This is a genomic window from Clostridium subterminale, from assembly GCF_039521425.1.
Taxonomy (GTDB): Bacteria; Bacillota; Clostridia; order Clostridiales; family Clostridiaceae; genus Clostridium_J; species Clostridium_J subterminale.
The window spans coordinates 346,029-403,699 of sequence record NZ_BAAACI010000007.1; the positions used below are offsets into that span (position 1 = coordinate 346,029).

A 57,671-nucleotide genomic window follows, 5' to 3' on the forward strand; every position below is an offset into this window, starting at 1 on the left:
AATACAATAATGTCCTTAGCATAAGATCTGATAGGGCCAAACATCTGGCCTATAGTCCAAACCAAATGATGCCCAGATACAATTTGATATAGTAAAAGAATAATTACCCCACCATAAAGATACTTAGAGTACTTTTTAAGCTTTCTATAATCAATTTTTAACAAAAATGCTGCTAAAATAATTCCTCCTAAAGCATAGATTATGGTTTTTCCTAAAAAGTTAAAATCTACCATGTGTGATGAAGCATTATTTTTCTGAATAAATCCTAAGGTAAATATTCCAACCAATATAAATAAGCCAGTTATACCTAAAAGCATCCAATCTGGAGCCGCTTTATGGACCTTATTTAAATCTCTGCCTATAGCTTCTGATGAACCCATTTGCATAAGAGCTTTATCTATAGCTTCCTCTTCTGTTAATCCAACATCTTTGTAGTCTTCTATAATTTCTTCTATATGATCTATAAGTTCATCCTTTATGTTTTCATGAACTCTTCTATTTTTAATCAATTCACATACTTCTTCTATATACTTTTCTATCTTCGGATGGTTTACTGTAGACATAAATCTCCCTCCCCTAATACTTCATTGACTGTAGAACTAAATAACTTCCACTCGGCTTCTTTTTCCTTGAGAATTTTTTTACCACCTTCCGTTATTCTGTAATATTTTCTCTTACGTTTTCCTTCCCCCTCATCCCAATAAGCTTCTATAAAATTCTCATTTTCTAAACTATGAAGAATAGGGTATAGAGTTCCTTCTTTAAATGAGAAAACTCCTTTAGATTTTTCTTCTATCGCCTTAATCATCTCATACCCGTACATGTTTTTACGATTAAGTAGACTTAATATAAGTATTGTTGTGCTTCCCTTTAAAAGCTCTTTATTAATTTTCATAATTTCACCCCTTACCTCGGCTTACTATACATAGTATATCTATGTATAATTATATATGGAAATATTTATATTGTAAAGTATTTTCCATATTAATATTTTATTCATTTTGATTTCTTTCTAATATATGTTATCATGGTATAAGTATATTTAAGGAGGTTGATGCATATGTGGGCTTTGTATAAGCTCTGTGTGTAATTAATAGTGCTTAAATTCATTTATGAATTTTACTGTGATAATTTTATATACTGAGCTTAATAAATCAACATTAAATTATTAAAAGTAAGTGAGGGATTTATTATGAAAAGTACAACATATAAAGTATATGAAAGAAGCTCAAAGGAAAATTTAAAAAATCTTAGAAAATTGGGAGAAGTACCTTGTGTAATCTATGGAGAATTTTTAGAGGAACCTATCTCTGCTAAGATGAATAAGACAGAACTAATGAAAATGTTAAAAGTCAGTTACAGTGGTTCTATCATACCTATTGATTTGGAGGAAAAAACTCTAAACTGTGTAGTTAAGGATATTCAAAAGAACAACCTACACGAAATTATACATTTTGATTTACAATATGTGAAACCAAATGAAGTAATCAAACTAACTATTCCTATAAATTATATAGGACAAGAAAACTTGGAATCTAAAAGGCTAGTTTTAGAAACCTTTAGACCATATCTTGATTTTCAAGGAAATGTAGAAAAGATTCCAGAATATATTGAAGTGGATGTAGCTAATATGCAATTTAATGATAAGCTACTAGCTAAAGATATTAATATTCCAAGTGAAGTAACACTGCTTACTCCTGAGGAAACTATCTTAGCTGTAGTAAATGGCTAATGTAAAATGAAGTTTAAATTTAAAAAAGTGCTGTTCTTATAAAAGATTAGCACTTTTTTCTTATATCCATTATGTATTTTTATAATTTATTTACACACACCAATCCTCTTCAACATATTATAAATTATATTGTATCAATAAAATGGAGAGTATTAATATGAGAATGGCAAATGATAAATTTAGTATTAGTGACATAATTTCTGATCACGGTATTCTTGAACCAACTGCATTTGCATTAATCGAAGGTGGACCTTTAGGACCTGAAATAAGTGGTAAAGCTTTATTTTATCCCTTAAGTGATGGAATTTTTCTTAGAATTTGTGTTAATGGTATTCCAAAATACACCTCTGAAGGGAAGCCATCACTTTTCCACGGTTTTCATATTCATGAATTCGGGAATTGTAGTATAGGTAATCCAACAGATCCTTTTATGTCTGCCGGTACACATTGGAACCCAACAAATCAGCCCCATCCTTATCATTATGGGGACCTTCCCCCACTAATTTCATCAAATGGTACTGCTGTTATGAGTGTTTATTTAAGTAGATTTTCTATACCCGATATTATTGGCAAAGCTCTTATAATCCATGAAAATGCTGATGACTTTGCTAGCCAACCTGCTGGTAATTCCGGAAAGAAATTAGCTTGTGGAGTAATAATGCATACCTAGATACTGATAATACTTATTAGTTATCAATACAAATTTTATACAATTAGTTCACACATTTTATACCAAAGTAAAGAACTACCTCAAAACATAATTTAAGGTAGTTCTTTACTATTCTTTTTACTATTTTATAATATTTCTTTTTAAAAATTCTTTTTTACTGTTTACTATATCATCTATGGTTATAACATTTATACTATCTCTATTAAATTCTTCATCACATATTCTAATGCTCTGAGTTCTTATAAGATTATCTAAATATTGTTTTATCATGAGTCCATTTTTTATTACTAAGTTAGGATTCCCATACATGTCTATTATAGTTTTATTAAGTGCTTCTTCTCCATCATCAGATAAGGAATATCCTTTTTTACTCAATATATTCAAAGCTATGTTGCATAGACCTCTATAATCATAGTCTTGAAAATCAAACCAAGTTGGAAATCTATAATTAAAGGCCGGATTAGATAATACTAGTTTTTTCATTCCTTCCTTTTCCCCTGAAAGAATTATTATAACCTTATTATTTTTATCCAAGAATTTAATGAAATCTGATACTATTTTATTATATTCCTGCTCCTCTAGAATAAGGTCTGCTCTATTCATTAATAATATTTTTCCTGAAAATTTACTAAATATATCTTCAATTTTTATTCCTTTATTAATCATTGCCATGAACTCATATTTATCCATCTCTACAATGTTTTTAGCCTTAACTACACCTCTGCTATAATACATTTCTGAAAGAATACTAGCTACTGTTTTCTTACCTGTACCATTTTCCCCTGTAAATACTAGATTCATATACGTATTAATATCTGAACCTAACCCTAACTTCTTTCTTCTTTCTTTAACCTTTAAAATCTTATATTGATTTCTTAAAAAATCCTTTGCACGGTCATTTCCTACTAAGATATCTAGTCTACTTTCTAAGTTAAACGTGTTATCATCATCAATAACATTTATATTTTCCACATCTTTAGCATTTATAAGATTCATCTCATAAAAACTAATGTCTTCTTCTACAATCCTTATGCTTTGATTTCTAATTAACTTTTCTACATAGTTTCGTACCATTCTACCATTTCCAGATTGTGCATCTGAGTTGTTATAGATATCTACAAAACTTTTCTTTAAAGCTATATATCCATTCTTAGACAACTTAAATCCTTTTGCTTCAACAAGCTTTACAGCCATCTCAAAAAGTTCATTAGGATTATAGTCTGCAAAATTAGTCCATAGTGGAAATCTTGATCTTAACCCTATATTTACATCAAAGAATTCTTCCATTTCTTCTTCATATCCAGCTAATATAACTATTACTTCCTTTGAATAATCTTCAATTAATTTTAAAAGAGTTTCTATGGCTTCAATTCCTAGGGAATCATTAGCAAGAGTATATGCCTCATCTATAAATAGTACTCCCCCTAAAGCTTCTTTAAACTTTTCTTCTGTCTTCTTTGGCGTTTCTCCTGGAATTTCTGATACAAAGTTAGATCTATCTGTCTCCACTAGTTGACCTACCTTTAATAATCCCATACTATTTAGCATTTCAGCTACCAATCTTGCTATACTAGTTTTACCTGTGCCTGGATTTCCTGTAAATACCATATTCAAATTTTGCTCTATCTTAGTATTTACTCCTACAGATTTTCTTTTTTCCTGGGCTACTATAAGCTTATATTGACTTCTTAATAGTTTTTTTACATCATCTAGTCCTATTATTTCATTTAGCTTTTCTTCTAGATCAAACCTCGCATTAGCTTTAAAGTTAAAATTATCTCTATCTAGCAAATCAATTTCCTTATCACTATTAGTTAGATATTTTTTTGAAGCATCAATTATTGCATTTTCTACTATATTTCTTACAAACCTAGCATTACCTAAATCATTCTTGCCTATAATTTGGTTTCTTGTAAATAAATCTATTAAACCTGATTTTACATTCTTAGCTATTCTATATCCCTTAGATTTAGCTATATTTACAGCTATTTCATACATTTCTACTGGGTTGTAATCTTTAAAGTGTATAGTATTTGAAAATCTAGATTTTAGACCTTGATTAATACTTAGAAATCTTTCCATGTCCCTTTCATAACCAGCTAGTATTACTATTAAATTATCTCTATTATCTTCTATTCCCTTAAGGAGAGCATCTACTATTTCTTTTCCTATCTTATCTTCTTCGCTTTCACATAAAGAATATGCTTCATCAACAAATAATACTCCTCCTAAGGCAGAGCTTATTATATCATTTGTTCTCTTAGCTATATCATTAGTGTTTTCTGTAACAAAGTCAGCTTTACTAACTTCCACAAATACACCCTTAGATAGTATCCCTAATGCATTTAAATACTCAAATGTAACTCTAGCTGCATTAGTCTTTCCCGTACCTGCATTTCCTGTAAATATCATATTCATAGATATCTTTGAAGTTTTTAGACCGAGCCTTTTCCTTATTTTTTGTACCTTCCAGTTATTTTCAACATTTATAATAAAATTCTTTAGCTTTTCTATTCCAATTATAGAATCCAACTTATACTTTACTTCTTCAAGGGTAGGCACTAGATAATTTTCTAGTTTATATATTTCAATGTCAGACTTACAATATATTTCATTCTTATCTACATATATTAAAATCTGACCTTCTCCATAAAGTCCTTCTTTTTGTATTAAATTCATAATTGGTTTATAGATTTTATAGGATATATATTCACTAATGCCAAAATTACTATCTTCTTTGAAATTTTCTTGAAGGAAACTACAAATTCCAAAGTTATCTTCCTCTTTATTTTCTATTCCTAACACTATATTTACTTGCATATGCTTTTGTATGTTATCTATAGACCTTAAAACTTCTCTTCTAATTACTTTGTTTTGTTCTTCTTTTGTAAGTCTTTTAGTATATAATACCGCTTCTTTATTCTCTAAAATTTCATCTTCAAATACATTATCCTCATTATTATAAATAAATACAAAAAATTTATTATGACAAATAAATTCTCCTATATTACCTTTATCTTTAATATCTGCTTCAATAAGAAATTTATTTTTCATTATGTAGCTATCTTTTAACTTTAAACATGTATTAGGATATATTTCTGATAAAACATTTAATATATCTTTTGAAGCCTTCTCAGTATTTTTAAACATGACAACTTGAGAATTACTATTTAAACTTTCATATAAGTCACTTAAGAAAGCATTATATCCTAAATTAAAATTATAAGAAGCTAAGTCTATTTCGTCTATACAATAATTTTCAGTTATTCCTTCTTTGTTAAGCTCCTCAAATAACAGTCTTACACTAGCTTTTTTAAAAGTTCCTCCTTTACCAGCTAAAAGTAATATTCCCTTATTATCCTCTAAAAACTTTTCTTTAAAATAAGTACATAGCTTATGAATAAAGTCTTCTTGACCTATTATTTCATTGTTCAACTTCTTCTCTATATTAAAAAATCTATTATTTAAACTTTTGTTTTCCATATTAATAATCTCACCCTTTCTTTTGTTTATATAATCATCTTTATATTATAATTTCCTTACTGATTATATAACTATTCAATTTATATAAATTACTTTATATTCTATCAGATTTTTTCCATGATTCTTCATAAATATTAAATTTTGATAACCATTACTTATTAATTTTATTTAAATCTTATAAATATTTAAACTATATAAATCTAAATAAGAGTCACCATTGAAATTCAATGATAACTCTTCCATTAAAATTATATATCATATATTTCTTTTAAATCCTTTTGTAATTGAATTTTTCCTCTTGATATTAATAAATATCCCTTTTTCTCTAGCTCTTTAAGTTTTCGACTTATTACTTCTCTTGAAGAATCTAGCTCAAAAGCAAGCTCTCCATGGGTTGTATAAATTATTTTAGCATTCTTACTAATTAATAATTTAATTAACCTTTTCTCTAAGGATTCATGAATTCTTGCCTCTTTATTTTCTATAACCCCTCTAAATTTTGCATATAGATCTTTATAAATAACTTGCATAAATCTAAAATCTCTTAATAAATAGGCTTTTACTATATCTGGCGGCAAAATAGCAATTAAAGAATCTTGCATAGCTATTCCTTCAATATTTAGCGATTGACAATTTACAAAACAACTTAATGCTTCATGACATAGCTCTCCACTCTCTACATTATATAAATTAGTTTCATCTCCATCTTCTGTTACCTTTTGTACTTTTATAATCCCACTTATTACAAATAACATACCTATACAGTTTCCACTATCTGTTTTTAAATATTCTCCACTTAATAAATTCTTAAAAATTACATTTTTTCTTATAATCTCATCACTATAATCTATTTCTTTTAAAACAGGATAAGCATTATATAAAGCTTCAAGCCTTTTATTAAACACATATAAACTATTCAATGTAGAATCCTCCTTTAAAAAATTGTCTGTGTGACTATATCACATATTTTCTTTTAATTATACCTTTATAATATGCTTACTACAACATTTATAAAACAGGAGGAATTTAATTTATGGAAAAGAAAATTGTTAAGAAAAAGGCTTATGTGGATACTAGCTACTGTGTAGCCTGTGGCGCTTGTGAAAAAGTCTGTCCCCTTGGAGCAATTACTATTAACAAGGGCATTTTTTCAAAGGTTGATTGTGATAGGTGTGTTGGATGTGGAAAGTGTGTTAAAGCTTGTCCTGCATCTACTATAGAAATTAAACAACTAGGAGGTAACTAATGAAAAAGAAAAAAGGGCATCTTTATGAATATCTTTGGATACTATCTTCCCTATATTTAATTTTAGGGTTGTTTAATATACTTTTTGCTTGGCTAGGATTAATTTGTTTTATTGTACCTTTAATAATTTCAATAGTTAAAGGAAATAAAAGCTATTGCAATAAATACTGTGGTAGAGGACAACTATTAGACTTATTAGGTAATAAACTAAAATTATCAAGAAATAAACCCATGCCTAAATTTTCGAAATCTAAATACTTTAGATACGGATTTTTAATTTTCTTTTTAACTATGTTCATTAACATCATATTTAACACCTATTTAGTTTTCCAAGGTACAAATACTCTAAAAGAAGTTCTTACTATATTTTGGACCTTTAAACTACCTTGGAACTTCATAGATTTATCCTACGCTTCCCCTTGGTTAGTTCAATTTGGTTTTGGCTTCTACAGCTTAATGTTAACCTCAACTCTCCTAGGTATAATTACCATGGCTCTTTATAAACCGCGTTCTTGGTGTGTTTATTGTCCAATGGGTACCATGACTCAAGGAATTTGTATAATTAAAGATATGAAAAAATAGAGGGCTAGCCCTCTATTTCTTATTTACTAGAATCTAAAATCACGTTTTCCTTCATTAAGTTCTTTTAGGTGTTCCTCTACAATACCCTTAACTTTAGGATTAGGAATTTTCATAGCTTCATTTTTTATGACCTCTTCGCCTTTAGCTTTTGTATCTTCAGATGCATAATCTTCTAGATACTCTTTTAAAGTCATTAGGGCGTTAGGTAAACAACAGTTAGAAATTTGACCCGATTTTACTAACTGCATAAATCTGTCTCCAGTTCTACCTTCACGATAACAAGCAGTACAGAAACTAGGTATATAACCCATTCCAAGTAACCAATTTACTATCTCATCTAAGGTTCTTGTATCACTGATATCAAATTGTGCTGAATTCTCATCTTCCTTTTCCTTCTGAGCATATCCTCCAACACTTGTACATGAAGCTCCACTAATTTGAGAAACTCCAAGATGAAGTACTCTTTCTCTAGATTTTTGAGATTCTCTTGTAGATACAATAATTCCTGTATAAGGCACTGAAATACGTAATATTGCAACAATCTTTGCAAAGATATCATCAGAAATTCCATTAGTAAAGTCTTCTGGATTTACTTCATCTGCAGGACAAATTCTAGGTACACTAATAGTATGTGGTCCTACTCCCATGGCTGCTTCTAAATGCTCTGCATGCATAAGTAATCCAACAAAATCATACTTATACATGTTTAATCCAAATAAAACTCCTATACCAACGTCATCTATACCACCCTCCATAGCTCTATCCATAGCTTCAGTGTGATAATTATAATTATGCTTTGGTCCCGTTGGATGTAATTCTTCATATAACTTTTTATTATAGGTTTCTTGGAATAATATATATGTTCCTATTCCAGCATCTTTTAGTTTTCTATAATTCTCAACAGTAGTAGCTGCAATGTTTACATTTACTCTTCTTATAGCACCATTTTTATGTTTTATACTGTATATTGTCTTTATACTTTCTAATACATATTCTATAGGAGAATTTATAGGATCTTCACCTGTTTCTAATGCAAGTCTTTTATGTCCAAGATCCTGTAATGCAATTACTTCTTTCTTAATCTCTTCTTGAGTAAGTTTCTTTCTTGCTATATGTTTATTTCCATGGTGATAAGGACAGTATATACATCCATTAACACAATAATTAGAAAGGTATAATGGAGCAAACATTACTATACGATTACCGTAAAATTTATTCTTTATCTCCATAGCTAGTTCTTCTATTTTTTTATTTTCTTCTTCTAAATCACATTCAAGTAGTACTGCTGCTTCTTTATGGTTTAAACCTTTACATTCCCTAGCCTTTTCTATAATTTTATTTATTAGCTCCTTATTTCCCTTATTTTTCTTAGCATACTCAAGGGTTGATAATATTTCTCCGTCATGAATAAATTCAGTAGCTACCTTAGATTTCACATTATACATACATCTACTCTTCTTTCCTAATAAGATTTTAAGTACTTTATTTTAATATCTACCTAACTCGTTCTGATTTTATATAATAATTATTCTACTTCTTTGAATAGATTGTTTTTACAGTGATACCATCAAGCATACCTAATTTACCAGATAATGAACTAATAATATCATTAGTTGCATCTATTATTACGCTGATAACACACACCTCCTTGTCACGATATGGTACACCCATTCTCCCAACAATATATTGTCCATAGTCATGTAAAATATTATTTAGTTTTTCTGTAGCCGAAGTATCCTCCACTATAATACCAATCAACGCGATTCTTGTTTCCAAAGCTCATGCTCCTCTCAAAAAAATACTCTCTGCATCCCAAAAGAGAGCAGAGATAGTATATCGCTATCCTAACACCGCCTTATCACTTGGGCTAACCCTCATGCACTTCAGAACGATTTAAATTCATCAATCTTCCTCCTTAGATTAATCCTTAGAGTCAGACTATATTTTTATTTTAACACCTACTACAAATATTATCAATTATTACTTATACATTGAAAATCACTTTATATTTGTATACAATTAACTAGGACAAACATTTAAAATTTAAGAAGTGGTTTAACAAAAGACTAGAAAGGATATTGATTATGGAAAACTTAATTTTATCACTTAATGTAGTTTTACCCTTGTTTTTTACTATGGCTTTAGGATATGTATTAAAGCGATTAAAAATGTTTGATGACAATACTTTAAAGGTTATGAATAGTATCACCTTTAAGGCTTTTTTACCTCTATTGTTATTTTATAATATATATAAAACAGATTTAAACGGAGCAATAAATCTCAAACTAATACTCTTTGCACTTATAAGTGTTACTCTTACCTTCGTAATACTATGTATTATCATTCCTCTCATTGAAAAGAATAATCAAAAACGTGGTGTTTTAATACAAGGTATATTTCGTAGCAACTTCGTAATATTTGGTTTACCTGTGGCATGCTCACTATTTAGTGATGATAAAGTGGGAGTTGTAGCTATACTAATAGCAACCGTTGTACCTCTTTTTAATATGTTAGCAGTAATCGCCTTAGAGATTTTTAGATGTGGAAAGCTAGATATTAAAAATACTTTAAAAGGAATTATCACTAATCCTTTAATTATAGCATCGGCAATTGGACTCAGCTTTCTTTCCTTAGGAATAAAACTTCCAACAGCTATTGAAAAATCCGTAAGTGATATATCAAGGATCGCTACACCTCTCTCCCTTATTTTACTTGGAGGTTCCTTTGCTTTCACCGATGTAAAAACTCATTTAAAACAAACTGTAATAGGTGTTACCGGTAGACTTATTATAATTCCTGGTATTCTTATGCCTATAAGTATATGGTTAGGTTTTAGAGATGTAGAACTTTTAGCTTTAATGCTTATCTTTGCATCTCCTACTGCTATTTCTTCCTTTACTATGGCTCAAAAAATGGATGCTGATAGTGATTTAGCTGCTCAAATAGTAGTATTTACTTCAGCCTTTTGTATACTTACAGTATTCCTATGGATATTCCTCTTGAAACAATTTAGTTTGATTTAGAGTATAGTTTGAATGTTTAACTGAACTAACTTGAAATAATTTATCAATTTTTACAATATATTGATTTTACATTATATAATTAAAATTTAATAACAAAAATAACTGTATGAAAACAGAAATGTTACTTTTTATTTTCATACAGTTATTTTATTTCTCATTATATTTTAGTGATGATTACATCCATCATGATTACAGGTATGATTCATCGCAAATTCTGATAACTCACCTTTTTTAAGCTTCTCTAAGTTTGCACTTATAGTTCCTTCTGCTGCTTTATAAACCTTTATTCCTAAAGAATTCAACTTAACTATAGCTCCTTGACCAATACCACCTACAACTACAGCATCTACTACTTCTCCTGATAATGCTTTCATTGGTTGGCACATGCCATGCTGATGACCTAAATCACCATTTCCTATAGTCTTTACCTCATTAGTTTCTAAATTACATACTACAAACATTGGAGCTGTTCCAAAATGTCCATATGGTGTACTATCCATACCTTCATTAGATTTAACTGGAAAACAAACTTTCATTACTCTTCCTCCTTTAATCTCTCTTTACAGCATCTTTTTACCAATTTACAACTTTTTTCACATTGTAAAGCCTGAAAACTTTCTACACTTATATTAAACTTATCATCTATTGAGCATATATCATCAGCAATTAATACATTAATAAATTCTATCGCCTTTTCTAAAACTTTCTTATTTAAGTCATAGATTACATGATATCCTCTTTTGTAACCTACAATTAAATCTACTTCCTTAAGAATTTTAATATGTTGTGATACCGCAGCTTCAGAAATCTGTAAATGCTTAGCTATTCCCTTTGCACAAATATTCTTCTTAGATAATAATATTAGTATTTTTATTCTTGTTTCATCACCAATAGCTTTAAAAACTTTTACACTTTCTATCATATATACTCCTTTAATATTATAATTTAATTAAGCATTAACTTAATTAAATTATAATACTCTTAAGTAATTATATCAACTCTAAATTGAAATATTTTATAAAATAATTAAAATTATTTTCTTTTAGTCCCTACATAGGATCCAATACCACCTAAAACATTAATCACATTAAATCCTTGCTTAGTCAATCTCCTACAAGCAATTGAGCTTCTAGAACCTGTTTGGCATATGAGATAATATTCACTATCTTTTTTAAGATATCTATCTGGATTACTTAAAAGATCTCCCATTGGAATATTTCTAGCTGATTTTAAACTTCCACTTCTATATTCATATACTTCTCTAATATCTATTAAATTAACCTTACCTACTAAACTATCTATATCATTCACACTTATAACTTTTCTATTATCTCTTTTAAAAAAATTTAACATTATAACTCCTCCTTATATAAAGTAATTTTTAATATGCTTTTCATTATAAATATATTTTACTTCTGTTAATCTTATATTTATGTGATTAAATCACTTATTGTTTATTGTTAGGATTCATGTTAATTGTATATGCATTGATTTATGATTTAATAAACTTTCATGTTTATAATCCACAATAAAAAATGAGAACTATAAACATGAAAGTTTATGGTTCTCATTTTTTATTTTAGTTGAATGTTCTAGTATAACCCAACAGTATAATATATTTTCTTCCTATTTTAGTGCTTCACATATGACTGATTCATGAAAGTCAGTATTCAATAAATCCATAAAGACTTCATCAAACTCATTATTTCCATATATAATAGCATTTCTTCTTCTTCCTATCTCTTTAAAGCCGATCTTCTTGCATAAGTTAATGGCCCTTTCATTAAAAGAAAAAGTCTCTATCATTATGTTTCTAAGATTTATCACATTAAAAGCAAAATCCAATATTAGCTTTGTTGCTTCTGTTCCTATACCTTTATTTCTATGATTTGAATCTCCAATAAACATTCCAAGGACAGCATTTCTGTGTATGTGGCTTATTCTCATAAGTCTTATGACCCCTATGGCCTCATCATTTTCAGAGTCAATTATATAGAAGGCATATCCTCCCTCATTCATACCATTTAAATACTCTCTTTGAGCATCAACTGTTATCATATCTGATATATCTCCAGTTCTTATGGAAACTCTCAAGTCATTGCTCCATCGAGCTACTTTATCTGCTATTGTAGCATCTGCTGGAGAAAGATAACATTTATCTCCAACTAGTTTCTTTAAAAATTCCATATATATCTCACTTTCTTTTATGCATATTAAATCTATTGTATTTTAAGTAAACTCCTTCTCACATGCACTGTTTTAAAAGAAACTCCTTCTCATATATATTCGAATGAGTAAGTTCCACTGACCAAATATAAAATTTGGAGTGTCACTTATAATTCGTAGATTTCTCCATATTTTTTATTTAAATACTCTAAGAAATATTTAGGATTTAATTCTTCTCCTGTTACTTTTACAATAAGCTCGGATGGAGTATAAAGAGAACCAAACTGATGTATGTTTTCTCTTAACCAACCTTCTATCACTGCAAAATTTCCATTCTTAACTTCTTCGTCATAAGTAGGTATATCTTGTCTCATTTTATTTAAGAATTGAGCTCCATATACATTACCAAGGGCATAGCTTGGGAAATATCCAATTAACCCCGCACCCCAATGAGTATCTTGGAGAATTCCTTCTGAATCATTTTTAGGTTCTATCCCTAAATAATCCTTATATTTTTTATTCCAAGCATCTGGTAACTCATCTACTGTGATTTCATCATTCAAGAAAGCTCTTTCTAGTTCATATCTAATTATAATATGAATGCTATAAGTTAATTCATCTGCTTCTGTTCTAATTAAAGAAGGTTCTACCTTATTTATTGCTTTATAGAAATCATCTAAATTAACTCCTTCAAATTGAGGGAATCTCTTTTGAACCTCTGGATAAAAATAAGCCCAAAATTCCTTACTTCTTCCTAAAATATTTTCATAGTATCTAGATTGTGATTCATGTATCCCCATAGAAGTTCCACCAGAAACCCCTGTATACTCTAAATCATCTGCTGAGTTTTGCTCATAGATACCATGTCCACCCTCATGAATATTACTAAAGAATGCACTTCTAAAATCATGCTCATCATAATTAGTTGTTATTCTAACGTCTTTATTTCCGAAGTTAGTTGTAAATGGATGAACAGTAGTATCTAATCTTCCTGCTTCAAAATCATATCCTAGTTTATCTAAAACAAATTTTCCAAATTCATCTTGATCCTTAGTAGGAAAATGCTTTTTAAAAAAGGACTCATCTATACTCACCTTAGAGGATTTAATTTTCTCTAAAAGCTCCACTATACCATCTCTAAGCTCTTTAAATACCTTATCTACCCTTTCTACAGTTAATCCCCTTTCATAATCATCTAAACATTTATTATATATATTACCTTCATATCCTATATAACCAGCAAATTCTTTATTAAAATCTATTACTTTCGCTAGATATGGCTTAAAGCCTTCATAATCATTGTTGGCCTTAGCTTTTTTCCAAAAGGCTTCTGATGTTGAGCATAACATTTGATACTCCTTATTTCTTTCAGGTGGTATTTTTATAAGCTCATCATAGTTTCTTTTTAAATTTTCTATAATTTTTTTATCCTTGAAAGATAATTTGTCCATTTTATCTGAGAAGTACTCTATCCATTCCCCTACTTTTGAAGAAGTCATAAGTTTTATACACTCTGAATATAGATATCCCACTACTTCAATTCTTCCATCTATAGCTTTAGATGGTATTCCTGTTTGCATATCCCAATGTATTAAACTTTCTGCATGAATTAAATAAGTTACGTTTTTAATATGCTCCTTTACTTCATTTAATTTTTCATTGATGTTCTCCATTCTCCCCACTCCTTTTTAACTTGTATTGCATAATTTACATTGTACTAATTATATCTTTATTTTCAATATAATTCCATAGTTATTTATTAAGTTTATATACTAATATAATAGTCCTCTTCTATTTTTTTATTTTTCAATTTATATACTCAATTTAAAATCTCATTAATTTCCTTTTAAAATTATTTATAATCTAATCATAAATTTGTCACAAGGATGTCACAATATACCGCTATTATAAATATCAACAGGAGATAATAAATATTTCGTAAGTAATTCCCCCAAGATTATATAAGAAATAATTAATTTCCTAATATTTAAAGTAAATAAGCTAACCCCTGAAATAAGTATCTCTACTTTTAATATTACTTTTTAGTGATATTAAAAGTAGAACCCCTAAGTATTAAGTAAAAAATACTTCATAAATAATCCCCCGATTATAAGTGAAGCTAAAAATTAATATCAAAATATGAAATCCTGTGTAAATCACAGGATTTTCTTATTTATATTGATTTTGTAATTTCCCTTGATTATAATAAATATAATATATAGTGATAGTTTTAATCTTACACTGATTACTTTATATTCCTAGTTAAATCTTATTAAGAATATAATTAATTTATATGTAATTTGTGAAATTAAAGCATATACTAAATTAAAAATTGAAAGGAGAATAAGTATATGAAAAAGGGTATGAAGGTTTTCCTTCCTATAATAATTATTGTAATTATTATTGCTGTATTTTTAGTTGGAAATTATAATAATTTAACTACTCTTAGACAAGGAGTTAATGCAGCAGAATCAAATATTGATACTCAACTTCAAAGAAGATCAGATTTAATCCCTAACCTAGTTAATACAGTAAAGGGATATGCAACTCAAGAAAAGGATATATTTACAGAAATAGCTGATGCTAGAGCTAAACTTGCAGGAGCTACAAATATCTCTGACCAAGCAGCTGCAGATACTGAATTATCTAGTGCTCTTTCTAGATTATTAGTAGTAGTGGAGAATTATCCTGACTTAAAATCTAACCAAAATTTCTTAGATTTATCAGTACAATTAGAAGGAACAGAAAATAGAATTACCATTGCTAGGCAAGATTATAACAATGCAGTAACAACATATAATACGAAAATCTTGAAATTTCCTACTAACATAGTTGCTTCATTATTTGGCTTTGACGAAAAACCATTTTATAAAGCAAGTGCAGGTGCTGCAGAAGTCCCTTCTGTAGACTTTTCTAAATAAAGATGAAGAATAAAAGTAAATTTTTAAAGCACTGCCTTTCTTTACTTGTTGTTATACTGCTATTCTTTTCTTCTAGTGTATTAGCAGAAGATACTTACCCTAGTCCAACTAAATATAAATATCTAAATGATTATGTTGGTATTATAAACAATGAAGATGCCAATAAAATTGTTTCCTTAGGTAAAGAACTTGAAGATAAAACTGGTGCTCAAGCCGTAGTTGTTATTGTAAAGTCACTAAATGGGGTTCCAATTGAAGATTATAGCAATAAACTTTTTAGAAATTGGGGAATAGGTCAATCAGGCAAAGATAATGGTCTTTTACTTCTTGTTGCTATAGATGACAGACAATGGAGAGTAGAGGTAGGTAGAGGTCTTGAGGGTGCTATACCAGATGCGCTATCTAATAGAGTTATGACTTCTATTGCAAAACCAAGTTTTATAGATGGAAACTATGGTGAAGGTATTTTGAATAGTTATAGTGTTCTATGTGATTACACTAGTAAAGAATACGGTGTTACTCTAGATAAATCCTTGAATGTGAAAATGCCTAGTGAAGATGATAATGCTGATAATGGTGGTTTTAACATATTTATATTTGTAATTATCATCATCTTTGTATTTATAGATTCCATCTTCAATAGAGGTAGATTTTTAAGAATGCTATTTTGGACTGGCAGAGGTCCTAGAGGCGGTTCTGGTGGAGGCTTTGGTGGCTTCGGCGGTTCTGGGGGCGGTTCTTCCGGTGGCGGCGGCTTTGGTGGCTTCGGTGGCGGTTCCTCAGGTGGCGGAGGCTCCTCAGGTAGTTGGTAGTTATTAATTTTAAAAAGAGAACAAATTCATTTTTATAATGAATTTGTTCTCTCTATTTTTTTCTAAATTATTGTTTACTTAAGGCACTAAGGTAATAACCTTTGTAAATACTAATACAGCAAGAAGTACCCCTACTGCTATTCTGTATATAGCAAACACTCTCATAGGCTTTTTCTTTAAGAAAGTAACGAATTTGTCCATAACTATTATTGATACTACAAAAGCAACAATAAACCCTACTATTAATGCAACCCATAGAGTTGGAGTCATAATAGAGTAATCAAATTCAAATAAATCCTTAGCTGATGATCCTACCATTGCAGGTACTGCTAAGAAAAATGAGAACTCTGCTGCTATAGGAGTTGAAAGTCCTGCAATCCATCCTCCAATTATGGTAGATGCACTTCTTGACATGCCTGGCCATACAGCGAGAACTTGGAATAATCCTACCTTTAATGCTTGTATAGGTGTTATGTCATCTATGTTTTTAACAGCCTTAGTCTTTCTTTTTCTGAAAAAATTCTCTACTATAAGTAATAAGAATCCCCCTACTATTAATCCAATAATTACAGATTGAAGATTAAACAAACTTTTAATTTGCTTATAAAATACTACCCCTACTATCCCCATCGGAATACATCCAATTAATACATTGATTCCAAATCTAAATCCAGTTTTACCCTTTTTGCCTTTTGTGAATATGTATTTAAAAAATTCTATTACACTATCCTTAATCTTCTTCCAGAATAATACTACTACTGCAAGTATTGCTCCTAGTTGAATAACTACCTCAAACATTTCGGCAAACTCACCATGGAAGTTTATGATACTACCAACTAATATCATATGTCCTGTAGATGATACTGGAATAAACTCTGTTAATCCCTCTACAACTGCAATGATAATTGCCTTTAATATAAATATCAAATCTAAACCCACTAATTTTCACTCCTTCTTACTTCTACTGATTTTGGCATACATATAGTTTACCTTACATGGATAAATAGAACAAGAGGACAACCTTACATATAACTTTCAATTATGTAATGTTATCAACCTTAAGCCCTGTCATACCTTCTGTCTACATGTCTATTGAATTTTTAAACTTTATGTTAAAAATACCTATTACTAAGCTTTTTAATATTCTAACATTTTTAAATTGAATTTCTTATTTTAGAACAAAACATAAGGACTATCTAAAAAAACACTAAGTCTTAATTTCTCTAGCACTTAGCCTCTTTTAAAACAGCCCTTAATTACATTGTGAGATAAAGATTAAATTTCAACATCCTTACCATATTCTTTGAACTTTATCCAACCTCTTTTAGATATATACTTTAAGTAAGTTACTAATCTATATAACTCTCCATCTACATTCTCTTTATAAGTATCTGCCATAAGTTTTGCAATATCATAGACGGTTCTTTTTCCATCTATGTATTTCCATACTGTGGAACATCTCTCATCTAGTTCTAATTTAGTTTCAGGAGTTCTTTTTACCATCCAAGCTAGAAACTTTTTAACTGGATCAGTAACTTTTATATGTATAATGACTTTGCCATCTTTTTCTTCCCAGTTTTGATTTTTAATTTCTGGTATATAAAGGGCAAAGTTATGTTTTGTATCTTGAGCTTGATTTTCTAATTCTTCTTGTTTTTTATTATTTTTCATGCAAAATTCCTCCTAACTTATTTACAACTAATAAATATAAGATATTCTATGATTCCAATGATTATCCTTTATTATGTACAATTAAGTTATTATAATATATTAAATATTAAAATCGCTTGTCCACAGATAGACTTTACCTGTGGCAAAGCGATTTTAAAATTATTATAAATATCTTATTTGAAAATAAGTATCTTCTTTAAAAGTTATAACTATTTAACAGCCTTATCTTTTTTACAAGAGAACATGTAAATCCATAATCCTAGTAATAAGAACATTACGCAAGCAAATAAGTTGCTTTGAGTTATTCCAGTTAAGAAATTCTTACCAAATGCTATATCCACATTAGCAGCTACTAGTCCAGCTACTACTATACCCATTAATGCATCTCCAGCAACTAGCCCTGATGCAAGAAGAGTTCCTTTTTCAACAACTTCTCCTCTTCTATCTTGATCCTTAGCGAATTTTCTTTCAACGATTTCTCTGATTATTCCACCAACTAAGATAGCAGCATTTAATGTTATTGGAAGGTATATACCAAGAGCAACTGGTAATATTGCTATTCCAGCTAATTCACAGAATAATGCAATTGAAGCTCCTACTATTATTAATGTCCATGGTAATTGAGCTGTCATAATACCTTCAACAATCATTTTCATAAGTGAAGCTTGTGGTGCAGATACAGCTTCACTACCTATTCCATAAGCAGTGTTTAACATATTAATTACAAGTGCAGAGAATACACCAGCAATTGCAAGTGCTATAAACATTCCTAATTGAACTTTTTTAGGTGTACCACCAATGATAAATGTAGTTTTTAAACTTTGTGCAGCTCCACCAGCTACTGCTATAGCAACACAAACAACTCCACCTATTAATATACATCTAGACATTTGATCTTGACCTACTCCACCAGTCAATTTAACTATAGTAGTTACAAATAACATTGTAGCTATAGTCATTCCTGAAACTGGATTGTTAGATGCTCCAATTATACCAACCATTCTAGCAGAAACAACAGCAAAGAAGAAGCTGAATAAAACTGCCATGATTCCACCTACGAATCCACCATTGATCATTGGTAACAACCAAGTTAATGCAAATCCAAAGGCTGCTGCCATAATAACCCAAGTAAGTGGAGCTTCCATGTCAATTCTACTAACTTTATCATTTTTACCAGCACCAATTCCACCCATTGCTTGTTTAAAGCTTGTTATTATTGTTGGCATAGATTTAGCAAGTGAAACAAAACCACCCATTGCAACTGCGCCAGCGCCAATATATTTAATGTAATTAGACCATATTTCATTAGCGCTCATCTCAGCTATAATTTTTGTAGCAGGATATAGCGGTTCTACAAGTCCAGTTCCTAAGAATTTAATTAGCGGTATAAGTGCAAACCAAGCTATAACAGAACCACCAAACATAAGTAAAGATGCTCTAGTACCAACTATAAATCCAACACCAAGAAGTGATGCTAATGTGTCAAATCCCATCATTGTACCTTGATAGCTTTTAAAAACATAAGTAGCTTGTTCTCCCCAAAGTGCAAATCCACCTGAGAAAAGTTTGTATCCAGCTCCAACTCCAAGTCCAGTCATAACTGTTTTGAATCCTTGTCCACCTTCACTACCAGTTACAAGAACTTCAGCTGCCGCCATACTTTCTGGATAAACTAAGTTTCCGTGCTCTTCCACTATTAAGTATCTTCTAAGTGGTGTAATAAAGAATACTCCCATAACTCCACCAATTATTGTAACAATAACAACAGTTAAAATACTTAAATTTAACCCCCATAAGATTAATGCTGGTAAGATAAATATAACTCCACCGGCGATAGACTCTCCCATAGCAGCTAAAGATGCTACTACGTTAGCCTCTAGGATGTTATTTCTCCTAAACATTCCCTTTAATACTCCAGTTGCAATAATAGCACCAGGAATACCAGCTGATATTGTCATACCAACTTTTAGACCAAGATACGTATTAGCTGCGGCAAAAACACATGCCAAAATAATACCTAAAATAATTGAGTAACCTGTCGTTTCAGGCATTGCCATTGATGTTGGGACAAAGGGAACATACTCTTCACCTTTGCAACCACCATAAGCATTTTGAGATAATTTTCTTTTTTCTTGGCTCATTAACTTTTCCTCCTTTTTGATCTTAAACAAGGCACCCTAAAGAAGTCTCTAATTTATATGTTTTAAAGTTAAATTTATCATGAAACTATATCTTCATCTTGTATCAATAATCTTAATAAAGATATAAACACATTAATTAGTACTTCCCAGGATGCCCAATTTTTTATCTTAAATATCTAAAGTAAAATTAACTCTAGGTATTTATTTAGTATTTATTTAATATTTTCTAATAATGCTTTTATGAAGTTCCATACTCTTTCAACAGATGATATACTCATATGTTCATTTGGAGTGTGTACATCAAATAGATTTGGTCCAAAGCTTATCATATCCACATCTGGCATTTTTTCTTTTAAAAGCCCACATTCAAGTCCTGCATGGATAGCATCTATTTTGGGCTCTTCACCAGCAACATTTTTATATGTTTCTATACATAAATCTCTTATTGGTGAGTTTGGTTCATATTGCCATTCTGGGTAATCTGAATCATTAATAACTTCAGCTCCAACTAATTTTGCTACTATATCAATTCTATCTGTAATTGCATTTTTCAATGTTTTTACAGAACTTCTTACAGCAGAAATGAAAGTAACTTTTTCTTCACTAAACTCTATTACGCCTAAGTTAAGACTACTTTCAACTAAGCCTTTAATATCCTCACTCATAGTTTGAATTCCATTTGGAGCCACTACTAAATAAGAAACTATTTTTTCAGTTACTTCCTTAGTTAATTGTTTGCTAGCTTCTGATTTTTCAACTATCACAGTTACATCTGGATCTTGTATTCTTAACTCAGTTTTAAATATTTCTAATGATTTTGTAGCTATTTCTTTAACTTTTTCTATATCTTTAGCTGCGACTGTAATTGTAGCTTCTGCTTCACGAGGAATTGCATTATTTTTAGCTCCTCCACTTATATGAGAAATATTAAAATCTACTTCTTTGTTTATGGCATTTAATAATCTTCCCATAAGTTTATTAGCATTTCCTCTTTGTTTTATTATTTCCATACCAGAGTGTCCGCCTTTTAAGCCTTTAACTTCTAGTTTTAAAACTTCATTAGAGGCATCTTCCCATTGAGTATTTATATTTACATAGTTAGTAACTCCACCAGCACAGCTTACAAGGAATATTCCTTCTTCCTCTGAGTCAATGTTTAATAATATTTTTCCATCAAGATTTTTAGGATCTACTGCTATAGCTCCATACATACCTGTCTCTTCACCTGTAGTAACAAATAATTCTATAGCAGGATGTTTTAACTCTTTTGAATCTAAAATAGCTAATCCATAAGCTACTGCTATTCCATTATCTGCTCCTAGTGTTGTTCCATTAGCATAAAGATAGTCTCCTTCGATTCTAAGCTCTAATGGATCATTTTCAAAATCATGTACCTTATCCTTATTCTTTTCGCAAACCATGTCCATATGACCTTGGATTGTTACTACTGGTGCATTTTCATATCCCTGCGTAGCAGGTTTTTTAATAATTACGTTTAACTCATCATCTTGTATTACTACAAATCCTCTTTCTTTACCAAAATTAGCTAGATAATTACTGATAACCTTTTCATTACCTGAACCATGAGGTATTTTAGTTAATTCTTCAAAATAACCAAGAACTTTTTCTGGATTTATTCCATTTAATATAGACATAAAAATCCCTCCATTATTTGTATTTATTATGCAATGTAAGTTGCAACAATATATTCCGTGATTCGACATATTGTGTTGTTTAACTTATAATTTAAGGTTAATTTTATACTTATAAATCCACAAAGTCAACAGATATAAATATAAATATCTATAAAAAATTCATATAAAATCTATTTAAGTTTTCTATTATTATATCTTTTAAGATTTAATTTCTTACATTTTAAGTTAAGAAAAAGCAACATACTATTTACATTTCAAAAGTATATTGCTTTTTCTTTTATATTTTAATATTTTATTGTATCTCTACTCTATGATAACTTATATTCATAGCTTCAATGAATTATATTTATAAATAATGTAATAATTGCTGAATTTACGAAATCAATAAATAAGCATCCTACAATTGGTACTACAAAATATGGGGTAGGTGCAAATCCAAATTTAGTTGAAAGTGCATCCATATTAGCTACAGCATTAGGTGTAGCTCCCATTCCAAATCCACAATTAGCGGATGCAAAAACTGCTGCCTCATAATCTCTACCCATAACTCGAAAGGTTATGAAGTAGGTAAATAATCCTATAAGAATTGTTTGTGCAAATAGCATAACAACCATAGGAATTGCTAAATCAAGTAGTTCCCATAATTTTAATCCCATGAGAGCCATAGATAAAAAGAATGATAGGCTAATACCTCCAATATTTTCAATTTCTTTTTCCACTAGCTCAGTCTTTGTAGCATCACAAATATTTCTTATAATTGCTGCTACTAGCATAGCTCCGATATAAGATGGGAAAGTTAACCCTATCCCCTGAATGAAATTAGATATTACAGAGCCTATTCCCATTGCTATAAAAATCCAAGATGCACCTAACATTAATCTTTTGTGACATAGTATATCTTGATTGTCTTCATTAAAATCGCCTAGTGGAATAGAGCTATCATTATCTTCACCCATAATAGGTGTCTTAAGGTTATGACGTATAATTAGTGTTCTAGCAATAAATCCACCAATTATACTTCCCATGACTAGTCCAAAGGTCGCAGACGCAAAGGATACAGTAGTTGCGCCTGCAATTCCCATTTCTTCTAGAATCGGCCCAAAAGATCCTGCTGTACCATGACCACCTACCATAGGAATAGATCCTGTACAAATTCCTAATAAGGGTTCCAAATTAAACAAAGTTGCTAGAGAAACACCAACTATATTTTGTAGAATTACTAAAAGAGCTGATAGAATTAAAAATGTTACTACTTTTATACCACCCTTTTTTAATATTCTAATACTAGCCGTAAATCCAACACTAGTAAAAAATGCAGTCATAAAAACATTTTGTAGAGTTGTATCTAAATTAATAGTTATAAATCCTGTAAGCCTAAATATAAGCATCAGTATTGCAAAAATAAGACCTCCTACCACCGGAGCTGGTATGCAATACTTTGATAATATAGATATTTTTGTCTTTAAGTATTTTCCCAAATAAAATACCATAGAAGCTAATGCCATTGTTTGAAATATGTCTAATGTCAATTCCATAAATTTTTCTACCCTTCCATCTTATGTATATCTCAGTGCATAAACAAAGTTCTTTGCTTCAGGGGTCGTTTTTTACTCCCACTGAAGCTTACTAACAGAGTTCTAAGTATCAATATTTTTGATACTTAGAAGTCGTTGTCCTTTAGGGGAACTCTTTGCCCTTTAGGAGAAATTGTTATCCAGGGACGTAGCAGCTCTTTACTCCCATTTTAAAGAAGATGTGAGTATTAGAGCTGGTAGTCATCGGATAAATATTATAAATTCAAATCATTGAGTTATTTCCGTATTATGGAATACCTTCTTAATATCGTAATGTCCATAATACCAATAATACTCATTGATAGGTGCACTGTCATCCGTATTTAAAATGCCATCAGTTATAATCTGTTCCTTTTCCCCCTTCTTCCCTTTAATTAAAGAAAGTTTATTTTCTTTATCTTTTCTTATAAATATAAATTCATTATCATTATTGATATATCTAGGATAAAAATCCCATCCTGATCCTGAATTAGTTAATTTAGTTATTTCATCATTCTCTAAATCTACTTCATAGATATGTTGATTATCTGATTGTACCCACTGCTGAAGATTTTCACTATAAGTTGAAGCAGAATATATTATCTTTTTACCGTCACTAGAATAGCTAGGTGTCATAGCTACTTCTCCATCCTTAGTGACTTTTCTAAAGCTTTCATCTTCTACATTAAAGATTCCTAAAGTTTTATCTACGTTCATAAACCTATATGCTCCATTTATAATAGCTACTAAATTATCATCTGTAGGTGATACAGACATCATATCCTCATAAGTTAGAACTATAATTTCTTCATTAAGTACTTCTTTACATTTGTCACTTTCATCATTGTAAATTCCTATAGGCACTCCATCTGCTGTAATAGATGCAGAATTAGGCCTACACCAAACAATTAAATTAACTCCATTAATAGAGATGGCAGCCATCTTTGGATCCAACCCTAAATCACCATTCTGAGAATTTATAGGTATATATGGTACCACCACTTTCTCTTTCTTAGATACTAAGTTTAATTTAACTACTCCTAAAGGTAACTGATAATTATCCGAATTACTTTTTTTCATGATATTCTTTACTGCAAATAAAGAGTTATCTCTTCCTAATAAAATTTGTGTATAAAACTCTTCTCCTTCAGTCAACACTTCTTTGGTTTTATCTTTAACTCCAAATATATATGCTCCTCCTGTAGACATAGAATAAATTAAATTTCCATCCTTATTCCATTGATAAGCAGTAATATTGTCATCTACCTTAATAGCATTATCTACCTTTTTACGAAAATCTATTTTGGTTATATACAAGCTATTCTTAATATCTCTATAGGCTACATATCCATTCTCACTTATAATTGGCTCTCTATAATCACCCATATTAAGCATTATTTTTTCTGAAGAATTATTAATATTTACTGCCCAAATACCATCATCTTTTATAACTACTGCAACCTCTATTTTCTTATCTTCTTTTCTCCCAGTTAAAATATAACTTCTCTCCTTAGCAAAAGCTGTACCACATAATATAAAGCTCAAAATAAGTAATACAAAAATACCCTTAAATAAGTTTTTCATGTATAAACTCTCCTTTTAAATTTGGTACTCTTATTGTTATTTTTATTATAGAATTATATACACATTTTAAAAGGTAAGATTGCAACAATAAAGGAAGTTTTTAAGTAGTTCATTAAGCTTTATAGAATTCTTATTCAGTTATATATTCATTTCACTTACAGCAATTTTAGGATTTCTATATTTCTTTTTATTAGTTGTAGATTTTCCATATTGGATGGCTTCCTTAGGACAATAACTTATACATGCTAAACACTGGCAGCAGTTATCTCTCCATTTAGGAACTTTATCAACCTTAATACATTTAGTATTGCATACTTGTTCACAAAGCTTACATCCTATACACTCATCTGTAACACGAAACTTTTTAGTGTTTATAGCTAGCTTATTAAATATAGGATTAGCTATAGCTGTCATAATTTTAGGCATAGGTCCTTTTTCAACCTTAAACACATCCTTAACTTTATTACTTATAAGATTGTTTATTTCCCCTAGCGTCTCTAAAGCCTCAGACATCTTTCTATTCACAATATCATCTTCATCTGCTTTTCCAAGGATAATGTAATTATTAGGCATGACAATTGAAAATCCACTATTTAGCTTTAACCCCTTAGCACCTAGCTTTTTACCTAGTATATTCATGTTATTTCCTATGTTCTCACCACAGGTTACTACTGCTGTTAAATAATTATTCTTATAGTTATTTAATTTTAACTTACTAATGAATTTAACTACTGGTGCTGGTGGTGACCAAGCATAGATAGGGTAAACAAAAATTACTTTTTCTCCTACCCTTAAGTTATACTCATAAAAATCTTTATCTTGTTTCATCTCTTTTGATATTGAAATTAATTCTTCACCGTGATTACTAGACAAGTTTTTCGCTACATATAAAGAATTTCCTGTTCCTGAAAAATAAAATACCATGAATAACTCCCCCATATAGATTTTTTTGCTGTTATTTTAATATATCATATAGATATGTATTTATGAACAATTAATTTTTCTAAAATATTAAACTAGCACTTTAATATTTTAAGCGCTAGTTTAATATTGATTTTAAATTTAGTTTATAATAACAGATACATGGTTATTTTTAATTCTATTTATCCACATATTCAAAACTACAGTTATCACTATCAATATTAAACTCTAAATTATTGTCTATATAGAATTTAAAGTTAGCTGAGCAAGCTGTATTCTCACGAATAGTTCTGCACATATTTCCACTTGAAGGTGCTAATAACTTTTGTGGATTTTCATTGGTAATTTTTACATCTAATTCATACTTACCTCGTTTTAAGATTAATGACTTACAATTATGTTTAAGAATTCTAACTCCGTTGTAGGTAGCTAATCTATATTCTCTTCCTTTGTAATATACAACACATATACACCCTTTAAAATTCAATCCCATAAAAGGTATATCTGCTATAGCTGCCATTATAGATATATTTTCACCTCTAAAATCATTACACTGAGTCCATAAATAAGTTTTAGGGAAAGAGTTGCCTCTATCTGTTTCAATATACCCAACCCCATCTTGAAAATCTATCTCTTCACCATTAATAGTCAATCTTCCTCTTAGCTTATGATATAGACTAATAATGCCATGGCTACATTCCATAAAAGGTATAACACCAAAGGGTCCCATAATATCATACTTTATCGGAGTTAATGATTCATATTCTATTTTTCCATCTATAGTTAAACTTTCATCCTTAATATGGATTTCAATGCCCTTTGAAGAAAATGTGCTATCGCCAATTTTTATTTTTAATTTATCTTTATAAACTATAAACTTAGAAAAACCATAATTTATATTATAGGAGTTTCTATTAGTTATCACCTGTATAAAGGCTGACCTATTTCCCTTACTATCAATATTTATACCTGGTATAAAAGATATAGTATTCTCACCCTTCTGATGTTTAAAATACCAGCCTTCAAAAAAATCCTTTTTTCTAGCATAAGCTTTGAAACTACTCATCATATAAACCTCTAATAGCAGGACTTTCTATCCAATTACCCTTGTAATCAAATCTAGAGCCGTGGCAAGGACAGTCCCATGATAATTCATCAGGATTCCATTGAAGTTCACATCCTAAATGAGGACATTTCGTAGTTACCGTAAATATATTTCCTTCATTATCTTTGTATACTCCAACCTTTTCTCCTTTATACTCTATAATTCCACCATGACCAGTTTCAACACTCTCTACCTGTTCACTTGGAATATAAATTTTTTGTGCTATGAAATTCTTTGCAGTTTCTAATACATCCTGTTTTAGATTTTTACTTGATGCAGACATATCAAACCTTGTAGGAGAAAATATCTCTGCAAAATCGTTTTTCTTTCCGGATATCATGTCAGATAAAATCATAGCTGACACCATAGAAGATGTCATACCCCACTTTTTGAATCCTGTTGCCACATATAAATTAGGAGTTTCAGTAGAATATTGACCTATGTAAGGTATCTCATCTACAGGAATGCAGTCTTGAGCCGACCAATGATATTTTTCCTTAGCATTAGGATATAACTCCCTCGCCACCTGTCTTAGTTCTTCATACTTGCCACCAGCTTCATTCTTACCAGTTCTATGAGAGCCTCCACCGAGCAATAGTAAGTCCTTATAGTTTCTAAAGGAATATCCCCAGTTATCAATACCAATATACATACCATTGACATCCTGAGCATTTTCTAAGGCTATAACATAAGACCTTTCTTGATGCATCCTTAAAAAGTAATATCCTGGTGTATTCATAATTGGATAATGAGTAGCTACTACTATTGACTTAGCAGCAACCATACCCTTATCTGTAACAACTAAACCTTCTTTAATTTCTAAAGCCCTAGTGTTTTCATATATGGTTAAATCTTCAGAAATAACCTCTAAAAATTTAAGAGGATTAAACTGACCTTGCTTATAAAACTTTAATGCTGCTTTAACTTTAAAAGGTAGATCTATATTTTCTAGAAGCTCAGCTTTTATTCCCAGCTTAGTTGCTGCATCTAATTCATTTTCTAGTGCTTGAACATTGTCCAAGGTATATACATACGCATCCTTCTCTTCAAAATCGCACTTAATCTCTTCTTCTTCAATTATTTCTCTATATTTTTTTATAGCTAATTCATTGGCATTTGCATATTGCCTTGCCTTATCTTCTCCAAATTCTTTAATTAACTTATCATAAATTAAATAATGTTGGGAAGTTATCTTTGCAGTAGTATTTTTTATATTTCCGCTACAAATCTCCTCAGCTTCGATTACAACTACATTTATTCCTTTTTTCTTTAATAAGTAGGATGTTAATAATCCTGCTATACCACCTCCTATAACTGCTACTTCTGTTTCTATGTCTCCATTTAAGGATTCTCTCTTTTTAAAGTTACAACTTTCACTCCATACGGATTTCATAAAATCACCTCATAAATAGTATTCCATTTTAGCGATTTTATACACAATTAATTATTAATAAAAGTGATATATCCACACAAACATAACATTTTGTTGATATACCACTTTATATTATCTTTTCCCTAATACATACTCTAAGGAATCCATATTAAAGTTTAAAACAAGTTCTTCGGGAAAATTTATTTCCTTAAGCAACTCATAGCATGATGAAAACTCTCCTACATCATAATAAATATGAGCATCACTTCCCATGATTATTTTAACTCCATGTTTTCTACATAGGTTTAATAGAGTCGTTTGATTTTCTCTAGCATTACGTCTAAAACTCTTTGGAGATATGGATGTATTATTCATTTCAAAAACCATATTTTTTTCTTTAGCCGCTAATACTACTTTTTCATAATCCAAAGGAAATCTACTATCATCGGGATGACCTATGATTTTAACATAAGGATTATCCATAACCTTTATTAAAGCATTAGTATTTTCCTCAATGGTTCCTGGTGTTATACAAGGTGGATGCATACTAGCTATGACATAATCAAGCTCTAGTGCCAGCTCCTCTTGCACATCTATTCTACCTTCATAATCCATTATGTTAGCTTCTATTCCCTTTAGAATTCTAACTCCCATAATTTCATCCTTAATCACCTTTAAATTATTAAAATAATATTCATGAGCTGTACCTGGCATAGATATAGCATGATCAGAAACTCCAAGGACCTTTAGCCCCTTATATCTAGCTTCCTCAATATTTTCCTTTAAAGTACTATAAGCATGCCCACTAGAAATAGTATGAGTATGTAAATCCATTAAAGCCTTCATTATGTCCCTCCATTACTTTATTTTTCCTTAGTCCTATCACTACCCTCTATCTTACCCTAAAACTGCATAATAAAAAACTACCTACTAGTAAAAATATCTTTACTAGTAGGTAGCTACCTTAATTTTTATGCTGATTTTTTCTTTTTAATTATATATCCACCTAGAGCAATTGCCATAATTCCCATAGTTCCAAATACATCTGGTGTTATTGGAGCACCAGTTTGAGGTAATTTACTTGGTTTGCTTGGTTTATTAGTATTTGGGATTGATGGCTTATTTTCTTCTGGTACATTAGGTTCTGTTGGTTTTTCTTCTTCTGTAGGCTTATCTACAGTTGTATCTTCTCCTGCTACTAATACATTAAAATCTAATTCAGGAGCACCATTTTTGTTCCATTCTTCAGCCATTGCATCTCTCATAACTACATTTGTGTTAACTGCATTTATAGCATTAGAGAAGTCATATTTATCTCCACCTGTTAACATAAAGTCATTTATTGCTACAGAATAGTATTTCTCCATATCAATTTTAGTTCCATCATTTAATCTTATAGATGAAACTTTGCCACCTTCTGGGTTATACCAAACTTTTATACCTGCAAATTGCCCCCATGCAAATCCTTCAGTATTAATTCCGTGTTCTATGATGCCATATAGGTCTGAACCCTTAACATCAAGAGTTACTATAGTGTTATCAAAAGGAAGAATCTCGTACATATCACCAACAGTGACATCTCCTTGTTCTAGACTTCTTCTAATTCCACCACCATTAGTTACAGCTATTTCAGTTCCTACTATTTTTCGCATAGTTTCTGCTACAGTTACACCAAGTGGAGTTACTGCAGTGTTTTTATCATCATGACTTAAACGTTCTTTAAGTGAAGTTACCTTTTTCCCTAATATTTCACTTAAACCTTCCTTTATATTCTTTACTTCCTTTAGTACATTTTCATCTACTGGAAGGGTGGCCTCTTTACCTAAAAACACATCAGCACTAGGTTCTACATCTAGAAGTTTATTGCTATCATCAAAGGTAAATGTAAGTTTAGCTAAGGCTCTACCATTGTATCCACCTTCTACTACTGGCACTCCATTAACCTCTCCTGAAACTACAGCATGATTATGACCTGCAATTACAGCATCTACACCTTCAATTTTTGCTATATCAGCAGCTTCTCCAGTTATTTCTTTTGTATTACTATCTTGATATGCTCCAGCATGTGCTATAACTACTACAGCATTAACCTTTTCTGTTTCTCTAAGTACTTTATTCCATTTAGCAACAGTTTTTACTGGATCTAAGAAATCTACATCTTTTACATTTTCAGCTAAAGTAGAAGTTGCTGTTTCTGGAGTAGAAATTCCTATTAAACCTATTTTTACTCCATTTCTCTCAACTACTTTATATGGCTGTGCATAGCTTACTTTTTCTTCAGTGCCTTTTTTAACTATATTTGCAGCTAGAAATGGGAATCCACCCTCATTTGCCCAAGTATTAATATTATCAACACCCCAGTCAAATTCATGATTACCTATGGCAGATGCTTCAAGACCCATAGCCTTAGCCATAGCTGTTACTGGTTTACCCGTGGTGAGGTTGGAAATAGCAGTACCTTGATATAAATCTCCTGCTGATACTGATATAACACCATATTCAGTATTAGTTTTAGCTTTATATTCATTTACAACTCCTGCTAATTTTGCAGCTCCAATATTTTTACCTGATTCCAATACATTTCCATGGAAATCATTAAAGCTTAAGATATCTACTATCTTTTTACCTGTACTTAAATTAGTAATCTCTAGTGATTGCTCCTCTACATTGCTTTCGTCATCAACTACGGCTTGGCTATTATTTATTTTGTCATTATCTTCTGCATATGCCTTAGTGATATTTACTGGCATTACTAAGGTTGCAAACAAGAATAATGACATTATAAATGCCGTAAGTCTTTTTTTCTCTTTCATATCCTTTCCCCCTAAATATAATTTAATAAGGAACATAGTAGACCATATGCCTTATATCTTATATTGTATTCTCCATTATTTTACTTTTCAATAATTTTGTGCTTGTTTTGTAATTTATTTCATTGCAAAATAATTTAGTCACAACTTTAAAATAAAAATTCAATAGGATTTTAAGTATAAACTATTTAAATATGAAGCTATAAAAATATGTTCCTATTTAAATATAGAACTATACAACTATTTAACTAGTTAAATAGTTGTTGTCACTGTGCAGATTTCATGATATCTAGTTGCTTAAATTATAAAATTAAATCCATATTTAAAGTTGTATTGCTCCATACATGTATATTTAAAAAAATATAAAAACGTCTCTTAAAAAGAGACGTTTTTTAATAATATTTAACTACTTATTTCTTCATTATTTCTAAATTGACTATTATAAAGTTTCTCATAGAAACCACCCTTTGCCATTAGTTCTTCATGATTTCCTTGCTCTATAATATTACCTTCGTCTATAACTAAAATTAAATCTGCACTACGGATAGTTGAAAGTCTATGGGCGATAACAAAGCTTGTTCTTCCCTTCATTATATTCTTCATAGCTTTTTGAAGTAATAGCTCTAGTCTAGTATCTACAGAGCTTGTTGCTTCATCTAATATTAGTATAGCTGGATCTGATATTATAGCTCTAGCAATAGTTAACAGCTGCTTTTCACCTTGAGATATATTAGATGCTTCTTCATTAAGAAACATGTTATAACCATCAGGAAGGGTTTTTATAAAGTGGTGTACATTAGCTATCTTAGCAGCTTCTATTACTTCCTCTTTAGTAGCATCAAATCTACCATACTTTATATTATCGTAAATTGTACCATTATATAGCCATGTATCTTGAAGAACCATTCCAAATATTGAACGTAAATCTTCCCTCTTCATATCTCTAATGTCTACTCCATCTATCTTTATAGCTCCACCTTTGACATCATAAAATCTCATAAGTAAGTTTATAAGAGTAGTTTTACCTGCTCCTGTAGGACCTACAATAGCTACCATCTGTCCACTCTTAACCTGTGCACTTAAGTCCTTTATTAATGGTTTGTCATCACTATATCCAAACTTAACATGTTCAAAGGTAACATTACCGCGTGGATTTTCTAATTTTATTGAATTCTCTTTATCTGGAATTTCCTCTTCTTCATTTAATATCTCAAATACACGATCTACTGCAGCAAAAGCTGATTGTATAGCTGAAGATAACTGTGTTACTTGAGAAAGAGGTTGGTTTATCTGCCATATATAACGAATAAACGCTTGTAGATTTCCTACAGTAATGACACCGGCTATGGCATTAATTGCACCTAACACTCCAATGGCTGCAATTCCTAAGTAACTTACTAGAGAAACTAGGGGTGACATTATACTTGATATAAATTGAGCTTTAAATCCAGTACTACAAAGCTCTTGATTAATACCTCCAAATTCTCTTATAGCATCATCTTGCTTTCCATATAGCTTTATCTCATTAAAGCCAGTATACATCTCCTGAACCTTACCATTTAGGTTTCCTAGAGCCTTTTGTTGCTTATAAAACAGCTTCTGTGATTTTCCAACTATAAATCTTGATATGACATAACTTATAGGTATTATAAGTATAGCTACTAATGCCATCTTCACATTTATTGTAAACATCATTATTAATGCTAAAGTTAATGAAAGAACTGCATTAACTACTTGAACAAAACTTTGCTGCAATGCATTAGATATGGTATCTATATCATTTGTAATACGACTTAATATATCTCCATAACTATTTTTATCAAAATAACTTACTGGTAATCTTCTAATTTTATCTTGAACAGTATTTCTTAAATCCCTCATGGTATTTTGAATTGCATTAGTTAGCATGAAGCTAGCTATATAGGTTGATACTGTACCTCCTACATATATAAAGGCTAAAACTATTAAAATTTTTATTATATAACTAAAATTTACTGAAGCTCCTGCTACTCCTTTCGCCATATCAAAGGCATCCTTAGTAAGCTGAGTTATAATTAACCCTTCTGTCATGGGAGCTAGAGCAGTAAAAATCGCTGCTATAATTACAAATATTACGGCACCTATAAAAGGCCATTTATATGGTTTTACAAAGGGAGAAATTTTTCTTACTGTATTTTTAATCTTCTTCATTATGCCAACTCCTCCTTTGTTAATTGTGATGATGCAATTTCTTTATATATATCACAATTTTTCAGTAACTCTCTATGAGTTCCTATTCCAACTACTTCACCTTCATTTAATACTATAATTTTATTAGCATCCATAATAGAACTTATTCTTTGAGCAACTATCAATACTACAGCCTCTTTGGTTTCTTTTTTAAGCTTAGCTCTAAGAGTAGCATCTGTTTTAAAATCTAAGGCAGAAAAACTATCATCAAAAATATATATTGCAGGCCTTCTTATTATAGCTCTTGCAATAGATATTCTTTGCTTTTGACCTCCAGATACATTACCTCCTCCTTCACTTATTAACTCCTCAAACTTCTTAGGTTTTTTAATTATAAAGTCATAAGCTTGAGCCACCTTTGAAGAATATTCAACCTCTTCTACAGTAGCTTTCTTTTTACCAAATCTAATATTTGTATCTATACTTCCTGTAAATAACCTAGTCTTTTGAGGTATAAATCCAATTTTTTTACGTAAAATCTTTAAATCATATTCTCTAATATCTATTCCATCTATCTTTATACTTCCTTCAGTAACATCATAAAATCTAGGAATTAGGTTTATTAGTGTGCTTTTTCCACTACCAGTACTTCCTATAAAAGCAATGGTTTCTCCTTTTTTAGCTTTAAATGAAATATCTTTAAGAACAGCTTCCTCTCCGTCTGGATAAGTAAATGTAACTTTATCAAATTCTACAGTTCCTTCATTATTACTTCTCTTGATTCCATTCTCAGGATTCTTAATAATAGGTTCAGCATCCAATAGCTCTTGTATTCTATTAGCTGAAACTTGTGCTTTGGGATACATAACAAATACAGTTGAAAATAACATAAGTGAAAACATAGCATGGAATAAGTACTCTATAAAGGCAACTAATTGTCCAACTTGAAGAGTTCCCGCATTTATCATATTACTAGAAATCAAAAATATGGCTATGATTGCTAAATTAAGTATTAAGAAGAAGCTTGGCTGAGATATAGACATAAGCTTGAAAAGTTTCTTTGAAATCTGAGTATAATCCTTATTAGTTTCAGCAAACCTTTCTCTTTCATGATCATCATTACCAAAAGCTCTAATTACTCTGATTCCTGTTAGATTTTCTCTTGATATTCTATTTAATCTGTCTAAATTTTTCTGCTGTGTTTCTGACCAAGGATGAGAAATTTTAGCTATTATGAATACACCAATAATTATAAATGGTAATGTAACAGCTAATATACTTGATAAGGATGAACTTGTTTTAAGTATCATCACTAAGCTTACTATAAACATTACTGGCGTAATCAACGCTAATCTCAGTAATATATTTATAAATTGCATTACTTGAAATGCATCGTTGGTAGTTCTAGTAATCATTGATGATATACCAAATCTATCATATTCACTATGAGAAAACTCTTGTGATTTCTTAAATATATCGTTTCTGATATCTCTAGTTATACTAGTAGATATTTTAGATGAACAATATCCTAATAAAATTGTTCCTAAAACACCTATTATAGAAATAACTACAATTATGAGTCCCATGGTTTTTATATAATTTATATCACTATTAGCTATTCCCTTGTCAATAACTTTAGCCATAATAGTTGGTATTCCAAGCTCAACTAAAGCAAAGCCAAATACTGATATAATATTAATCATAAGAAGCATTTTATAATTTTTTAAATACTTTAAAATTAATTTCATTTTATAATTCCTCCTTTGTAAATATTTTTTAATGCTGATAATATAAATTAATAATTTAATTATTTGTTCTATAATTAAATTTAATTATTTACCACTATTAGAATATAATACCCACAGCTTAACTATGAAGTCAATGGAATTTATAACCGTGAATACAATTACATAAAGAGTTACTAATATTTATTATTTTATTTCCTCTATGCATGTTGTAACCTTCACCTTTTAAATATCTTCTAAAATTTTTCATCATTTAATACCACATCAAAACACATCTTCTTCACTCTCAATTTTAATTATTTCTGCATCTGTATTTTCTTCTATAAATGTTATTATACTTTCCATGGTAGAATCTACTTGGGCTGATGTTCCACAAATTCCTGCAACACCTATAACCAATGTTTGATGTGTATCTTGTTCATCAACTTCACCAACAGAAATATTAAATTTATTTCTTAGTCTTTGCATTAAACTTTTTATTACCATTCTCTTTTCCTTTAAAGAATGTACCCATGAGGCTCTTAGCGTAACACGCATAAGTAATATTTTCATTATATTATCACTCCATTAATTTGATATTTTATACTAATTTTCATAAATTTCAATATTTTTAGATTTTATGTTCTTCAATAACAAATCCATTGATATAACTGTAATTAAGGTTCCTAGAACAAGTCTAAACTATTCAATTTAAATTTTTTTATTTTTAAAACCTTTAATTATTTTACTTAATCCTAATTCATGTATTTTTTATTCACTTTTAAAATAGTAAAAATCATCAATTACATCCAATGTACCCTATAAATCTAATTTTATCACAGTATTCCTATATATATCCTTAATTGTTCTTCTTTTATATACATCCTATAATGATAAGGGGATTTCTTATAAACAGAATTCTTTGCTTCAGAGGACGGTTTTATTCCCTCTGAAACTTACTAACAGAATTCTAAGTGTCATTATTTTTGATACTTAGAAGCCGTTGTCCTTTAGAAGAAATCGTTATCTAGGGACGTAGCAGCTCTTTACTCTCACTTTGAAAAAGATGAGAGTATTAGAGCAGGTAGTCATCGAGTGAATCTAACCTGTATATAAATTTAATTTTAAATTATAAATTTTAGGCTAAAACCTATACTTATATCATTTGGGGAGGTAAACTATTATGAATTCTGAAGCTATTACTAAAGGGGAGAATAAGATTAAAGATACTTCTATCACTGATATGACCATTGGAAACCCTTTTAAAATTTTATGGACTTTTTCTCTTCCCATGCTACTTAGTTCACTATTTCAACAGCTTTATAATATTGTAGATAGTATTGTGGCAGGGAAATTCATAGGAGTAAATGCTTTAGCTGCTGTAGGCGCTTCTTATCCTATAACTGCACTATTTATAGCTGTAGCTGTTGGGTCCAGCATGGGATGTTCTGTAGTGGTTGCTCAAATATTTGGCTCGAAAAAATATACTACTATGAAGTCTGCAATTTCAACAGCTATAATATCTTTAACTAGCCTTAGTATTATTTTAACTATCCTTGGCAGTATTTTTTGTAAACCTCTTATGAGACTTCTTCATACTCCAGAAAATATATTTTCTGATTCTGCTCTCTATTTGCAAATATACATATGTGGGATTATATTTTTATTTTTATATAATACTGCCACTGCCATATTTAACGGTTTAGGGGATTCTAAAACACCTTTATATCTTTTAATTTTCTCTTCCATATTTAATATTATTTTAGACCTAGTATTTGTTATAGTTTTTAAAATGGGTGTATCGGGAGTTGCCTGGGCTACTTTTATTGCTCAAGGTCTTTCTTCTATATTAGCTATAATATGCCTTATTATGAGGCTCCGTAAGATTGAAGTAACTGAAAAATATCCTTACTTTAGTAATTATATTTTAAAACGTATATGTAGAATTGCTATTCCAAGTATAATGCAACAATCCTTTATATCTATAGGACAAATTTGTGTACAAGGTTTAGTTAATAGTTATGGATCCATAGTTGTGGCAGGATATTCTGCTGCCTTTAGAGTTCACACCATAGCTCTTACTTCAATGAGTACTATGTCTAGCGCACTTTCTAGTTTCACGGCTCAAAACATAGGTGCAAAAAAAATTTCTCGTGTGAAAGAAGGATATAAAGCTGCAGTAGCTATCACCTTAAGTATATGTGGTGGAATTCTTATTCTATTTTTTATCTTTGCACCAAAATTAATTGGATTGTTTGTAGATTCCAGTGGAAGTATAGATGTAATAAATGTGGGTACTGAGTTTCTAAGAACCCTAGCACCTTTTTATTTAGTAGTAGGACTTAAGATGGTATGTGATGGTGTCCTTCGTGGAGCTGGTGCTATGAAAGCCTTTATGTTTTCCACCTTCTCTGATTTAATATTAAGGGTAGCCTTTTCCTTTATTTTAGCATCAATGATTGGTTATTCTGGTATCTGGTGGTCATTCCCTCTTGGTTGGTTAGTAGGAACTGCTTTATCTGTATACTTTTATTATAGGGGTACTTGGAAACCTTCGACTGTTTAAATATAATTATATTTATTCCTATTAATAAATTATTTTAGTTGTTATAATTTGATTAACTATGGTAAATCATGTAGAATAGTAATAAATATTTAAACCGTTGTAATAAACCGAGATTATAAGGAGGTATACTAATGTTAAGCGAAAATTTATTAAAAAATCTTAATGATCAAGTAAACTTTGAATTTTATTCATCTTACACTTATTTAGCTATGTCAGCCTATGCTGAATCTGTTGATTTAAGCGGAATTGCTAATTTCTTTAGAGTTCAAGCTCAAGAGGAATTATTCCATGCAATGAAACTTTACGACTATATATTTCAAAAAAATGGTGTTGTTGAATTAGAGAAAATTGACAAACCAGAGGGTAAATACGAAAGTATAGTAGATGTATTTGAAACTGGTTATAAACATGAACAACTAGTTACAAGTAGAATTTATAAGTTAGCAGATATTGCTTCTGACGAAAAGGAACATGCAACTATAAGCTTACTTAGATGGTTCATTGATGAGCAAGTTGAAGAGGAAAATACCTTCAATACTCTTCTTAAAAAGATTAAAAGAGCTGAAGGTAATCCAGCAGCTTTATATATGTTAGATGAAGAGCTTGCTACAAGAGTTTTCACTCCACCAACTACTGCTTAATATAGAAATTGATTATTCATTATAATTCTTAGTTAATATAATGAAAACGCAAAAGACTTACTTATTGATAAAACATTAAGTAAGTCTTTTTTAATATATATAAATTTTTTATAGGCAATATATTTTACTACAACTTAAGAAGATATTATTACTTTAATTTCACTAGTAATTGTCCTGTTTTTACTTGTTGTCCTTCTGAAACAAGTATAGAGTCAATAGTACCATCCATAGAAGCCACTATATTTGTTTCCATCTTCATAGCTTCTATTGTCAGTAAGCTGTCTCCTTCTTTAACTTGTTGTCCTTTTTCTACTAAGACTTTAATTATAGTTCCAGGAATACTTGCTCCAATTTCTAGCTTATCTTCAGCATTAGCCATCTTTATAGAGCTATCTTTACCATTACTCTTTAAAGCACCTGCTGTTTTATCTTTTATTTTAATTTCTCTTCTATTCCCATTAATCTCAAAGGCTAAAGTTCTATAACCCTCTGAATCTAATTTACCAATTTCTATAAATTGAACTATAAGTGTCTTTCCTTCTGCAACTTCAACTTCACAAGTTTCACCTTCTGCAAGTCCATGGAAGAATACATCACTACCCATACGGCTTACATCACCATATTCTAAAACAAATTTTAAGAAGTCTTCAAATACTTCAGGATATAAAGCATAACTAATAACATCCTTTTTAGATGGATTATATTTATATTTATCCTTTAGATATTCTTCAATTTTATCAAAATCTTCTGGTGGTAACAATTCTCCTGGTCTATCAGTTATAGCCTTTTCACCCTTTAAAACTATCTTCTGTAGTTCCTCTGGGAATCCACCTTCTGGTTGACCCATCATCCCTTTGAAATAAGATACTGCAGAATCTGGAAAAGCCATATTTCTTCCTTTTTCACAGATATTTTCAGAGGTTAATCCATTTTGAACCATGAAAATAGCCATGTCCCCTACCATTTTCGAAGAAGGTGTAACTTTTATTATATCCCCTACCATATTATTTACCTCTTTGTACATAGATTTAACTTCCTCAAATCTATGCCCAAGTCCAAAACTTTCTACCTGAGGTTTTAGGTTTGAATATTGTCCCCCTGGAATCTCATATTTATAAATTTCTGCTCTTCCTGACTTAAGCCCTGATTCAAACTGTTCATATACTGGTCTTACCGCATCCCAATAATTTGATAACTTTTGAATTTCACTTACATTTATGCCAGTATCTCTATCTGTATTTTCAAGAGCAGCTACTACAGAGTTTAGAGCCGGTTGACTAGTTAATCCAGACATACTATTGAAGGTTGTATCTACAATATCTACTCCAGCATCTGCTGCCATAAGTACAGTTGCCACACCATTTCCAGTAGTGTCATGGGTATGTAAATGAATAGGTATTGAAATCTCATTTTTTAAGGCTTTTATAAGCTTCTTAGCTGCATAAGGTTTAAGTAATGCAGACATATCCTTTATAGCAAGTATGTGAGCTCCCATTTTTTCTATTTCTTTAGCCTTATTTACATAGTATTCAAGACTATATTTATCCCTAGTTACATCTAAAATATCTCCAGTATAACATAGAGCAACTTCTGCTAATTTCCCACAGTTTAAAACTTCATCTAGAGATGTCTCTATGCCTTTTAACCAGTTAAGTGAGTCAAAAATTCTAAATATGTCTATACCACTCTTTGAAGATTCTCTTATAAATTCTCTTATTACGTTATCTGGATAATTTTTATATCCTACTCCATTAGCTCCTCTTATTAGCATTTGGAACATAACATTAGGAATTCTTTTTCTTAATTCTTCAAGTCTTTCCCATGGAGATTCTTTTAAGAATCTGTAAGCTGTATCAAAGGTAGCTCCACCCCACATCTCAATAGAAAATAAATCTCTTCCATAGGCTGAGGTTGCCTTTGCAATGTTAAACATATCTCTGCTTCTCACCCTTGTAGCCATTAAAGATTGCTGCGCATCCCTCATGGTTGTATCAGTGATTAATAATTTTTTCTGATTCTTAATCCAATTAACAACACCCTCTGGCCCTTGTTCATCTAGTATTTTCTTTGTGCCTTGTATGCCTTCTAGGGAGTCTATAACTGGTATAACTGGTACATCAAATTCTCTCTTATTTCCTTTAGTTTCGTTTACTATTTTTTCTCCAATGATTTTTAAAACCTTATATTCTTCATCAGTTCTAGGTTTTATATCAAATAATTGAGGATTATCTGCTATGAAATTAGTATCACAACTTCCATTTCTAAAGGTTTCATTGTTTAATACGTTTATTAGGAAATCTATATTAGTCTTAACTCCAGTAATATTTAATTCCTTAATGGAACGTATGGATTTTCTAATTGTATCCTCGAAGGTTCTAGAATAAGCTGTTGTTTTTACAAGCAAACTATCATAATAAGGACTAATTACAGCTCCACTAAATCCATTTCCTCCATCTAGTCTTATACCAAAACCTGAACCAGTTCTATATACATCTATTTTTCCTGTATCTGGAGCAAAACTATTTGAAGGATCTTCTGTAGTTACTCTACATTGGATTGCAAAACCTCTTGGCTTTACATCCTCCTGTGAAAATATACCTATTTCCTTAGAATCTAAACTATATCCCTGAGCTATTAAAATTTGACTTTGAACTATATCTATTCCTGTAGTCATTTCGCTAACAGTATGCTCTACTTGTATTCTTGGATTCATCTCAATAAAATAGTGATTACCATGGATATCTACTAAGAACTCTAAAGTTCCTGCACTTATGTATCCTACAGATTTTGCAATCTTTAATGCATCAGCACATATAACTTGTCTTTTTTCTTCACTTAGTGATATTGCTGGGCTAAACTCAATTACCTTTTGATGTCTTCTTTGTATTGAGCAATCTCTTTCATAAAGATGAACTATATTACCATGCTTATCTCCAAGCACTTGAATCTCAATATGCTTAGGTCCTTCTAGATATTTTTCTATAAATATATCATCTATTCCAAAAGCCTTTTTCGCCTCATTTTTAGCACTTTTAAAAGACTCTAAAAGCTCTTCTTCTTTTCTTACTATCCTCATACCTCTTCCACCACCACCGGCAGCAGCCTTTAGCATGATTGGATATCCACATTCTTTAGCAAATTTAATTGCTTCAGCTTCTGAAGTAATTGGTTTTTCAACTCCTGGTATTACAGGTACCCCTACTTCTTTTGCTACAATCTTAGATTTTATTTTATCTCCTAACCTATCCATCATTTCTGATTTAGGTCCTATAAACTCTATACCTGCCTCTTTACACTTTCTAGCAAATTCAGGGTTTTCAGATAGGAATCCATAACCTGGATGGATGGCATCTACATGCTTTTTTAATGCAAGATTAATTATTTCATCAATATTTAAATAAGCATCAACAGGACTTTTATTCTTTCCAATCTGATATGCTTCATGGGCCTTTGTTCTGAAAAGAGAAAGCTTATCCTCCTCAGAATATATAGCAACAGTTCTTATTCCAAGCTCATGACAAGCTCTAAATATTCTTATTGCAATTTCTCCTCTATTTGCTACTAATACTCTTTTAAATTTTTTCTTAGTCATAAAAAACACCACCATCTTTTATTCTTTTTAACTAAAAACTTTATAAATTTATGCAATATATAATCTTTAGTTTATGCAAAATATAATCTTTTAACCAAAATAATTGGATTCCAATAACATGTTTTTAATTATATCACACATTTATTATTAAGTATAGCATTTTTAATAAAATTAATGTGCACAACTGAAATTTTATTTTTTTGCACTTGCAAATATTTTTATTTGAATAGAAAAAACGATTTAAAACAATTCTATCCGAACTATTCTAAATCGTCTTAAAACCCTTATATTGAGTTATTCTTCTCGTGATTTATCATATGTTTATATATATTTTCAATTTCACAAGATAATATTTTATGAATTTATATTTATTCTATATTTTATTTATGTTAAAGTAACTTATTATAAAATAATACTGTATTATCATATTTTCCATTCAAATAACCACTTTTATACCAATTAATTCCGTATACATTAATAAAACTTAAATAAATTTATAGCTCTAATTAACATTTATCATTTTATATAATTCATTTTCTTCCTTAGTAATTCTTGTCTCTATAGCTTTTAATATACACTTAGTTTCTTCAACAAATCCCTTTAAGTTAGCTTCTATTTTATTCTTTGTATTAAATTTATTTTTGTAACTCATGAATACTTGTGAAATTTTACCCATTTCATTCATATACAGATTAGCCATTTTCTTAAGTGATAAATCTTTACCATTAATCAAAGTTGGATATAAAAACTTGTCCTCTGATGTTAAATGAACTTGTAATTTCCCAGCAAGTTTATTTATATGACTTGCTGCTTCCATAGCATTTAGTTCTATAATATTCTTACTTATCATTTCTTTTACTAATCTTATTTCATCTGATATATCTCCGTGTTGTCTCATTAAATTATTTAAATTCATGGTAATACCCCCTACTGATTTACTATCTTTATTATAAACAAAATACAGCATAAGTTATGTACCATTTGTTACAACTTTTAGTATATATTCTATATTTCAATTAACATTAGAAAAGGTTATATTAAAATAATCCATTAACCTTAAATTAATTTAAGATTTAATTTATTTTGATATAACCTCTTACCTTTACTTTATACTTGCTTTAATCTAATTTTACAATGCTCTGCTATGTCATTTGCAGCTATCATAGCACTTTTTACCGCTCCTTGTATCCATCCATGCTCTTGCGAAATATGTTCTCCAGCAAAATATACTCTATTATCATATTCAGGCTTACTAGATGTATAAGCAAATAGCCTTTTCTGGCCAGGCATATAATAGCATACAGCTCCAAAAAATCCTTGTTCGTTATCCCATTGTATTGTTTTATTCTCTAATACTATGTCATCAAGATATCCTTTTTTAAGTCCTTGAACATGCTCTACTTGTCTTTTTATTGATTCCAACCTAGTTATTGGCTCTAAATTACCAAGACGTACTGCATCTCTAGTTAAATTATAAGATGCCATAAGAACCCCACCATCTTCATAGTTTTTATACTTTCTTCTTACGATAGGTAATACTTGGTTTTCCAGGTTAGTAATATTATAGTTAATATTATAGGATGGATACCATATACTTCCTATTGGTAAATCTGTATAAGAACCACCACCTATTATTGCTTTACTAGGTCCCCCCTCTTCCCAGAATCTCTCCTTACACATAAAAATAGTTTTTTGTCCTGCTATATAATTGACCTCTTTAATTGCTTGCATTTTACTTGTACTAAACATAGGGTACACAGTTACATTACGAAGACTAGAAAAAGGAATAGCACATACTACAAAGTCAAAACTCTGATGGCTACTATTGGTTTCACCTTCACCACTATATTCTAAAATAACCTTATTGTCTTCATTATTTCTATATATACCTTTTACTCTGTTTCCACTATTCCAAGTTATCTTACCTAACTGGTTCTCTGAAATATTTTTGTATTCTCTTGGATTTAGTGACATCAATGAGCGATACATAGCAAGAGGTAAATTAACCATTCCTCCATCTATTTGATACCTAAAAGCATCATCTACAGCATACTGCTCCTGGAGACTTTCAATATAGCTATTATCATATAACCATCCTGGGTAGGTTGCAATACAGGATATTAATTCTATTGCACCTTTGCTTAATCCCCTTTCTTCAAGTTCTCTCCTTATGCTTATGCTATCAAAATATTCAATTTCTGGAGAGTACTTCATTTTATTTTGCAATAATTCTCTTCTTATATCTGGACTGATTTCTAATAAGCTAGCTCCTAATCCATAGCTTACAAGCTTTTGCCATGGTTCTCTTCTTTCCCATGGTGCTAAATTAAATTCAGGATATATTTTCTCCATAACACTTATTCCATCTGGATCATTGATAGCTCTTTTATTTCTCACATAAATAAGTGCATTATCATTATTTTGAATAAACGGTGTTGTTTCTAAATTAAATAAATTTATATAATTCCATGTAGCTTCATGACTTACTGGTATTCTCATAGCCCCAATTTCACCATAAAACCTTTTATTTTCATCAAAATAGTAAGTATAGATTCTTCCTCCAATACGCTCCTTTTGTTGTTCAAATATAGTTATGTCAAACCCCAATTTTCTAAGCTCAAAAGCAGTAGATAAACCTGCAATTCCGCCTCCTATTATACCTATATTAATTCCCTTGCACTTACCTGGTGATAATATGGTTGTAATATCCTTTGGTGGGCTAAGTAATTCAATTAAATTATCATAGTCTTCTATGCGATTTGCTTCTGCTAAAGCAAGTCTTAGCATCATATGTCTTTCTTCATCTGTAGGATTACTTGGCTGCACAACTTTCACTTCTCTAACCAACCAGGATCAACTCCTTTTAGTTCTATAGTAATTATAATATTCGATTTCACTAAAAAGAGTTCTAAGGTTTAATTATATAAACAAATTAAAAATAACATATTACCGGTGCACCCTGAGTTATATGCTCAAATATGGCATTCGCAACATTATATGGAGTATTTATGCATCCATGGGATCCATCTGTTATATAGATTTGTCCTCCAAATTTCGAACGCCAAGTAGCATCATGAATACCAATATCACCATTGAAAGGCATCCAATAATTAACTGGTGCTACATAATTTTCTCCTCTTAAAGTTGCATTTTTTTCTTTATAAGTCAAACTATAAATACCTGATGGTGTAGCATACTTACTATTAGCATTTCCACTAACCATAGGCCCTTCTGTGATTAAAGTTCCATCCTTATAAAACCATATATGCTGACTTGTTAGATTAATTTCTACATAGGTATTTCCAAAATCATTTGCACCATAAGCTACAGCTGTTTGAGCATATATAGGTTTTCTTTCTCCCTTTTGTCCATCTTTTATAGCACTAATTAGAGCCGCAGTCTCTTCACTATAATTAATTAGCCAACCATAGTTACCTCCACCTACATTTACTGTAGTTTCAAGAGATGTTTTAAAATTCCTTGTTGAGCCATAAGTATCATATTTAACAGACAGTGAATTTACATATTCTCTTGCCTTTTCTTCATCAATAGACACCTCAAAGTTTTTATTAACAGCAAGCCAACTCTGAATAACATCTCTATTTAATACTTCTTTCTGTCCGCCAAAATCATAAGTAATTGATGAACCTATATATTTATCAAGGGTGTTTTTAGCCTCTAAAACTTCCTTTGAATCAGCAGTATACTCTGGTTTTTCATAACATTGAATTTCTTCTAAATTTATTTCATCCACCTTATTATTAAGAGCTTCCTTAACTTTTTCGTATAGTGTATCTTTATTCACCTCATTTCCCTGAACTTCTTCTTTAATTACGTATTCATTATTTTCATATTCTATTTTAGCATTCTCAGGTTTAATTATATTGTCATCGTTAAAGCAATTTAAACTATCAAACTTCTCCTTTAATACTTCATCATTATAAGATACTTCTTTTTCTATTTTGTAGTCACTGGTATTAAAGACTCCATGAATCCATCCAAAAGCACTTTGACTATCCTTCAAATCTTTAATTTTATTTTCTAAACTATATTTATATTCAATATCACTTCCGTTAATATTTTCCTCAACATTACCTCTTTGCTTTAATTTTAGTATATAAGCTTCACTTTCTGCTAATATATCAGCTTCTATATCTTCTGCAGTTTTTCCAGTAACACTAACTCCATTAATCATAGAGCCAAAATAAAATCTCTTCACAAAATACAAAGATGTACTTAAATATATAATTAGCAAAGCGCTAATTATAATCACACTTCCGATAATTATCCTCCTTTTTTTATTCACACTCTTTTCTACTTCTTGATCTTTAATTTCCATAATGCCCCCCTATATAACTAGTAATTGCAAATAAAATTACCCTGGTTTACTTGCAATTAGATAATAATTAAAAATGTACTTCCATAATTATATATACTAATCATACCACTTTAAAAGTACAAAAATATAGATTGTACTTAATATTATTAAAGTACAACCTATAAGTTTTAATTTATGGCTTTTATTAATCATTAATTTATAGTTTCTGAAACTAGTATGGCCTTATCTAAGTTTTCTTCTACATTACCATTACATAGTAACTCTACTTTTTCTCTTGAAATAACATTATTTCTTATCATAGACATTAATACAATTTCGCTTCTTTTCTTTGCCTTTTCATAATTTTTAGATAAAGCATAGTTCTCTGGTGATTGTGGTAATCCAGCCAGCAACAGTGACTGCGATAAAGTTATTTCACTTGGTGATGTATTGAAATACCCCCTAGAGGCTTGTTTAATTCCTGAATATCCATCACCATAATATATTACATTTACGTATAACTCTAATATTTCTTTCTTAGAATAATTCTTTTCTAATTCTCTAACTACAAAAACTTCTGCAATTTTTCTTTCTAATTTTTGTTCATGGGTAAAAAATAAGTTTTTAGCCAATTGTTGAGTTATTGTGCTTCCACCCATAACTATTTTTCCAGCATCAATATTGCTAATAACCGACCTTCCTATGGCTATTAAATCTATTCCATTATGATTATAAAATCTATGATCTTCTACAGATACTATGGCATCTAAGAAGTCCTTAGATATTCCATCTATAGTTGTATAATCCTCGCTACTTCTTATACTATTTATTTTTTCTTGTACCCCTATTTCAGAGGTAGAAGCTCTATATAAAGAATATCCATCTTGAAAAAGGAAAACTCCAATTATTGTCATAAAAACAATAAACACTAAAGTAAGCTTAACTAATAACTTCTTCATTGCAACTCCTCCTTATAAGTTTATTATACTCCTTTTAGTTTTTATATGTTATCGAAGTAACTTACACTTATCTTACATTTTTGTAATTTAAAATTTTTAAACTAGTATAATAATGTTAAGTGCTAAAATTATCTAATATTATGGTCAATGATTAGTAATTTAAAACAAGATTTTAAAATAAAAATACTATAAGCAAAGAATTTATAACCATTCTTTACTTATAGTATTATTTTTATTTTATGAAGAGTTTATCTATCTTAAAACTAAATATATCCTCTTGTTTTATCAAACTCAAATATTATATCCATCTTTATTAAATTAGAATATAATTCCCCATATTATTGTAGAAACTAAAGTCATAGATAATCCTACTAAAGATTCGTATGGAATTAATTTTAAACGTTGTCCTATGCTCATTCCTGTTGCTCCTGCTGTTGCATGGAAGAAGGAACCATGTGGTAGATGATCAAGAACTGTAGCTCCAGCATGAACCATTGCAGCTCCACCTATAGGTGATATTCCTACTCCAACTATGGCTTGGGAGAATGTAGCTGATGCTATAGTTGACCCTGAAGTAGTTGAAGCTGTAGCTGCACACATTAGTATACCTGAAATAGGTGCTAATAAAAACGCTGGCATATTTAGAGCATTAAGTACTCCTATGGTTGTAGCTTGTAATCCTGATGCCTTTATTATGCCTGCTACAGTACCTGTTCCTATTAAAAGTATTGCTACAGGCATCATTTTAGAAAGTCCAAAGGTTAGATATTCATTAATATTTTTACCTTTTCCCATAACTAAAACCCCTACAATACCTCCAACTGGCAATGCTATAAGTGGATCTATTGATATTCCTGTTAATGGCCTAAGTGATAGTAAAACTATAGTTACTACCGGTCCAATAATTGCTGCAAAGAAAGATGGTAGTTCCACTTCTTCGATTTCCTCTTCTATACTGGTTTCTTTTGTTCCCTTATACTTTTTATTAAGTATGGAAGCTAATATTACTGTAACTATAAGTCCAACTATTGCTGGAATTATGTTAGCTACCATTAAAGATGATAATTCCACTCCAAAATTTTCTGCTGCTGCTATAGTATTAGGATTTGGAGATACTAAATTTCCTGCCTTACCTCCACCAATCATAGCTAAAAGTATAACCATAGGTGAATATCCTAACTTCTTTGCTATTGCAAGTGCTATAGGTGCCACTGTTATTACTGCTACATCTATAAATACTCCAACCGCTGTTAGTATCATGGTTGATAACGCTATGGCAAATAGTGCTCTTTTTTCGCCTAAGCTTTTTACAATTTGATCTGCAATTTTAGCTGCTGCTCCTGTCTTAATAAGTACTCCTGCTAAAACTCCAGAAGTTACTATACGAAGGATTGCTGGCATAATATCCTTTGCCCCGCTTATCATTACACTTACGGTTCCTTCAATTCCAGCTCCACCTACTAACCCTCCAACTACTGCACCTAATATTAAACTATATACAGGTTGTACTTTTTTAATGATTAATACTATGGCTACTACAAGTCCAAGTAAAGCTCCTAATGTTGTAATCTGTACTTCCATTATCGTCACCCCTATTTAAGATTTTTTATTGTTTCATTGTCTTTATAAGTCTAAAAATTTGTGTCACCGTTGATGTCATATTCTTCATGGCTGTTTCTTTATTAATTGCCTCTTCTATAGTCATAGTTGTATTTATTATAGAAAAATAAGCATCTATTCCCTCTTCATTACATTTAACAGCATCCTCTGTAGTGCATCCTGCTACTGCTATAACCTTAACATTATGTTTTTTAGCAAGCTTAGCCACGCCTATAGGCGCTTTTCCCATTGCAGTTTGAATATCTAGTCTACCTTCACCAGTGATAACCAAATCTGCTTCCTTTATAACTTCTTCTAGCTTAATTTCTTCTAATATTATCTTAATTCCAGACTCTAGTTTAGAATTTAAGAATCCTAAAAATGCAAATCCAAGTCCTCCTGCTGCTCCCACACCTTCTACTTTAGCTATATCTTTTCCTAAATCTTTCTTTACAACCTGCGCAAAATTTCTAAGGCCTCCATCTAATTCTTTAACCATCTCAGGAGTTGCTCCCTTTTGTGGACCATAAACATAAGCTGCTCCATTTTCTCCGTACAAAGGATTAGTAACATCACATGCTATTTTGAAGGCGCAATCATCTAGTTCCTTCAATTTATTATCTATTTTTATGGTTTTTATCTTATTTAAAACTTCCCCACCAAGTCCTACTAATTCATTATTTTCATCATAAAACTCATATCCTAAGGCTTGTAGCATTCCTACTCCTGCATCGTTAGTAGCACTTCCACCTATTCCAACTATAAAATTCCTACACCCCTTTCCTATTGCAGCTTTTATTATTTCTCCCACTCCATAGGTAGTAGTTTTCAAAGGATTTCTTAGTTCTGGTGGAACTAGTGCAAAACCTGATGCTTGAGCCATTTCTATTATCACTGTATTGGTATCCTTTAGTATCCCATACTTAGCGTCTACTTTTTCTTCTATTGGGCCTGTAACAGATATAATTTCTCCTTCACCATTCATGCCTTCTACTAAGGCATCTACAGTTCCCTCTCCCCCATCTGCTAAGGGCATTATTTTTATATCCGAATTATTATCTACATTCAATATTCCTGTTTTTATTGCATTAGCTGCTTCAATTGAAGTCAAACTTCCCTTTAAAGAATCTATAGAAATTACAATTTTCATTGCTACCTCCTCCTTTTATCAAATTATATCAAAGGATTTTTGTCACTTCTATGTTACATACAACAAAATAATACGTTTTCACCCCTCTATTTTTGTTATATCTAATATTGAATTTTTAATTTTTAAATCCTTCATCAAAATAATTTTACTTATAAATAAAAATATCTCAAAATTGGTTATAATTAATCCTTACTTTTATTTGATTTATACCTATTATTCCTTATAGATACAATTTCAATAAAAACTTTAGATTTAATCAATTTTGAGATAATTTATTATTAAAAATTTCTTTGCAATTAACCTTTTATGATAGTTTTATAGCTAAATAAAGTATTACGGATTCATTAAATTTTCTTGGATTAAACCCTGACTTTTCATATATTCTTTCCAATCTGTACTGAAGGGTATTTTTATGTATATATAACTCTTCTGCAGTTTGCTTTAAAGACATATCATTTTTATAATAAACCTCTAATAGGTTTATATCCTCTTCATCAAGAGATTTTAACACCTTATCCTTATACTGATTTTTTGTTTCAGTATCTACACTCTCCAAGATAAGCTCTAAATTCAGGCTATCAAGATAAGTTAAGATATCACCATTTTGAGCTGAGTACTTAAGAGCAATTCTAGCTTCTCCATAGGATTTATATGCTTCATATAAACCTTTTAGCCTTCCCACTCCCCCAGTTAAAATTCCATCATACTTACTTAGGGTTTCTATATGAATGTTTCTTAGCTTATTATATCTTTCCTTGTTTACTAAAGCTATGAATTCATTAGGGTAAATATATAACTTAAATATATTGCCAATATCATCTAATACACTTTTTATGTGATTCTCTATAGTCTCTAGCTCTCTAAGGTTATGATATTTATTTATCTTTAAAATAACGACAGCAAACTGCTGATTTAATGCTATTCCAAATTCCTGAAGAATATTTTCAATTTCATTTTTATCTTTAACATCATTATATATTAAAGACTTAACTACATAATTTATTCTTTGTTTATCTGCTTCATACTTATAATTTAGCTGCTGTTCTTTTATAAATATTTCTGTGATTTTAGTAACTAAAAATCCAAATTTACTAACTTCACTAGGCTCTCCAGTTATACCTATAACCCCTACTGCAATATTGTTTATTTTTATGGGATAGTTTATACCTTTTCTACTTCCTTTATATTCCTCATTATCTTCAACAGTTATATTACTCAAAGTTTTTATAGCATTATATCCCGCTTGATGAAAGGTGTTAAGTCTAGATTTATCTGTACTACCTATAATCATACCATTAATATCTATAAAATTTATATCCTTATCTACAACCTCTTTAACTGCATTTACTATTTCTTGAGCTAAATTAAAATTGATTTTATTAATAATCATAATTTAAATCATCTCCTTGTGAAGCACTGTAGGCAAATTTAAAGGAGGTTACCTTGTAACAAATATTATAAACCACTAAATTAATTCATCCTTCTTTAATAAATTAAACAATGTAGGATTCAAATTAAATTCCTTCATTAAAGCATTAACCTCTGAAAGTGCCTTTTCCTTTTTTTCCTTAGTTATACTAGTCTTCGATGCCCTTATTAATATGTTTTTAGGAGAATGAGCTATATCTATAAATTCTAAAAGCTGAGTTTTATATCCTACACATTCTAAAAGATTTCCCCTCACCGCATCAGTCATAAGAGCTGCAATTCTCTCTTGAACTATTCCATATCTAGTAAGTATAGATAGCTCCTTCGTATTCATCTGCTTATTAAATTCATGCTGGCAACAAGGTACAGAAAAAATCATTTTACTGTTCCATTTAATAGCATTATATAATGCATAATCTGTAGCAGTATCACAGGCATGTAAAGTAATTACCATATCAACCTTATCATTATATTTAAATCCATTTATATCACCTAGCTCAAAGTGTAAATTATGATAGTTATATCTCTTAGCTATATCATTACACTTTTCGATTACATCCTTCTTAAGGTCTAATCCTATCATCTTAACATTAATTTTCTTAATCTCTACAAAATAGTAGTATAGCACAAAAGTTAAATAGGATTTACCACATCCAAAATCTAAAATTGTAAGTTCTTTATAATCATTCTTCTTAATTTCATCATCAATGATTTCAACAAATCTATTTATTTGCTTATACTTATCATACTTAGAATTAACTACCTTGCCTTCTTTAGTGAAAATTCCTAGATCTATAAGGGGCTCTATTATCATTCCTTCTTTAAGGATATAATTCTTTTCTTTATTATGTTCTTTATTAATGAGACTTTCATTATTGCTCGTTTTCTTTCCTAAATGAATTTTACCCTTTTTAGATATTCTTAAGTCAAAGGTAATATTACTTGCCCAAGCAGAAACTTGTTTATAATTATCAATTGTATAATCTAAAACTTTTTCCTCTAATAAATCCAAATCAATATTTTCATGAAATACCTGTTTATCAGTGTACTTTTCTATTTGATAGTACTCCTTTGAGTTGTTTTCCTTTAATGTAAATATTATTTTATTATACTCAATATCTTTATTCATCTTATTACTAATAACTAATTTTATAATCTGTTCCCCTACAATCTCATCAATTGCTTTTCTTAATTCTTCCATCTTAACACACCTTATTATTTATATTTGTATCTATTGTATCATATCTTAATTTATTGCGTTTTCAAATTAGGCACATGAAAATAAATAATAGACCAAAGGTTCGAAGTATATTTGCCACGAGACAAGGAGTTAAAATCCTGTCATAGTGGTGCTATGACTGGATTTTAATGACGCAGTATTCGTGGCAAATAGGCGAGAAAACTGATCTATTATTTATTTGATAGTGCCTTATATATGGAACATTTTAAAAAGTTATCTATGCAAAAAGTTAACTTTTTATATAGGTAACTTTGTGCATATTTAAAATTTAAAATATTTAACTTTTTAAAATGTTGCTCTAGTGTAATTATTATATATTGTTATATAATTAAGTAGCTTTTAATCCATTATTAGACTTCTGAGTAAAAATATCTAATATGGTCTTTTCAGTTTCCTTCATTCCCGGTGAGGCTATCATTCCCATATATCTCATGGTCTCTTCAGGAGTTTTTCCATTTATCCCATGGATATCTTCTATATAAATATTATTCATAGCAAGTTCAAGGGATCTATAAGCAGCATCTACAGCTACAATTCCCTTCATCACACACCCTACATTTCCACCATCACAAATCATTCCAGTTATGCTTGAAGCCATATTGTTAATAGTATATTTCATTTGTTCTAAGGTTCCATTCTTCATAAAAACTAAAGCACAGGCCATTCCAGTTCCTGCTGCTATGGCACATCCACAAAATGCAGATAACCTACCAGAGTATTCTTTAATATACATAGTTATAAGATAGCTTAAAGCTGTAGCTCTAAGTAACTGCTCCTCAGTAAGTTCATTAACGCTATAAGAACTATAAAGTGGCATAGTACATATTATACCGTGGGCTCCACTTCCTGTTATACTCATGGCAGGCTTATTTAGCCCAATAACTCTAGCTTCAATAGCTCCACCAGTTAGAACCTGAGATGTCTTTACCTCATCCTTAGATTTAACTTCATCATTATTTGATCTTATAAGCTGCTTTACTATTTTTGTTCTATTAGAATATAGACCCTCCTTAAATAATTCCATATTTACAGTATAAGCATCTTTTAAAAAACTAATTTCATCTATATCTACTGTGCTACAATAATTGTAGAAATCCTCTAAAGTATAATTTGTAATTTCACTAATATCTTCTTCTGAAATATTCTCTTTATCATTTACCTTATTATCCTCTATTTTAAAAATTATATTGTTATTTAGCTTAATTTCATATATGTCTGTATGATGATTTTTTACTATTACCTCACAAGTATCTTTATCAGTTTCAACTACAGCTCTTATATATATTTCTGAATCTATTCTATCTAAGTGTGCAAAAACCTTATGTTCATCTATGAGCTTTTGTGCTTTTTTATTATCATCTTCATTAATTCCCTCTAAAGATAGTAAGCCTTTTTCCCACTTTCCAGCCACGGCTCCTAAAGCTGCTGAAAATATATTACCTACTTGGGTTGAATTTGGAATTCCACAAGTAAAGGCATTTTTATATATTCCAGAATTAAGATGTATATTAATTCCTTTTATCTCTCCCTTTGTATAGCTTCTTGCTCTTGCTGTAGCAAAAGCAATAGCTCCTGGTTCTGTCACTCCTAAAGATGGACCCATATCCATTTTAATGATCTCAGTTAGTTTCTTCATATATTACTCTGATACTATAAGTTATCAGAACTTCCCCCCTCTTAACTTAGATTCTATTGTAATTTATATTATTATATAATTAAAGGGTGACCTAAGCGACCCTTTAATTAGTATTCTAACATTTCTCTTCCTAAAGCAACCTCGCTAACTTCTTTATTATTAAATAAAGAAATTCTAAAACTTAAGTTAAAATCTTCAAATTTACATCTATATTTTTCTAGTTGCCATTGTCCACAAGAGTTAGTACCTACACCATTTTGTTTATAGTCAATGTTAAATATAACATAATCCCTCTTCACTAAGTCTATATTATGCTTTGCCTTTTCTAAATCCTTATCCTCATAATAAGAAGCACTAAAGTCAAATTTTCCCTCAGCTACTGCCATAATTCCCATACCTCTATCACTAGTAAGACTAACCCACGAACAATCACTTCTATTTCCATTTTCCTGTGGCTTAACATAATTAGTAAGTAGTCCATCAACGGTATTTTCATATACTCCAAACAAATTAGCTTCCTTTGTGTCTGGATAGGATTCTCCTGGGCCTCTTCCCTTATATTTAACCATCTCTAGCTCTTTGTTTACTTTAAGTTTTACTCCTATTCTCGGTATCATTTCAGGAGCATTCTCTATATCTCCTGAAGGAGTCCCAGAAACTTTTACTAAAATATCTCCACTTCCAAAAACTATATATTCATAAGTAGACTTATAATGCCATGAAGAATTAGTAGTTCCGTTAATTGTTTCTACTTTAAAATGTAGTACATTATCCTTAACTTCATAATTAATACTTCTTACAATTTCATGCCCTAGGTGCATGAAATATTTTTTCTTATAGTCTTCTAGAAGATACATATCATTGTCAATTGGAGCCCTCCAGAAATTTAGTTTAGGTCCTTCTTCTATAATGCAGTATCCATCTCTAACTGCTTTTATTATATTCCCCTTAACCAAATCAAAGTCTACCTGAAAATCTTCTCCTATAACCTTAAGGGTACAATGTTCTTTTACCACTTCAATGATACCTTTAGGCTTTATTTTTACCTTTTCTACTTCTATAGGTAGTTTAAATTGAGCTGTAGCTAATTCATGACCTACCTTAGCCCATTTACAGTTATCCTTTAAAACATAGGATATATTTAAATAATAAGTTGCACCTGGTGTTTTAGGAAACTCCATGGTGTAAGGCAAAATTATTTCTCTATTTTCTCTTCCCTTTATGGACGGCATTGGTAATCGTCCACTTTCTATTAACTTATTATCCTCTTTTATGCTATAGATTAATTCTAATATATTTAAGTTATTAAAGTCATATCTATTTATGACTTCAATAATACCTTTAGTTAGATCAACAGCCTTAGTTTCAACAGGTTCTATGACCTTTTTATACTCCAAAAGCCCTGGAGATGCACTTCTATCAGGCATTAATAAACCATCAATACAGAAGTTTCCATTAGTTGGGTCATCACCAAAATCTCCACCATATTTGTAATATATCTTTCCTTCATCACTTACTGAGTATATTCCATGATCAAACCACTCCCATACAAAGCCTCCTTGAAGTTTATCATATTTATAAAATAAATCTTGATATTCTCTTAGAGCTCCTGGGCCATTTCCCATGGCATGACAATATTCACATAGTATATGAGGTTTTTTTACCTTACTTATTATGTCATCCATCTTTAATTTACTATCATGTTCTAGCCAAGTATACATAGTACTATAAACCTCTGACACAGGCCCATCTTCTTCCTTAACATTAAAATCACCTTCATAGTGAACAAGCCTTGTATTGTCTAACTCCTTAGCTCTCTTAGCCATAGCTTTAAAGTTCACACCAAAGGAAGATTCATTACCTAAAGACCACATAATTATACATGGATGATTTTTATCTCTTTCAATCATTCTTTCCATTCTATTTACATAGGCTGACTCCCACTTTGAATCATCACTTATCCATGAATAGTTTCCAGTGAGCTCAAAGCCATGACATTCTAAATCTGTTTCATCAATAACATAAAGACCATACTCATCACAAAGGTCATATAACCACTCTGAGTTAGGATAATGTGATGTTCTTAGGGCATTGATATTATGCTTTTTCATTAAAATAATATCTTCTTCTATTTCTTCTCTAGCTACAACTCTTCCATTTTTAGGATTATAATCATGTCTATTTACACCCTTTAGCTTTATGGCTACTCCATTTACTGTAAAAACTTCTCCCATTAATTCAATTTTTCTAAAGCCTACCTTTTGTGGTATTACTTGAACCAGCTCATTACCTTTATAAACTGTCATCATAAGACTATATAAATTCGGCTCCTCAGCACTCCACTTTAAAGGACTTTCTATTTTCTTTTCAAATTTTAGTCCATTTCTTGTATCTAAGATATCTTTAAATATAAGCTTTTTATTATCATCAAAAAGTTCTATTTGAACAACTTGGTCTCTAGCCTCTTTAAATTTAAAATCTATACTTAGTGTTCCATTTTCATATTTTTCATCTAGGTCAGTTTCTATTTTAAAATCATATATTCCTAAGAGTGGTTCTGAGTAAAGCTCTACATCTCTAAATATACCACTTAACCACCACATGTCTTGATCTTCTAAATAAGTTCCATCACTCCACTGGTATACTCTAACTACGCACTGATTTTCTCCAACTCTTACATAGTTAGTTATATCAAATTCTCCTTGTATTCTAGCACCCTTACTATAGCCTACTTCTTGTCCATTTATCCATAGATTATAGGCAGAATCAATTCCATTAAACTTTAATATTATTTTCTTTCCTAACCATGACTCATCTAGGCTAAATTTTCTTTTATATATTCCTGTTGGGTTTTCTGTAGGTACATAGGGTGGATTTATAGGAAAGTTATACCACAGATCTGAATAATGCATCTTCCCATAGCCTTGTAGTTGCCAATTACCAGGTACCGTTATTTTATCCCAACCTTCTGTATTAAAATCTTCTTTATAAAAATTCTCTGGAGAATATTCAGGAGCCTCTAAAAATAAAAAACTCCATATGCCATTTAAGTTTTTAAAATTATTGGTATACCTTCTCTCTCCAAGTTCCGCCATACTCCTTGACGAAAAGTTTAAAAAGCTAGATCTAGGCTCCATTCTATTAAGACCATCAATATTTATATTTTCCCATAGCTTCATATTGCACATCCCCCCTAAGGCACT

The 57,671-nt window shown here is 30.3% G+C and carries 43 protein-coding genes and 1 pseudogene (1 of these 44 only partly in view); 9 read left to right on the plus strand and 35 right to left on the minus strand.

Translation table 11 applies throughout. The annotated features are described in order from the left end of the window. Together ABDZ93_RS15330 and ABDZ93_RS15335 are read right to left on the minus strand one after the other, a co-directional pair. Positions 1 to 563, minus strand: partial view of an FtsW/RodA/SpoVE family cell cycle protein gene (locus ABDZ93_RS15330; protein WP_343827332.1) — the 5' end (the start) only. Its footprint begins 754 nt before the window's first position; the window shows 563 of its 1,317 coding nt (coding positions 1–563); its start codon is at positions 561 to 563; its stop codon lies off the left edge, out of view. Next, positions 551 to 895: a PadR family transcriptional regulator gene (locus tag ABDZ93_RS15335; protein WP_343827333.1), complete on the minus strand. Its 345-nt coding sequence runs from the start codon at positions 893 to 895 to the stop codon at positions 551 to 553. The genes ABDZ93_RS15330 and ABDZ93_RS15335 overlap by 13 nt, the downstream gene beginning before the upstream one ends. Before the next feature lie 297 nt (positions 896 to 1,192). Between ABDZ93_RS15335 and ABDZ93_RS15340 the strand changes: the two genes are divergently transcribed. Next, positions 1,193 to 1,732, plus strand: coding sequence for a 50S ribosomal protein L25 (locus ABDZ93_RS15340; RefSeq protein WP_343827334.1), 540 nt, complete (start codon positions 1,193 to 1,195; stop codon positions 1,730 to 1,732). Between the two features lie 157 nt (positions 1,733 to 1,889). Further along, positions 1,890 to 2,402, plus strand: a complete 513-nt coding sequence (locus ABDZ93_RS15345; protein ID WP_343827335.1) for a superoxide dismutase family protein — start codon at positions 1,890 to 1,892, stop codon at positions 2,400 to 2,402. A gap of 120 nt (positions 2,403 to 2,522) precedes the next feature. On the opposite strand, the gene ABDZ93_RS15350 is transcribed toward ABDZ93_RS15345, so the two are convergent. Both ABDZ93_RS15350 and ABDZ93_RS15355 read right to left on the minus strand, forming a co-directional pair. Continuing rightward, positions 2,523 to 5,885 carry an AAA family ATPase gene (locus ABDZ93_RS15350; RefSeq protein ID WP_343827336.1) on the minus strand — a complete coding sequence of 1,121 codons (3,363 nt, stop codon included), beginning with the start codon at positions 5,883 to 5,885 and terminating at the stop codon, positions 2,523 to 2,525. 248 nt (positions 5,886 to 6,133) lie between these two features. Beyond that, complete coding sequence (locus ABDZ93_RS15355; protein WP_343827338.1) at positions 6,134 to 6,805, minus strand: Crp/Fnr family transcriptional regulator; 672 nt, start codon at positions 6,803 to 6,805, stop codon at positions 6,134 to 6,136. Between the two features lie 113 nt (positions 6,806 to 6,918). On the opposite strand from ABDZ93_RS15355, the gene ABDZ93_RS15360 reads away from it, so the two are divergent. Then, the gene (locus tag ABDZ93_RS15360) at positions 6,919 to 7,131 is read left to right on the plus strand and encodes a 4Fe-4S dicluster domain-containing protein (protein ID WP_343827339.1); all 213 of its coding nucleotides are present in this window, start codon (positions 6,919 to 6,921) and stop codon (positions 7,129 to 7,131) included. After that, a complete protein-coding gene (locus ABDZ93_RS15365; protein WP_343827340.1) occupies positions 7,131 to 7,712 on the plus strand; it encodes a 4Fe-4S binding protein in 582 nt (193 codons plus the stop codon). The genes ABDZ93_RS15360 and ABDZ93_RS15365 overlap by 1 nt, the downstream gene beginning before the upstream one ends. A gap of 26 nt (positions 7,713 to 7,738) precedes the next feature. On the opposite strand, the gene hydG is transcribed toward ABDZ93_RS15365, so the two are convergent. Further along, positions 7,739 to 9,157 (minus strand): [FeFe] hydrogenase H-cluster radical SAM maturase HydG, encoded by a 1,419-nt coding sequence (gene hydG, locus ABDZ93_RS15370; RefSeq protein WP_343827341.1) that lies wholly within the window; start codon positions 9,155 to 9,157, stop codon positions 7,739 to 7,741. Between the two features lie 85 nt (positions 9,158 to 9,242). Next, positions 9,243 to 9,488 (minus strand): TM1266 family iron-only hydrogenase system putative regulator, encoded by a 246-nt coding sequence (locus tag ABDZ93_RS15375; protein ID WP_343827342.1) that lies wholly within the window; start codon positions 9,486 to 9,488, stop codon positions 9,243 to 9,245. A gap of 308 nt (positions 9,489 to 9,796) precedes the next feature. Between ABDZ93_RS15375 and ABDZ93_RS15380 the strand changes: the two genes are divergently transcribed. Continuing rightward, positions 9,797 to 10,735, plus strand: coding sequence for an AEC family transporter (locus ABDZ93_RS15380; protein ID WP_343827343.1), 939 nt, complete (start codon positions 9,797 to 9,799; stop codon positions 10,733 to 10,735). Positions 10,736 to 10,899: 164 nt separating this feature from the next. On the opposite strand, the pseudogene ABDZ93_RS20115 reads toward ABDZ93_RS15380, so the two are convergent. The 4 genes and pseudogenes from ABDZ93_RS20115 to ABDZ93_RS15405 form a co-directional block, all read right to left on the minus strand. Further along, positions 10,900 to 11,657: pseudogene (locus ABDZ93_RS20115) on the minus strand (metalloregulator ArsR/SmtB family transcription factor). A 110-nt stretch (positions 11,658 to 11,767) separates the two neighbouring features. Further along, positions 11,768 to 12,088 carry a rhodanese-like domain-containing protein gene (locus tag ABDZ93_RS15395; RefSeq protein WP_343827346.1) on the minus strand — a complete coding sequence of 107 codons (321 nt, stop codon included), beginning with the start codon at positions 12,086 to 12,088 and terminating at the stop codon, positions 11,768 to 11,770. Positions 12,089 to 12,361: 273 nt separating this feature from the next. Continuing rightward, entirely contained in the window at positions 12,362 to 12,922 is a 561-nt protein-coding gene (locus tag ABDZ93_RS15400; RefSeq protein WP_343827347.1) for a GNAT family N-acetyltransferase, read from the minus strand. Positions 12,923 to 13,068: 146 nt separating this feature from the next. Then, positions 13,069 to 14,574 (minus strand): carboxypeptidase M32, encoded by a 1,506-nt coding sequence (locus ABDZ93_RS15405; protein ID WP_343827348.1) that lies wholly within the window; start codon positions 14,572 to 14,574, stop codon positions 13,069 to 13,071. Between the two features lie 678 nt (positions 14,575 to 15,252). On the opposite strand from ABDZ93_RS15405, the gene ABDZ93_RS15410 reads away from it, so the two are divergent. Together ABDZ93_RS15410 and ABDZ93_RS15415 are read left to right on the plus strand one after the other, a co-directional pair. Further along, complete coding sequence (locus tag ABDZ93_RS15410) at positions 15,253 to 15,822, plus strand: LemA family protein (protein ID WP_343827349.1); 570 nt, start codon at positions 15,253 to 15,255, stop codon at positions 15,820 to 15,822. A 2-nt stretch (positions 15,823 to 15,824) separates the two neighbouring features. After that, positions 15,825 to 16,634, plus strand: a complete 810-nt coding sequence (locus ABDZ93_RS15415; protein ID WP_343827350.1) for a TPM domain-containing protein — start codon at positions 15,825 to 15,827, stop codon at positions 16,632 to 16,634. A gap of 78 nt (positions 16,635 to 16,712) precedes the next feature. Here the strand turns inward: ABDZ93_RS15415 and ABDZ93_RS15420 are convergent, their stop codons facing one another. The 14 genes from ABDZ93_RS15420 to ABDZ93_RS15485 form a co-directional block, all read right to left on the minus strand. Beyond that, a complete protein-coding gene (locus tag ABDZ93_RS15420; protein WP_343827351.1) occupies positions 16,713 to 17,573 on the minus strand; it encodes an undecaprenyl-diphosphate phosphatase in 861 nt (286 codons plus the stop codon). Positions 17,574 to 17,909: 336 nt separating this feature from the next. After that, positions 17,910 to 18,305, minus strand: a complete 396-nt coding sequence (locus ABDZ93_RS15425) for a PqqD family peptide modification chaperone (protein ID WP_343827352.1) — start codon at positions 18,303 to 18,305, stop codon at positions 17,910 to 17,912. 209 nt (positions 18,306 to 18,514) lie between these two features. After that, positions 18,515 to 20,446: an OPT family oligopeptide transporter gene (locus ABDZ93_RS15430; protein ID WP_343827353.1), complete on the minus strand. Its 1,932-nt coding sequence runs from the start codon at positions 20,444 to 20,446 to the stop codon at positions 18,515 to 18,517. A 212-nt stretch (positions 20,447 to 20,658) separates the two neighbouring features. Then, the gene (locus ABDZ93_RS15435; protein WP_343827354.1) at positions 20,659 to 22,101 is read right to left on the minus strand and encodes an aminoacyl-histidine dipeptidase; all 1,443 of its coding nucleotides are present in this window, start codon (positions 22,099 to 22,101) and stop codon (positions 20,659 to 20,661) included. Between the two features lie 332 nt (positions 22,102 to 22,433). Then, positions 22,434 to 23,636, minus strand: coding sequence for a sodium/glutamate symporter (gene gltS, locus ABDZ93_RS15440; RefSeq protein ID WP_343827355.1), 1,203 nt, complete (start codon positions 23,634 to 23,636; stop codon positions 22,434 to 22,436). A gap of 267 nt (positions 23,637 to 23,903) precedes the next feature. Next, positions 23,904 to 25,238, minus strand: a complete 1,335-nt coding sequence (locus ABDZ93_RS15445; protein WP_343827356.1) for a TolB family protein — start codon at positions 25,236 to 25,238, stop codon at positions 23,904 to 23,906. 138 nt (positions 25,239 to 25,376) lie between these two features. Continuing rightward, positions 25,377 to 26,162 (minus strand): EFR1 family ferrodoxin, encoded by a 786-nt coding sequence (locus tag ABDZ93_RS15450; protein WP_343827357.1) that lies wholly within the window; start codon positions 26,160 to 26,162, stop codon positions 25,377 to 25,379. A 175-nt stretch (positions 26,163 to 26,337) separates the two neighbouring features. Continuing rightward, positions 26,338 to 27,225 carry a tocopherol cyclase family protein gene (locus tag ABDZ93_RS15455; RefSeq protein ID WP_343827358.1) on the minus strand — a complete coding sequence of 296 codons (888 nt, stop codon included), beginning with the start codon at positions 27,223 to 27,225 and terminating at the stop codon, positions 26,338 to 26,340. After that, a complete protein-coding gene (locus ABDZ93_RS15460; protein WP_343827359.1) occupies positions 27,218 to 28,657 on the minus strand; it encodes an FAD-dependent oxidoreductase in 1,440 nt (479 codons plus the stop codon). The genes ABDZ93_RS15455 and ABDZ93_RS15460 overlap by 8 nt, the downstream gene beginning before the upstream one ends. A 111-nt stretch (positions 28,658 to 28,768) precedes the next feature. Further along, a complete protein-coding gene (locus ABDZ93_RS15465; RefSeq protein WP_343827360.1) occupies positions 28,769 to 29,482 on the minus strand; it encodes a phosphatase in 714 nt (237 codons plus the stop codon). A gap of 125 nt (positions 29,483 to 29,607) precedes the next feature. Further along, positions 29,608 to 31,449, minus strand: a complete 1,842-nt coding sequence (locus tag ABDZ93_RS15470; protein ID WP_343827361.1) for a 5'-nucleotidase C-terminal domain-containing protein — start codon at positions 31,447 to 31,449, stop codon at positions 29,608 to 29,610. A gap of 399 nt (positions 31,450 to 31,848) precedes the next feature. Beyond that, positions 31,849 to 33,636 carry an ABC transporter ATP-binding protein gene (locus tag ABDZ93_RS15475; protein ID WP_343827362.1) on the minus strand — a complete coding sequence of 596 codons (1,788 nt, stop codon included), beginning with the start codon at positions 33,634 to 33,636 and terminating at the stop codon, positions 31,849 to 31,851. Further along, positions 33,636 to 35,363: an ABC transporter ATP-binding protein gene (locus ABDZ93_RS15480; RefSeq protein ID WP_343827363.1), complete on the minus strand. Its 1,728-nt coding sequence runs from the start codon at positions 35,361 to 35,363 to the stop codon at positions 33,636 to 33,638. Before ABDZ93_RS15480 ends, ABDZ93_RS15475 begins: the two co-directional genes overlap by 1 nt. Before the next feature lie 261 nt (positions 35,364 to 35,624). After that, positions 35,625 to 35,912, minus strand: coding sequence for a DUF503 domain-containing protein (locus tag ABDZ93_RS15485; protein WP_343827364.1), 288 nt, complete (start codon positions 35,910 to 35,912; stop codon positions 35,625 to 35,627). 610 nt (positions 35,913 to 36,522) lie between these two features. Here ABDZ93_RS15485 and ABDZ93_RS15490 point away from each other — a divergent pair. Together ABDZ93_RS15490 and ABDZ93_RS15495 are read left to right on the plus strand one after the other, a co-directional pair. Next, positions 36,523 to 37,905, plus strand: a complete 1,383-nt coding sequence (locus ABDZ93_RS15490; protein ID WP_343827365.1) for an MATE family efflux transporter — start codon at positions 36,523 to 36,525, stop codon at positions 37,903 to 37,905. Between the two features lie 131 nt (positions 37,906 to 38,036). Beyond that, complete coding sequence (locus ABDZ93_RS15495) at positions 38,037 to 38,546, plus strand: ferritin (RefSeq protein ID WP_343827366.1); 510 nt, start codon at positions 38,037 to 38,039, stop codon at positions 38,544 to 38,546. Between the two features lie 148 nt (positions 38,547 to 38,694). On the opposite strand, the gene ABDZ93_RS15500 is transcribed toward ABDZ93_RS15495, so the two are convergent. From ABDZ93_RS15500 to ebgA, 11 genes are all read right to left on the minus strand, one after another. After that, positions 38,695 to 42,138: a pyruvate carboxylase gene (locus ABDZ93_RS15500; RefSeq protein ID WP_343827367.1), complete on the minus strand. Its 3,444-nt coding sequence runs from the start codon at positions 42,136 to 42,138 to the stop codon at positions 38,695 to 38,697. Between the two features lie 502 nt (positions 42,139 to 42,640). Then, the gene (locus ABDZ93_RS15505; RefSeq protein WP_343827368.1) at positions 42,641 to 43,054 is read right to left on the minus strand and encodes a hemerythrin domain-containing protein; all 414 of its coding nucleotides are present in this window, start codon (positions 43,052 to 43,054) and stop codon (positions 42,641 to 42,643) included. A 191-nt stretch (positions 43,055 to 43,245) separates the two neighbouring features. After that, positions 43,246 to 44,928: a flavin monoamine oxidase family protein gene (locus ABDZ93_RS15510; protein ID WP_343827589.1), complete on the minus strand. Its 1,683-nt coding sequence runs from the start codon at positions 44,926 to 44,928 to the stop codon at positions 43,246 to 43,248. A 142-nt stretch (positions 44,929 to 45,070) separates the two neighbouring features. Then, positions 45,071 to 46,477, minus strand: coding sequence for a L,D-transpeptidase family protein (locus ABDZ93_RS15515; RefSeq protein ID WP_343827369.1), 1,407 nt, complete (start codon positions 46,475 to 46,477; stop codon positions 45,071 to 45,073). A gap of 191 nt (positions 46,478 to 46,668) precedes the next feature. Beyond that, positions 46,669 to 47,415: a transglycosylase domain-containing protein gene (locus tag ABDZ93_RS15520; RefSeq protein WP_343827370.1), complete on the minus strand. Its 747-nt coding sequence runs from the start codon at positions 47,413 to 47,415 to the stop codon at positions 46,669 to 46,671. Positions 47,416 to 47,733: 318 nt separating this feature from the next. Beyond that, positions 47,734 to 48,996, minus strand: coding sequence for a GntP family permease (locus ABDZ93_RS15525; RefSeq protein ID WP_343827371.1), 1,263 nt, complete (start codon positions 48,994 to 48,996; stop codon positions 47,734 to 47,736). Positions 48,997 to 49,021: 25 nt separating this feature from the next. Further along, a complete protein-coding gene (locus ABDZ93_RS15530; RefSeq protein ID WP_343827373.1) occupies positions 49,022 to 50,164 on the minus strand; it encodes a glycerate kinase in 1,143 nt (380 codons plus the stop codon). Positions 50,165 to 50,468: 304 nt separating this feature from the next. After that, positions 50,469 to 51,554 carry a CdaR family transcriptional regulator gene (locus ABDZ93_RS15535; RefSeq protein ID WP_343827374.1) on the minus strand — a complete coding sequence of 362 codons (1,086 nt, stop codon included), beginning with the start codon at positions 51,552 to 51,554 and terminating at the stop codon, positions 50,469 to 50,471. 75 nt (positions 51,555 to 51,629) lie between these two features. Then, on the minus strand, positions 51,630 to 52,793 hold the full coding sequence (locus ABDZ93_RS15540; protein ID WP_343827375.1) for a class I SAM-dependent methyltransferase: 1,164 nt from the start codon (positions 52,791 to 52,793) through the stop codon (positions 51,630 to 51,632). A gap of 367 nt (positions 52,794 to 53,160) precedes the next feature. Beyond that, positions 53,161 to 54,468: an L-cysteine desulfidase family protein gene (locus ABDZ93_RS15545; protein WP_343827376.1), complete on the minus strand. Its 1,308-nt coding sequence runs from the start codon at positions 54,466 to 54,468 to the stop codon at positions 53,161 to 53,163. Positions 54,469 to 54,575: 107 nt separating this feature from the next. Further along, positions 54,576 to 57,647 carry a beta-galactosidase subunit alpha gene (gene ebgA, locus ABDZ93_RS15550; protein WP_343827377.1) on the minus strand — a complete coding sequence of 1,024 codons (3,072 nt, stop codon included), beginning with the start codon at positions 57,645 to 57,647 and terminating at the stop codon, positions 54,576 to 54,578. Between the last annotated feature and the right edge of the window lie 24 nt (positions 57,648 to 57,671).

Bases quoted from the DNA above. Each gene is read 5' to 3' on its own strand.
- ABDZ93_RS15455 (WP_343827358.1), bottom strand. From the start codon at position 27,225: ATGAGTAGTTTCAAAGCTTATGCTAGAAAAAAGGATTTTTTTGAAGGC.
- ABDZ93_RS15380 (WP_343827343.1), top strand. From the start codon at position 9,797: ATGGAAAACTTAATTTTATCACTTAATGTAGTTTTACCCTTGTTTTTT.
- ABDZ93_RS15520 (WP_343827370.1), bottom strand. From the start codon at position 47,415: ATGAAGAAGTTATTAGTTAAGCTTACTTTAGTGTTTATTGTTTTTATG.
- ABDZ93_RS15545 (WP_343827376.1), bottom strand. From the start codon at position 54,468: ATGAAGAAACTAACTGAGATCATTAAAATGGATATGGGTCCATCTTTA.
- ABDZ93_RS15540 (WP_343827375.1), bottom strand. From the start codon at position 52,793: ATGGAAGAATTAAGAAAAGCAATTGATGAGATTGTAGGGGAACAGATT.
- ABDZ93_RS15475 (WP_343827362.1), bottom strand. From the start codon at position 33,636: ATGAAGAAGATTAAAAATACAGTAAGAAAAATTTCTCCCTTTGTAAAA.
- ABDZ93_RS15495 (WP_343827366.1), top strand. From the start codon at position 38,037: ATGTTAAGCGAAAATTTATTAAAAAATCTTAATGATCAAGTAAACTTT.
- ABDZ93_RS15535 (WP_343827374.1), bottom strand. From the start codon at position 51,554: ATGATTATTAATAAAATCAATTTTAATTTAGCTCAAGAAATAGTAAAT.
- ABDZ93_RS15345 (WP_343827335.1), top strand. From the start codon at position 1,890: ATGAGAATGGCAAATGATAAATTTAGTATTAGTGACATAATTTCTGAT.
- ABDZ93_RS15405 (WP_343827348.1), bottom strand. From the start codon at position 14,574: ATGGAGAACATCAATGAAAAATTAAATGAAGTAAAGGAGCATATTAAA.
- ABDZ93_RS15425 (WP_343827352.1), bottom strand. From the start codon at position 18,305: ATGAAAAATAATAAAAAACAAGAAGAATTAGAAAATCAAGCTCAAGAT.
- ABDZ93_RS15465 (WP_343827360.1), bottom strand. From the start codon at position 29,482: ATGAAGGCTTTAATGGATTTACATACTCATACTATTTCTAGTGGGCAT.
- ABDZ93_RS15395 (WP_343827346.1), bottom strand. From the start codon at position 12,088: ATGTTAAATTTTTTTAAAAGAGATAATAGAAAAGTTATAAGTGTGAAT.
- ABDZ93_RS15470 (WP_343827361.1), bottom strand. From the start codon at position 31,449: ATGAAAGAGAAAAAAAGACTTACGGCATTTATAATGTCATTATTCTTG.
- ABDZ93_RS15445 (WP_343827356.1), bottom strand. From the start codon at position 25,238: ATGAAAAACTTATTTAAGGGTATTTTTGTATTACTTATTTTGAGCTTT.
- ABDZ93_RS15340 (WP_343827334.1), top strand. From the start codon at position 1,193: ATGAAAAGTACAACATATAAAGTATATGAAAGAAGCTCAAAGGAAAAT.
- ABDZ93_RS15410 (WP_343827349.1), top strand. From the start codon at position 15,253: ATGAAAAAGGGTATGAAGGTTTTCCTTCCTATAATAATTATTGTAATT.
- ABDZ93_RS15515 (WP_343827369.1), bottom strand. From the start codon at position 46,477: ATGGAAATTAAAGATCAAGAAGTAGAAAAGAGTGTGAATAAAAAAAGG.
- ABDZ93_RS15530 (WP_343827373.1), bottom strand. From the start codon at position 50,164: ATGAAAATTGTAATTTCTATAGATTCTTTAAAGGGAAGTTTGACTTCA.
- hydG (WP_343827341.1), bottom strand. From the start codon at position 9,157: ATGTATAATGTGAAATCTAAGGTAGCTACTGAATTTATTCATGACGGA.
- ABDZ93_RS15485 (WP_343827364.1), bottom strand. From the start codon at position 35,912: ATGAAAATATTACTTATGCGTGTTACGCTAAGAGCCTCATGGGTACAT.
- ABDZ93_RS15450 (WP_343827357.1), bottom strand. From the start codon at position 26,162: ATGGTATTTTATTTTTCAGGAACAGGAAATTCTTTATATGTAGCGAAA.
- gltS (WP_343827355.1), bottom strand. From the start codon at position 23,636: ATGGAATTGACATTAGACATATTTCAAACAATGGCATTAGCTTCTATG.
- ABDZ93_RS15350 (WP_343827336.1), bottom strand. From the start codon at position 5,885: ATGGAAAACAAAAGTTTAAATAATAGATTTTTTAATATAGAGAAGAAG.
- ABDZ93_RS15435 (WP_343827354.1), bottom strand. From the start codon at position 22,101: ATGTCTATATTAAATGGAATAAATCCAGAAAAAGTTCTTGGTTATTTT.
- ABDZ93_RS15480 (WP_343827363.1), bottom strand. From the start codon at position 35,363: ATGAAATTAATTTTAAAGTATTTAAAAAATTATAAAATGCTTCTTATG.
- ABDZ93_RS15335 (WP_343827333.1), bottom strand. From the start codon at position 895: ATGAAAATTAATAAAGAGCTTTTAAAGGGAAGCACAACAATACTTATA.
- ABDZ93_RS15460 (WP_343827359.1), bottom strand. From the start codon at position 28,657: ATGAAATCCGTATGGAGTGAAAGTTGTAACTTTAAAAAGAGAGAATCC.
- ABDZ93_RS15430 (WP_343827353.1), bottom strand. From the start codon at position 20,446: ATGAGCCAAGAAAAAAGAAAATTATCTCAAAATGCTTATGGTGGTTGC.
- ABDZ93_RS15400 (WP_343827347.1), bottom strand. From the start codon at position 12,922: ATGGAATTTTTAAAGAAACTAGTTGGAGATAAATGTTATCTTTCTCCA.
- ABDZ93_RS15500 (WP_343827367.1), bottom strand. From the start codon at position 42,138: ATGACTAAGAAAAAATTTAAAAGAGTATTAGTAGCAAATAGAGGAGAA.
- ABDZ93_RS15490 (WP_343827365.1), top strand. From the start codon at position 36,523: ATGAATTCTGAAGCTATTACTAAAGGGGAGAATAAGATTAAAGATACT.
- ABDZ93_RS15360 (WP_343827339.1), top strand. From the start codon at position 6,919: ATGGAAAAGAAAATTGTTAAGAAAAAGGCTTATGTGGATACTAGCTAC.
- ABDZ93_RS15415 (WP_343827350.1), top strand. From the start codon at position 15,825: ATGAAGAATAAAAGTAAATTTTTAAAGCACTGCCTTTCTTTACTTGTT.
- ABDZ93_RS15525 (WP_343827371.1), bottom strand. From the start codon at position 48,996: ATGGAAGTACAGATTACAACATTAGGAGCTTTACTTGGACTTGTAGTA.
- ABDZ93_RS15365 (WP_343827340.1), top strand. From the start codon at position 7,131: ATGAAAAAGAAAAAAGGGCATCTTTATGAATATCTTTGGATACTATCT.
- ABDZ93_RS15510 (WP_343827589.1), bottom strand. From the start codon at position 44,928: ATGATGCTAAGACTTGCTTTAGCAGAAGCAAATCGCATAGAAGACTAT.
- ABDZ93_RS15505 (WP_343827368.1), bottom strand. From the start codon at position 43,054: ATGAATTTAAATAATTTAATGAGACAACACGGAGATATATCAGATGAA.
- ebgA (WP_343827377.1), bottom strand. From the start codon at position 57,647: ATGAAGCTATGGGAAAATATAAATATTGATGGTCTTAATAGAATGGAG.